The organism is Bradyrhizobium sp. SRS-191 (assembly GCF_024586915.1).
Lineage (GTDB): Bacteria > Pseudomonadota > Alphaproteobacteria > Rhizobiales > Xanthobacteraceae > Bradyrhizobium.
On the sequence record NZ_JANBVS010000013.1, the window covers coordinates 171269 to 221304 of the forward strand.

Annotated in this window: 40 protein-coding genes (1 of these 40 cut by a window edge); 22 read left to right on the forward strand and 18 right to left on the reverse strand. The window is 66.9% G+C overall.

Translation table 11 applies throughout. From position 1 onward, the window contains the following. From NLR35_RS22905 to NLR35_RS22915, 3 genes are all read right to left on the reverse strand, one after another. Positions 1–522, reverse strand: partial view of a sugar ABC transporter ATP-binding protein gene (locus tag NLR35_RS22905; protein WP_257168792.1) — the 5' portion only. Its footprint begins 1002 nt before the window's first position; only the first 522 of its 1524 coding nucleotides appear in the window; it begins with the start codon at positions 520–522; its stop codon lies off the left edge, out of view. A 153-nt stretch (positions 523–675) separates the two neighbouring features. Continuing rightward, positions 676–2118 (reverse strand): xylulokinase, encoded by a 1443-nt coding sequence (xylB, locus tag NLR35_RS22910; RefSeq protein ID WP_257168832.1) that lies wholly within the window; start codon positions 2116–2118, stop codon positions 676–678. Positions 2119–2269: 151 nt separating this feature from the next. After that, positions 2270–2719, reverse strand: a complete 450-nt coding sequence (locus NLR35_RS22915; protein ID WP_257168793.1) for an RICIN domain-containing protein — start codon at positions 2717–2719, stop codon at positions 2270–2272. Between the two features lie 357 nt (positions 2720–3076). Between NLR35_RS22915 and NLR35_RS22920 the strand changes: the two genes are divergently transcribed. The 4 genes from NLR35_RS22920 to NLR35_RS22935 all read left to right on the forward strand — a co-directional run bounded on the left by NLR35_RS22920 (position 3077) and on the right by NLR35_RS22935 (position 8229). Further along, positions 3077–3892 carry an SDR family oxidoreductase gene (locus NLR35_RS22920; protein WP_257168794.1) on the forward strand — a complete coding sequence of 272 codons (816 nt, stop codon included), beginning with the start codon at positions 3077–3079 and terminating at the stop codon, positions 3890–3892. A 143-nt stretch (positions 3893–4035) separates the two neighbouring features. Beyond that, complete coding sequence (locus NLR35_RS22925) at positions 4036–5166, forward strand: GGDEF domain-containing protein (RefSeq protein ID WP_257168795.1); 1131 nt, start codon at positions 4036–4038, stop codon at positions 5164–5166. A 95-nt stretch (positions 5167–5261) separates the two neighbouring features. Then, positions 5262–6596 (forward strand): acyclic terpene utilization AtuA family protein, encoded by a 1335-nt coding sequence (locus NLR35_RS22930; protein WP_257168796.1) that lies wholly within the window; start codon positions 5262–5264, stop codon positions 6594–6596. A gap of 85 nt (positions 6597–6681) precedes the next feature. Next, complete coding sequence (locus NLR35_RS22935) at positions 6682–8229, forward strand: GMC family oxidoreductase (RefSeq protein WP_257168797.1); 1548 nt, start codon at positions 6682–6684, stop codon at positions 8227–8229. A gap of 210 nt (positions 8230–8439) precedes the next feature. Here NLR35_RS22935 and ggt read toward each other — a convergent pair whose 3' ends face one another. Next, positions 8440–10113, reverse strand: a complete 1674-nt coding sequence (gene ggt, locus NLR35_RS22940) for a gamma-glutamyltransferase (RefSeq protein ID WP_257168798.1) — start codon at positions 10111–10113, stop codon at positions 8440–8442. A gap of 212 nt (positions 10114–10325) precedes the next feature. On the opposite strand from ggt, the gene NLR35_RS22945 reads away from it, so the two are divergent. Together NLR35_RS22945 and NLR35_RS22950 are read left to right on the forward strand one after the other, a co-directional pair. After that, positions 10326–11819, forward strand: coding sequence for an amidohydrolase family protein (locus NLR35_RS22945; RefSeq protein WP_374940844.1), 1494 nt, complete (start codon positions 10326–10328; stop codon positions 11817–11819). After that, on the forward strand, positions 11816–12742 hold the full coding sequence (locus tag NLR35_RS22950; protein WP_257168800.1) for a GTP-binding protein: 927 nt from the start codon (positions 11816–11818) through the stop codon (positions 12740–12742). Before NLR35_RS22945 ends, NLR35_RS22950 begins: the two co-directional genes overlap by 4 nt. Before the next feature lie 22 nt (positions 12743–12764). On the opposite strand, the gene NLR35_RS22955 is transcribed toward NLR35_RS22950, so the two are convergent. From NLR35_RS22955 to NLR35_RS22965, 3 genes are all read right to left on the reverse strand, one after another. Then, on the reverse strand, positions 12765–13901 hold the full coding sequence (locus NLR35_RS22955; RefSeq protein WP_257168801.1) for a GGDEF domain-containing protein: 1137 nt from the start codon (positions 13899–13901) through the stop codon (positions 12765–12767). 139 nt (positions 13902–14040) lie between these two features. After that, positions 14041–15105: a J domain-containing protein gene (locus NLR35_RS22960; protein ID WP_257168802.1), complete on the reverse strand. Its 1065-nt coding sequence runs from the start codon at positions 15103–15105 to the stop codon at positions 14041–14043. 54 nt (positions 15106–15159) lie between these two features. Further along, a complete protein-coding gene (locus tag NLR35_RS22965; protein WP_257168803.1) occupies positions 15160–15531 on the reverse strand; it encodes a hypothetical protein in 372 nt (123 codons plus the stop codon). On the opposite strand from NLR35_RS22965, the gene NLR35_RS22970 reads away from it, so the two are divergent. Then, positions 15517–16392, forward strand: a complete 876-nt coding sequence (locus tag NLR35_RS22970) for a dihydrodipicolinate synthase family protein (protein WP_257168804.1) — start codon at positions 15517–15519, stop codon at positions 16390–16392. The two genes, NLR35_RS22965 and NLR35_RS22970, sit on opposite strands and share 15 nt — an antisense overlap. 226 nt (positions 16393–16618) lie before the next feature. Beyond that, positions 16619–18952 carry a xanthine dehydrogenase family protein molybdopterin-binding subunit gene (locus NLR35_RS22975; protein WP_257168805.1) on the forward strand — a complete coding sequence of 778 codons (2334 nt, stop codon included), beginning with the start codon at positions 16619–16621 and terminating at the stop codon, positions 18950–18952. Positions 18953–19092: 140 nt separating this feature from the next. On the opposite strand, the gene NLR35_RS22980 is transcribed toward NLR35_RS22975, so the two are convergent. After that, on the reverse strand, positions 19093–20496 hold the full coding sequence (locus tag NLR35_RS22980) for a sensor histidine kinase (RefSeq protein ID WP_257168806.1): 1404 nt from the start codon (positions 20494–20496) through the stop codon (positions 19093–19095). Continuing rightward, a complete protein-coding gene (locus NLR35_RS22985) occupies positions 20471–21136 on the reverse strand; it encodes a response regulator transcription factor (protein ID WP_257168807.1) in 666 nt (221 codons plus the stop codon). Before NLR35_RS22985 ends, NLR35_RS22980 begins: the two co-directional genes overlap by 26 nt. Positions 21137–21256: 120 nt before the next feature. Here NLR35_RS22985 and NLR35_RS22990 point away from each other — a divergent pair, with 120 nt between their 5' ends. From NLR35_RS22990 to NLR35_RS23000, 3 genes are read left to right on the forward strand one after another with little or no spacing between them, the layout of a single operon-like run. Next, positions 21257–22036, forward strand: a complete 780-nt coding sequence (locus NLR35_RS22990) for an ABC transporter ATP-binding protein (RefSeq protein WP_257168808.1) — start codon at positions 21257–21259, stop codon at positions 22034–22036. Positions 22037–22053: 17 nt separating this feature from the next. Next, positions 22054–22920 carry an ABC transporter permease gene (locus NLR35_RS22995; protein ID WP_257168809.1) on the forward strand — a complete coding sequence of 289 codons (867 nt, stop codon included), beginning with the start codon at positions 22054–22056 and terminating at the stop codon, positions 22918–22920. 35 nt (positions 22921–22955) lie between these two features. Next, positions 22956–23969 (forward strand): ABC transporter substrate-binding protein, encoded by a 1014-nt coding sequence (locus NLR35_RS23000; RefSeq protein ID WP_257168810.1) that lies wholly within the window; start codon positions 22956–22958, stop codon positions 23967–23969. Between the two features lie 322 nt (positions 23970–24291). Here the strand turns inward: NLR35_RS23000 and NLR35_RS23005 are convergent, their stop codons facing one another. Together NLR35_RS23005 and NLR35_RS23010 are read right to left on the reverse strand one after the other, a co-directional pair. Further along, positions 24292–25644 carry an ATP-binding protein gene (locus NLR35_RS23005; protein ID WP_257168811.1) on the reverse strand — a complete coding sequence of 451 codons (1353 nt, stop codon included), beginning with the start codon at positions 25642–25644 and terminating at the stop codon, positions 24292–24294. Between the two features lie 3 nt (positions 25645–25647). Then, a complete protein-coding gene (locus NLR35_RS23010) occupies positions 25648–26355 on the reverse strand; it encodes a response regulator (RefSeq protein WP_257168812.1) in 708 nt (235 codons plus the stop codon). Between the two features lie 208 nt (positions 26356–26563). On the opposite strand from NLR35_RS23010, the gene NLR35_RS23015 reads away from it, so the two are divergent. The 4 genes from NLR35_RS23015 (at position 26564) to NLR35_RS23030 (ending at position 29027) form a co-directional block, all read left to right on the forward strand. Further along, positions 26564–26833: a hypothetical protein gene (locus NLR35_RS23015; protein ID WP_306577698.1), complete on the forward strand. Its 270-nt coding sequence runs from the start codon at positions 26564–26566 to the stop codon at positions 26831–26833. 161 nt (positions 26834–26994) lie between these two features. Next, positions 26995–27606: a LemA family protein gene (locus tag NLR35_RS23020; RefSeq protein ID WP_015664673.1), complete on the forward strand. Its 612-nt coding sequence runs from the start codon at positions 26995–26997 to the stop codon at positions 27604–27606. Positions 27607–27621: 15 nt separating this feature from the next. Then, positions 27622–28518 (forward strand): YgcG family protein, encoded by an 897-nt coding sequence (locus NLR35_RS23025; RefSeq protein ID WP_257168814.1) that lies wholly within the window; start codon positions 27622–27624, stop codon positions 28516–28518. Between the two features lie 11 nt (positions 28519–28529). Beyond that, positions 28530–29027, forward strand: coding sequence for a TPM domain-containing protein (locus NLR35_RS23030; RefSeq protein WP_257168815.1), 498 nt, complete (start codon positions 28530–28532; stop codon positions 29025–29027). A gap of 177 nt (positions 29028–29204) precedes the next feature. Here NLR35_RS23030 and NLR35_RS23035 read toward each other — a convergent pair whose 3' ends face one another. Further along, positions 29205–30185, reverse strand: a complete 981-nt coding sequence (locus tag NLR35_RS23035; protein WP_257168816.1) for a YafY family protein — start codon at positions 30183–30185, stop codon at positions 29205–29207. Positions 30186–30273: 88 nt separating this feature from the next. Here NLR35_RS23035 and NLR35_RS23040 point away from each other — a divergent pair, with 88 nt between their 5' ends. After that, entirely contained in the window at positions 30274–30918 is a 645-nt protein-coding gene (locus NLR35_RS23040; protein ID WP_257168817.1) for a glutathione S-transferase family protein, read from the forward strand. Positions 30919–31035: 117 nt separating this feature from the next. On the opposite strand, the gene NLR35_RS23045 is transcribed toward NLR35_RS23040, so the two are convergent. After that, on the reverse strand, positions 31036–32001 hold the full coding sequence (locus NLR35_RS23045; RefSeq protein ID WP_257168818.1) for a right-handed parallel beta-helix repeat-containing protein: 966 nt from the start codon (positions 31999–32001) through the stop codon (positions 31036–31038). 1113 nt (positions 32002–33114) lie between these two features. Here NLR35_RS23045 and NLR35_RS23050 point away from each other — a divergent pair. Further along, positions 33115–35028: a hypothetical protein gene (locus NLR35_RS23050; protein WP_257168819.1), complete on the forward strand. Its 1914-nt coding sequence runs from the start codon at positions 33115–33117 to the stop codon at positions 35026–35028. A gap of 205 nt (positions 35029–35233) precedes the next feature. Then, a complete protein-coding gene (locus tag NLR35_RS23055; protein WP_257168833.1) occupies positions 35234–36760 on the forward strand; it encodes a hypothetical protein in 1527 nt (508 codons plus the stop codon). 1 nt (position 36761) lies between these two features. On the opposite strand, the gene NLR35_RS23060 is transcribed toward NLR35_RS23055, so the two are convergent. The 3 genes from NLR35_RS23060 to NLR35_RS23070 all read right to left on the reverse strand — a co-directional run bounded on the left by NLR35_RS23060 (position 36762) and on the right by NLR35_RS23070 (position 40376). Continuing rightward, complete coding sequence (locus tag NLR35_RS23060) at positions 36762–37970, reverse strand: CaiB/BaiF CoA-transferase family protein (RefSeq protein WP_257168820.1); 1209 nt, start codon at positions 37968–37970, stop codon at positions 36762–36764. A gap of 248 nt (positions 37971–38218) precedes the next feature. Next, positions 38219–38419 (reverse strand): cold-shock protein, encoded by a 201-nt coding sequence (locus NLR35_RS23065; RefSeq protein ID WP_006609369.1) that lies wholly within the window; start codon positions 38417–38419, stop codon positions 38219–38221. A 235-nt stretch (positions 38420–38654) separates the two neighbouring features. Beyond that, positions 38655–40376 (reverse strand): adenylate/guanylate cyclase domain-containing protein, encoded by a 1722-nt coding sequence (locus NLR35_RS23070; RefSeq protein ID WP_257168821.1) that lies wholly within the window; start codon positions 40374–40376, stop codon positions 38655–38657. A 230-nt stretch (positions 40377–40606) separates the two neighbouring features. Here NLR35_RS23070 and NLR35_RS23075 point away from each other — a divergent pair, with 230 nt between their 5' ends. Further along, positions 40607–42112 (forward strand): glycosyltransferase family 39 protein, encoded by a 1506-nt coding sequence (locus tag NLR35_RS23075; RefSeq protein ID WP_374940846.1) that lies wholly within the window; start codon positions 40607–40609, stop codon positions 42110–42112. Here NLR35_RS23075 and NLR35_RS23080 read toward each other — a convergent pair whose 3' ends face one another. Continuing rightward, entirely contained in the window at positions 42113–43144 is a 1032-nt protein-coding gene (locus tag NLR35_RS23080; RefSeq protein WP_257168822.1) for a YcjF family protein, read from the reverse strand. Beyond that, positions 43141–44604, reverse strand: coding sequence for a YcjX family protein (locus NLR35_RS23085; RefSeq protein ID WP_257168823.1), 1464 nt, complete (start codon positions 44602–44604; stop codon positions 43141–43143). Before NLR35_RS23085 ends, NLR35_RS23080 begins: the two co-directional genes overlap by 4 nt. A gap of 207 nt (positions 44605–44811) precedes the next feature. Here NLR35_RS23085 and NLR35_RS23090 point away from each other — a divergent pair, with 207 nt between their 5' ends. The 3 genes from NLR35_RS23090 (at position 44812) to NLR35_RS23100 (ending at position 49555) form a co-directional block, all read left to right on the forward strand. Continuing rightward, positions 44812–45507: a hemolysin III family protein gene (locus NLR35_RS23090; RefSeq protein ID WP_257168824.1), complete on the forward strand. Its 696-nt coding sequence runs from the start codon at positions 44812–44814 to the stop codon at positions 45505–45507. 24 nt (positions 45508–45531) lie between these two features. Continuing rightward, on the forward strand, positions 45532–46326 hold the full coding sequence (locus tag NLR35_RS23095; protein WP_257168825.1) for an SDR family oxidoreductase: 795 nt from the start codon (positions 45532–45534) through the stop codon (positions 46324–46326). A gap of 1543 nt (positions 46327–47869) precedes the next feature. Then, positions 47870–49555, forward strand: a complete 1686-nt coding sequence (locus NLR35_RS23100) for an outer membrane beta-barrel protein (protein ID WP_257168826.1) — start codon at positions 47870–47872, stop codon at positions 49553–49555. Positions 49556–50036 lie beyond the last annotated feature (481 nt).

A 50036-nucleotide genomic window follows, 5' to 3' on the forward strand; every position in this document is an offset into this window, starting at 1 on the left:
GGACAGCGAGGTCGTCGGCTCGTCCATGATCAGGATCTTGGAACGCGCATGCAGCGCGCGGGCGATCTCGACCAGCTGGCGTTGGCCCATCGACAGTTCGGCAACCAGCGTCGCGGCCGAGAAATCGGCGCCGAGCCGCTGCAGGATCGGTCCGACGGCGTCGCGCATCGCTTGGCGCGCCAGCAGGCCCGATTGTGACAGCTCGCGTCCGAGGTAGATGTTTTCGGCCACCGTCAGGTTCGGGGCCAGCGACAACTCCTGGTAGATGATCGCGATGCCGGCGTTGCGGCCGCCCATCGGCCCTTCGATGCGCGCCACCTGGCCCTCGATGCGGATCTCGCCGCCGGGATCCGGGCGATAGGCACCCGACAGGATCTTCATCAATGTGGATTTGCCGGCGCCGTTTTCGCCCATCAACGCATGGACTTCGCCGGCGTAGACGGTGAGGTCGACCTTCTGCAGGGCTTTGATGGTGAAGAATGACTTCGACACCCCGCGCATCTCGAGGATCGGACCGTTCATCGTGCCTCCCAACGCACGTCGTCTTATCTCCCGCGGCTCATTGATATCGGCGCGGGGACGCCATTAAACTAGAGGCTGTTGCCGAATACAATATCAAAGACCATCGGCTGCAACACGTCGCCGCGAGAGGGAACGTGTTTTCTGAAGCCCGCTCTAGGATCTGCGATAGAGCCGGCGCCAGCGCGGCAGCCGCTCGGCATAATCGGCCGCCAGCGCAGGGGCGGGCATGAAGGTCCGCACGCGCGCCGGCGGCGTGCACACGTCCGCGATCGCTTCGCCCGTCACCGCCAGCCGTGCCAGCCGCGCGGCTCCGAAGGCGGCGCCGGTCTCGCCTTCCGCGAGCCGATGGATCGGGATGGTCAGGACGTTCGCCAGGATCGCGAGCCAGAGGTCGGAGCGCGAGCCGCCGCCGATCGCATCCGCTTCGGCCATCACGAGGCCCGTGTCTGTCAGCGCGTCACGGCAATCGGCAAGAGCAAAGGCGACGCCTTCCAGCACGGCCTGCACGATGGTGTTGCGATCCGTCGCATGGCTCAGGCCATCGAGCAGGCCGCGCACATCGGGATCGTCATGCGGCGTGCGCTCGCCGGCGAGATAGGGCAGGAAGCTGATCGGCGAGGGCGCGGCGGGCGATGCGCCGAGCGGCGCGAGCAGCTCGGCTTCGCTGGCGCCGAGCAGCCGCGCGATCCAGGCAAGGCATGAGGCGGCCGACAGCATCGCGCCGGCCTGCAGCCACAGCGCCGGGATCGCGTGGCAGAAGGTGTGAACGACGCGCTCGGGATTGGGCGTCACGGACGCGACCGGTGTGATCACGGCGCCGGATGTGCCGAGCGTGATGAAGGTGGCGCCCGGCCGGATTGCGCCGATGCCGATCGCGCCCGCGGGATTGTCACCGGCGCCGCCGGCGATGATCGGATGTCTGGTCATGCCCCAGCGTTCCGCGAGATCGGCGCGCAATCGTCCGGCGGGCGCGCAGCCTTCGACCAGGCGTGGCATCTGCGCGCGCGTGAGGCCGGTGGCGGCGAGCCCTTCGTCCGACCAGTCGCGCTTGACGACATCGAGCCACAGCGAGCCGGAGGCATCCGAGACATCCTCGATGGCCTCGCCCGACAGCACCAGCCGGACATAGGCCTTCGGCTGCAGCACGAGCCGTGTGGCGCTGAAGATCCGCGGCTCGTGGTCAGCGATCCACACCAGCTTCGGCGCCGTGAAGCCCGGCATCGCCTTGTTGCCCGTCACCTGCCGCAGCGCCGGCCAGCGCTGTTCCAGCACGGCGCATTCGGCCGCCGAGCGGCCGTCGTTCCAGAGGATGCACGGACGCAACGGCTTCATCGCGGCATCGAGCAGCACCGGACCGTGCATCTGGCCTGATAGCCCGATGCCTGCGACCTCCGCCAGATCGCGCGCATGATCGGCCTTCAGTGCATCGAGCGTGGCGAAGATGGCGGCGATCCAGGCCGCCGGATCCTGCTCTGCCCAGCCCGGCCGCGGCACGTCGATGCGGAGCGCCCGGCTGCGGCTCGCGATCACGCGCTGCGCGTCGTCGACGAGGATCGTCTTGACCGCTGATGTGCCGAGATCGATGCCGAGATACATGAAGGATTCGCCTGCCGGGGTCGTCGTGTCGTCAGCGCGGCGGACGGTACTGTGTCGGCGGGCGAAGTCCAGCACTTCCATTGGGGAGGCGTAACGAGCGGAGACTGCCGCCTTGCGGCGGCAGCCTCAGCTCGTGCTTCGGATGGACGGACTACTGCGTCTGCCAGCGCTGCCGGCCGGAGCCGTCGTCTTCAGTGAAGAGATCGACCTTCGTGCCGTCCGGCGTGCAGCTCAGATAGATGCGGCCATTGTTGACGCCGCCGACCACCAGTATGTTGTGATAGTTGCAGATTGGCGATCCGGCCACAGTGACGAACCGCCAGCGCTGCCGGCCGCTGCCGTCGTCGTGCGAGAACAGATCGACCTTCTCGCCGTCCGCGGTACAGCTCAGAAAGGTCTCGCCGGGATCGGTGCCTCCGGCCACCTTGATGTTGTAGACCTCGGGAAAGCCGGCCACCGGCACGATGTACCAGCGCTGGCGCCCGCTGCCGTCATCGGTGCTGAACAGATCGACCTTGCCGCCGGGCGTGCAGCTGAGCAGCGAACGGTTCGAGGACAGACCACGCAGGACTTGGAAATTGTGAAACGTTTCGTTGGCCATGACATGCTCCTTGAAAATGAGGGGATCGAAAACGCTGGTGACGCTAGCGCCGGCCGCCGCGGTGATCAGTGAAGCGCTTCACAAAATGCAATCTCAGGTGGTAAATTGGTTTTGAAGCCCGTGGTAACGCTTCGTTAACGCGCTTGCTGTTGAGCGCCGAACGGCCACGTCCGGAGCATCGATCTGGCGATTGGCTCTCGCATCAAACGCGCAGCTCCGTCCCATGACCTTGTCGCTCGCTTTCGCTGCGCTGTTGCCGGTCCGCTGCTGCGTGATAACAGGTGACGGCGGCCGTCGACCGCACGTCATGTTCATGATCATCGCTTTGAGCCACGCACGGATTCCAAGGAGAAATACATGCATCAGCCGTCCCGTCTCGTCGGACATTACGCGCTGGTCACCGGCGCTGCCCAAGGCATCGGCCGCGCCATCGCGGTGCGCTTCGCCGAGGAAGGCGCGCATGTCGCGGTCAATTTCGGCGGGCCGTCGTCGTCGGGCGAGGAGACCCTGGCGCTGGTGCGGGCGGCGTCTTTTGCGCGCGGGCACGACGCTCGCGATCACGTCGCGGTGAAGGCCGACATCGGCGTCGAGGCCGACATCGCCGCGATGTTCGAGACGGTGCTGGCGCGCTGGCCGCGGCTCGACTGCCTCGTCAACAATGCCGGCTTCCAGCGGGAGTCCCCGAGCGAGGCGCTCGATGTCGACGCCTATCGCGCTATTCTCGAGGTCAATCTCAACGGCGCCGTGCTGTGCGCGCGCCATGCGCTGTCGCATTTCGTCGCGCGGGGCGGCGGCGGCAACATCATCAACACGTCGAGCGTGCACCAGATCATCCCGAAGCCCGGCTATCTCGCTTATTCGATCAGCAAGAGCGCGATGGCCGGTCTGACGCGGACGCTCGCTCTGGAATTCGCAGGGCGTGGCATTCGGGTGAATTCCGTCGGGCCCGGCGCAGTGGATACGCCGATCAACGCGGCCTGGACCGACGATCCGGTGAAGCGGGCGGCGGTCGAGTCTCATATCCCGATGGGGCGCGTCGCGAGCCCGGAGGAGATCGCCGGCGTGTTCGCCTTCCTGGCCTCGTCGGAAGCGAGCTACATCACCGGGCAGACGATCTATGCCTGCGGCGGCATCACGCTGTTCGGCGAATTCCGCGACAATTGGGCGAGCTGATCATCCAGGCGGAACGCGTCATTCCAATTGTCGTCATCCGAGTGAGGATCTCTTAAGCATCAGCGGCGCATGGCAGCCCTTCGCAGCTGCGGCGATATTTCGTTAAGGGGCGGGTACGATATTGCCCGCCTTGGCGAAATGGAATGGCGATGCATCGACTGGACTCCGAGACTCGTCGCGAGCTCGCGCATTTGCTGTATAGCTCGATGCCGCTGGTCGGCACGATCTCGGCTGCGGCGGTCGTGATCGGGACCGTGATGGCCTGGGTCGCGTGGGATCCGGGCTACGCGGTCATCACCGCTGTGCTGCTCGTGATCGGCGCCTTCCGCGTCGTCAAGCTCCTGATGTTCGCGGCGCGCTTCGAGCGCCTCGACCATGACGACATCATCCGCTGGGAGCTGTTCTACGGGATTGGCGCCGCCGCGTTCGGACTTGCCGTCGGCGCGTTGTCGGTGCGCGCGTTTCAGCTCGGCGACAGCCCCGGCATCTGGATGTGCTTCGGCCTGTCGATGGCCTTCTGCGTCGGCATCGTCTCGCGCGTCAGCCCGTGGATCGTGATGACCTCCTCGGCCGTGCTGCTGATCCCGACCGTGATCGCCTGCCTGGTGCAGCCGGAGCCGGTCTATCGCATGGGCGCGGGCATGGTGGTGCTGTTCTGGATCACCTTGCGCGGCACCTCCTATCGGCTCACGGCGGCGTTCACCGAGCGGATCATGGCGCAGCAGGCGCTGGTGCGGCAGGCCCATCAGGACTTTCTCACCAAGCTGCCGAACCGCGCGGCCTTCATTGCCGAGCTCAGCGGTTGCGATCGCCCGGTTGCGATCATCGCCGTCGATCTCGACGGCTTCAAGCTGGTCAACGACCGGTTCGGCCACCAGGCCGGCGACGAGCTGCTGTGTCAGGTCGGCGCACGCCTGCAGGATTGTCTCGGCGACACCGGCATCGCGGCGCGGTTCGGCGGCGACGAATTCATGCTGTTGCTACCGCGCGGCGGACGTGATGCGGCGCTCGCCCTCGCGGAGAGCGCGGTGGCGGCGCTGGCCGAGCCGTTCACGCTGGCCGGAACCCGCGTTCAGATCGGCGCCAGCGCGGGCATCCTGGTCACCGATGATCGTCAGGCCGAGACCGAGGCGCTGCTCGATCAGGCCGACCGCGCGCTGTACGCCGCGAAGCGGGCCGGCGGTCAGCGATGCTGCTGGGCTGACGCCGAAATCTCCGTCAGTTCAGCATGGACACACTACGACGCCGTACCGGCGCTGTCGCCAGCGGGCTAGCCGCGCGAAGGCCTGATCTGCGCAGCGCGGCGTTGGCAACGCCGGTGCGAGCCGGCTATCCTGCCGCCAGGAAAAAAATCCAGGAGGATCGGCCGATGCGGAGCATCAGGATCGGCGCGGGCGCCGGCTATTCCGGCGATCGAATCGAGCCGGCGGTGGAGCTCGCCGAGAAGGGCGGGCTGGACTATCTGGTGTTCGAGTGTCTTGCCGAGCGCACCATCGCATTGGCGCAACAGGCGCGCATCAGGGATCCTCAAGCCGGCTATGATCCGCTGCTGGCCGCGCGCATGCAGGCCGTGCTGCCGATCTGCCGCGCCAACAACGTCCGCATCATCACCAACATGGGGGCCGCCAATCCCGTTGCCGCGGCCGAAGCCACCCGCGCGATCGCGCGCAAGCTCGGACTCGCCGGGCTCAAGATCGCCGCCGTGACCGGCGACGACGTGCTGGAGCAGCTGAAGACGAGCGATGCCGCGCTCGACACCGGCGACACCGTCACCGGCCTCGGCAACCGCATCGTCTCGGCGAACGCCTATGTCGGCGCGCGCGCGATTGCCGAGGCGCTCGCCAACGGCGCCGATGTCGTGATCACCGGCCGTGCGGCCGATCCGGCGCTGTTCCTCGGGCCGCTGATCCATGAGTTCGGTTGGGCGATGGATGATTGGGACCGCCTCGGGCAGGGCACCGTCGTCGGCCATCTGCTCGAATGTGCCGGGCAGATCACCGGCGGCTATTTCGCCGATCCCGGGGTGAAGGACGTTTCCGGTCTCGCCCGTCTCGGTTTTCCGATCGGCGAGGTGCGCGAGGATGGCGAACTGATCGTCACCAAGGTCAGCGGCTCCGGCGGCTGCGTGACGCCGGCGACCGTCAAGGAGCAGCTGCTGTACGAGATCCACGACCCCACCAAGTACTTCCAGCCCGATGTGGTGGCGGATTTTTCGCATGTCACCGTCGAGGAGCTCGGAGCCGATCGGGTCAGGATCAGCGGCGGTCGCGGCACGCCGAAGACGGGATTGCTGAAGACCTCCGTCGGCTATCTCGACTCCTATGTCGGCGAAGGCCAGATCTCCTATGCGGGGCCGGGGGCGGTCGCGCGCGGCCGCCTTGCGCTCGACATCGTGCGCGAGCGGCTCGCGCTGACCGGCGTGGCGCTGAGCGAGCTGCGCTGCGACCTGATCGGGCTGAACGCCTTGCATGGTGACGCGCGCGCTGAAGGCAGCGAGCCCCACGAGGTGCGCGTTCGCGTCGCCGGGCGGACCGAGACGATGGCCGAGGCGGTCAGGATCGGCAACGAGGTCGAGACGCTCTACACCAACGGTCCGGCCGGCGGCGGCGGCGCTTGGAAATCGGCGCGCGAGGTGATCGCCGTGGCCTCCTGCCTCGTGCCAGAGGACGCGGCGAAGCCCTGCATTGGCATGCTGGTGGCCTGAATTTTCCAGGACTTCACGGATCGCCATCGCTGGCGCAAGGTGCCGGCGATGATCGCGACGAATGTGAGTTGTGGGAATTCAATCGATGTATGACGTCATTGTGGTCGGCGGCGGCTCTGCGGGCGCGGCCGTCGCGGCGCGCCTGTCCGAAGATCGCGACCGGCGGGTTCTGCTGCTCGAAGCCGGCGCCGACTGGCGTGCCGCCGACGTGCCGTGGGAGGTCGCGACGCCCAATCCGATCCCGATCATCCACGATCCTGCGTTCCAGGAGAAATGGCAGTGGCCGCAGCTGATGTCGCGCCGTGTGGCGGGACAGGAGATGCGCTTCTACTGGCGCGGCAAGGGTCTCGGCGGCAGCTCGATGATGAACGGCCAGATCGCGATTCGCGGCGTCGCGGACGCGTTCGACGAGTGGGCTGCCAATGGCTGCACGGGATGGTCGGCGCGGGAGATCATGCCGCTGTTCTCGACGATCGAGGATGATCTCGCGTTCGGCGACCGCGAGGGCCATGGCCGCGGCGGGCCGCTGCCGGTGTATCGGGCGCCGCCGGAGCAATGGGGGCCGATCGATCGGGCCTTGCGCGATGCGGCGCTGGCGAGCGGCTATCCCTGGTGCGACGATCTCAATGGCCCCGATGGCGAGGGCGTCGCGTGCTATCCGATCAACAGCCGCAACGGCCGGCGCATCTCCACCAACGAGGGCTATCTCGAACCGGCGCGTGGCCGCGCCAATCTGGAGATCCGCGGCCGGGCGCTGGTCGATCGGCTTCTGATCAGTGATCTCAGCGCCACCGGCGTGCGCGTTCACATCGAGGGCGAAGGCGTCAAGGAGATCGCAGCGCGCGAGATCGTGCTCTGCGCCGGCGCCATCCACAGCCCGGCGATCCTGCTGCGCTCGGGCATCGGCCCTGCCGGGGAGCTCCAGGCGATGGGCGTCAACGTCGTGCGCGACCTCCCGGTCGGCCGGCACTTCTTCGACCATCCGCTGTTCCGCACCACGATCCAGCTGCGCGAGGCGCTGCGTCCGACCGATCGCGACACGCGCCATACCAATTGCTGCGTGACCTATTCGTCGGGTCTCGCCGATGGCGGCAAGCGCGACATGATCCTGATCGCCTTCAACCATCGCGGCATCGGCGTGCCCGGCGCGATCGGCGCCGGCCTGTTCAACGCCTTTTCGCGCGGGAGCTTGAAGTTGGCTTCGACCGATCCGACGATCGATCCGATCGTGGAAGAGAACATGCTCGCCGATGTCAGAGACATCGCGCGGATGCGCGATGCGGTGAAGCGGCTGGCGGTGCTCACGATGCAGCCGGCGCTGCAGGACATCGCCGATTGGATCCGCCTCGGCGACACGCCGCTCACGCTGCCGCAGGCGGCCGCGCTGCCGGATGCCGAGCTCGATGCGCTGCTGCGCCAGGTCACCGGCGATATCCAGCATGCCGCGGGCACCTGCCGCATGACCGGCTTCGGCGATGCCGATGGCGTGGTCAATCCGGACGGCGGCGTCAAGGGCATCGCCGGCCTGCGCGTGGCTGACGCCTCGATCATGCCGTCCGACTGCCGCGCCAACACGCATTTCACCACGGTCGTGATCGGCGAGGCGATCGCGCGGATGATGCGGAAGCGGTGAGCGACGAGCTTCATGTGTGACTCCCTCACCCTGAGGAGCCCGCCGAAGGCGGGCGTCTCGAAGGGCGAGGCCACTGCTCGGGCCTCATGGTTCGAGACGCGCCTTCGGCGCTCCTCACCATGAGGGGTTGGCACGCAAGGGGGTCCTGCACCTCTCCATGAACACGCCGAGAGGCGTGTTCATGGAGAGGTGCAGCCCTTCGCGTAAGCCTCAGGCGATCGCGAAGCGAAGACCGGCGCGGGCCCGCCCGCCGGAGATCGCGATCGGCGTGCCGTCGGCGCGCCAGCATGCGGCGCCCGTCATCGTGCCGTCGTCGCCGAACGCGATCGCGTTCATGCCGCCGGCGACGACCGGCTCGCGCTTGATCTCGTGGCCGCGCCCGGCGAGCGCATTTGCGACGTCATCGGGAAACGCCGGTTCGAGTTCGAGCACGCCGCCCTGCGTCCACAGCCGCGGCGCCTCGACCGCCTCCTGCAAGGACATGCCGTGGTCGATCAGGTTGACCAGCGCCTGGAACGCCGAGGGGAAGATGCGCAGGCCACCGGGCAGGCCAAGCGCGTAGCGCAGCTTTCCGTCGCGCAGGGCCATCATCGGCGCCATCGAGGTGAAGACGCGCTTGCCAGGGGCGATCGACAGCGCGCGGCCGGGGTGCGGGTCGAAATTGTACATGTAGTTGTTGGCGGTCATGCCGGTGCCGGGGATCTGCACGCAGGCGCCGAACAGACCGTTGATGGTCTGCGTCGAGGCCACGACGTTGCCCTCGGCATCGGCGACCGTGACGTGCGTGGTGTTGGCGGATTCCGTCGGCGCGAGCCCCGGACCGAAGCTCCGGGCGCGGGTCATATCGATCTGCGCGCGCCGCTCGGCGGCGTAATCCTTCGATGTCAGGCGATCGACCGGCACGTCGACGAAGGCGGGGTCGGCGGTGGCGACCGCGCGGTCGGCAAAGGCGATCTTCAATGTTTCGGCCAGCAGATGCGCGCCGTCGGCCGAGCCGAAGCCGAGGGCTGCGATGTCGAAGCCTTCGAGGATGTTGAGCATCTGCACGATGTGCACGCCGGAGGAGGAGGGCGGCGGCGGGCCGAGGATTTCGGTGCCACGATAGAGACCGCGGATCGGCGCCCGCTCGATCACCTTGTAGGCCGCGAGATCGGCTGCGTCGATCAGGCCGCCATTCCTGGCCATGTAGGCGGCGAGCGCGTCGCCGAGCGGTCCGCCATAAAGTGCATCCGGTCCGTGCTCTGCGATCAGCCGCAGCGTCGCGGCGTAGTCGCCCTGGATCACGCGCGTGCCCGGCTTGACAGGTTGACCGCCCGGCAGGAACAGCGCCGACAGCCGTGGATCACGGGCGAGATCAGCAGCGACCAGCCGGACGCAGTCGTTCAAATAGGGGCTGGCGATGAAGCCGTGCTCGGCGAGCCGGATCGCAGGCACGATCACCTCGGCGAGCGGCAGCCGGCCGAAGCGCGCCAGCGCCTCGCACCAGCCCTTGAGCGCGCCCGGTACGGCGACCGCCGGCGCGCCCACGACATTGCGCCGGCCGCGCGTTTCGCGCGCCAGCGCGATCTCGTCCGAAACCGGATCATACATGCCGGGCGTGGCGCGCAGCGGCGCGGTGCTCAAGCCGTCGAGTACGATGTGGCGGCCATCGGCCAAGCGGATGTGCGACAGGCCGCCGCCGAGAATGCCGACCATCATCGGCTCGACCACGGTCAGCGCGAACAACGCCGCAATGGCGGCGTCGATGGCGTTGCCGTCGCGCATCAGCATCTCGGCGCCCGCGCTCGATGCGAGCGGATGGTTGGTCACCACCATGCCGCGCGAGCCGGTTGCAGGCTGCTTCTCGCAGGTGAACTGGGCGATGCGCTGACTGGACGAAGCCATGCGGGGTCTCCTCGGTCGAACCGCGGATGCGCGGTCGCTGGCGATCCTGGCCGATTGCCGCCGCCGGGGAAAGAGCATGGCCGTCATCACCAACTGATAAGTACGCGCGCCACGCATGGCTCGGAGCGCATCGATCTCGCCCGCTGCGTTCTCATCGCCGTGCATCTGTGTTAGGCCTTGTGCAGTTCCACCTGGCGGGCCCTGCTGATTTCATGCCTCACTACGATCTGATCATTCGCGGCGGTCGCGTGCTCGACCCGGAAACCAACCTCGACACGACGGCCGACCTCGCCATCACCGATGGCGCAATCGCCGCCGTCGGCGACGTCGGCGCTGCTGCCGATCGGGTGATCGATGCAACCGGCCTTGCCGTCGTGCCCGGCTTCATCGATCTGCACGCACACGGCCAGTCCCTGCCGGCCGACCGCATGCAGGCATTTGACGGCGTCACCACGACGTTGGAGCTCGAGATCGGCGTGATGCCGGTGGCGCGCTGGTACGATGAGCAGGAGGCGATCGGCCGTACGCTGAACTACGGCGCCGCCGCCGGCTGGGTGTTCGCGCGCATCGCGACCATGACGACGCAGCAGACCGCCTCGACCATCGCCGGCATGGGCGAGGCGACGCGTGACAAGCGCTGGGTGGAGGAGGTCGCGACCCCTGCCGAGACCGCCGAGATCGTCGAGCGCACCAGGCAGGGCCTGGAGCAGGGCGGCCTCGGTATCGCCTTCCCGAATGCCTATGCGCCGGGCACCGGCATGAAGGAGCTGTCCGAGCTGTGCAGCCTCGCAGCCAGGCAGGACGTGCCGACCTATACCCACATCGCCTACATGTCGAATGTCGATCCGCGCAGCTCGGTCGACGCCTATACGCGGCTGATCGGCCTGGCCGGCTCGACCGGCGCGCACATGCACATCTGCCATTTCAACAGCACCAGCCTGCAGGACGTCGAGCGCTGCGCCGAGCTGGTGCAGACCGCACAGAAGCAGGGACTGAAGGTCACGACGGAGGCCTATCCCTACGGCACCGGTTCGACCGTGGTCGGCGCCGGCTTCTTCGCCGATCCCGCCTTCTGCCAGCGCATGGGCACCGGCTATGACGCGATCGAGATGGTGGCCGAGCGGCACCGCCTCGGCAGCCGCGACGAGTTGTTGGCGCGGCAGCAGGAGGATCCCGGTGCGCTGGTGCTGATCCATTTCCTCGACGTCGCCGTCAACCAGCGTCACCGCGATCTGCTCGATGTCTCCGTGCTGTTTCCGGGCGGCGCGATCGCCTCCGACGCGATGCCATGGATCCTCTCCAACGGCACGGACTACACCGGCGACGCCTGGCCGCTGCCTGACGATGCCGTGTCGCACCCGCGCTCGTCGGCCACCTTCACCAAGTTCCTGCGTGAGTGGGTGCTGGACCGCAAGACCGTGTCGCTGATGGACGGCATCGCCAAGTGCACGCTGATCCCGGCGCAGATCCTGGAGACGTCGACGCCTGCGATGCGCAAGAAGGGCCGGCTGCAGGCCGGCTGCGACGCCGACATCGCGGTGCTCGATCTTGCCGGCCTGCGCGATCGCGCCGACTTCCTCAACATGAACCGGGCCTCCGAAGGCGTCAGGCACCTGCTCGTCAACGGCGCGTCCGTCATCGCGGACGGCGGTCTCGTTCGCGATGCCCGGCCGGGCCGCGCCGTGCGCCGGCCCGTGCTGTCGTGATCGTCCCCGTCCTGCTCGTCGCCGGCGCGCTCGGCGCCGGCAAGACGACGTTGCTCAATCATCTGCTCGCCAATCCGGACGGACGGCGCATCGCCGCCGTCGTCAACGATTTCGGCTCGGTCGACATCGACGCGCAGCTGCTCGGCACGGCGACCGAGGAGGTGATCAGCCTGAAGAACGGCTGCATCTGCTGCTCGCTGCAGGGCGACCTGCTGCGCACGCTCTCATCCGTCATCAAGCGCGATCCTGCGCCCGATGCGATCGCGATCGAGACCTCCGGCATCTCCGATCCCGCCGAGATCATCCGCAATCTGATGGACCCCGTGATCTTCAAGGTGGCGCCGCTCGAGACGGTTGTGACCTTGGTCGATCCGCAGCGGCTACATGACGATCCGGAGATCGCGGAGGAGGCGCTATGGCGTTCGCAGCTGCGCGCCGCCGACTTCGTGCTGCTGACGAAGGCGGATCTGATCGATCGCGCCGCGCTCGATCAGGCGCGCGCCGTCGTCAGCCGCATCAAGCCACCCTCCGCGATCTTCGAGATCGCGCGAGGCGTCGTCGCGCCGGACCTGCTGTTCAGCCGCGAGATCGGCGCGCCGCGTGAGCTGCCACGGCAGCTGCCGGCGATGTCGCAGCCCTTCGCGACGGTCACCTGGACCTCGCAGGTGCCGCTGTCGCTGGCCCGCTTTCAGGAGGTGATCCGTCAGCTCGCGCCGCGCACCCTGCGCATCAAAGGCGTGCTGCGGTTCACCGAGCATCCGACGCAGCCGATCCTGTTCCAGTCGGTGGCGACGCGCGGCACCTTGGCGCCGTCGCCGGTGGCGCCGGCGGATGGGCTGACGGCGCAACTCGTGTTGATCGGACGCGACGGCGACCTCGATGCGGATGAGATCGACGCGCTGCTGCGCGGTGTGATCGTGTGAGATTGCGCCAGCGGAGGGGGCGTCAGCCCGTCTGCTGAAACGCGTGATCCGCCGCGTCGGCCCAGGTGCAGCAGCCGCCTCCGGCGCGCTTGGCGGCATAGAGGGCGCCGTCGACCTGGCGCAGCAACTCGTCCACCGCCGCCTCGTTCAGCGATCGGTCATTGACGAGCAGACCGGCGCTCGCACCGATGATGACGGGAATGTCGGACAGCAGGAACGGCATCGACAACGAGCGGACCGCCTCGCGCGCCAGCGCCAGCGCCTCGTCGCGCGCCTCCGCGCCGCCAGCCACCGGCTTGAGCAGCATGAACTCGTCGCCGCCGAAACGCGCGGCCATGCCGTCCGGGCCGGCGCAGATCGCCAGGCGATCTGCGACCTGACGCAGTAGGTCGTCGCCGGCATGATGGCCATGGCGGTCGTTGACCGGCTTGAAGCCGTCGAGATCGATGGCGATGATCGCGATGCTGCCCGTGCTGCCTTCCAACGCCGCCAGAAAGGCCGCACGGTTCGGCAGCCCGGTCAGGAAGTCGTGGTTGGCCTGGCGCGCCAGCGCGTGCTTGGCTTCGAGCCGCTCGATGAAGGCGGTGCTGAGATGGCGCGACGCCTCGCGGATCGAGAACCAGAACAGCACGAGCATGGCGGCGCCGAGCTGATAAGGCAGCTCGGGGCGCATCAGCCCGGCGACCAGCGTGGGAGCAAACAGCACGGCCGTGGCCGTCAGCACGACCCAGGGCCGGATCGCAGCGCGCGAGACCATGCCGACGCAATAGGACATCGACAGGCCGAACGCGATCCATGCGCCCGGCGCATCGTTCAGTTGGAAGGCCCGGAAAGTGAGGGCACCGAGCGCCAGGCCGAAGGCCGTCGCGCCGGCCGCATAGACCTTCTCCCACAGGATCACGTCCCGGTCGGACAGGTGGGACGCGTGCTGCTTGTAGCGCAAGAGGCTGACGACGCGGCCGATGGCATTGACGATGATCGCGCAGGCGATCGCGATGTAGCCGGGGTCGCGATTGAGGACGGCGAGCGTGACCGATCCCGTGATCGCCGCCGCGTTGATCGACATGACCTGCGGCAAGGACGTGTACAGGAGATCGACCAGCTCGCGCCGGATCGCCGGATTTGGATGGATGAATCTGGAAAGCAGCCCCTGTCCCATGACACCACCATGGGACACCTTTCCTAACAGTTGATGGGCGCCGGCGATTCGCGCGATTGGAGCTTGGCGATTACCTTAAATCTTCGTCAATCGCGCAAGAACCGTTGACGAGCCGCCGATGAGCCGCTCATCAAGCAGCTCACGGCGCGCGGCTGGGATCGCTGGTGGCGTAGACCGGAGTCGCCGTCGACAGCCGCGCCGGCAGCGGGGCTGCGGTGGCCACTTTCGGCGCCTCTGGTCTCGACTCGATCTTGGCGTCGATCTTGCCGTCCATCTTGGCCTCGACCTTGGGCGGCTCGAGCTTCAAAGGCCGCAGCGGCTGGCGCTTGGCCATCGCATCCAGCACCGCCCGGTTCGTCTTGTCGATCCGCTTGGCGGCGGCGACATCGGCGAAGGCGCGATCGAACTTGCGCATGCGATAGAACACGATGCCGCGGTCGATATAGGCTTCCTGATAGCGCGGATCGAGCTGGATCGCCGCATCGAGATCGGTGAGCGCGGCGGCGAGATCGCCCTTCTGGAACGAAGTCATGCCGCGATCATGAAGCGTGCGGGCCTCGTTGGACACCGTGCCGCCGGGCTGCGTAGCCTCCGATGGGCACGGCGCAGCCTGCCCGCAGGCGGGACCGTCCTGCTCGGCCGAATACACCGCGTCGACCTTGCTGACCCGCAGCGGCAGCGGCTCGGCTGCCGCATTGACCTTCGTGACGGGGGCCGCCGTGTCGCCGGCGGCAGCCGGAGCCGCCTCGCCGACCGTCGTCGCGGCGGACGCGCTCTCGATCGGATTGGCAGGCACCTCGGTCGGCTTCACCTTGTTGGTCGCGACCACGATCGGCTTGAGCGGCGCAACGGATGCCGCCGACATATGCGTGAACAGCAGATAGCCGGTCAGTGCCACGGCGGACGCGCCGGCCAGCGCCATCACTCCGGAGGCCACCTTGTGCACCTTGGCGGCGACGGCGATCTTGGAATCCTGCCGATGCTCGTCCTGCGCGGCGCCGAGCAGGCGGTCATAGGCCGTGCGCTGCTCCTTGTCGCCGAGGATGTCATTGGCGCGAATGATCTGGCGAAACCGCAGCGCGGCGTCCGGATCTCCGGGATTGATGTCCGGATGACTCTCTTTGACAGCCTTGCGGAAGGCGGCCCGGATGTCCTCAGCGTCATCGTCCGGAAGAGCTCCGAGTAAATCGTAAAGCGTCTTCATGGTCGCACTCGCTGCAGACTTCCCTCGTCTCCGATCGAAATTCCTACGGCGAATTTACGCTGGAGCACTCGAACTAACTCTTTCCACTTGGCATGATGATGCGCCAATCCGGCGGAAAAATGACTGAAAATGGCGAAGTTCGTAGCCATTTCTGCCGCCTTTGGAACCATTTTTGCCGCCCTTACTCACGACCAACAACGCAATCTTCGATTGTATTGAGAGTGTCTCGTCGCCCGTTGCCTCGCCTTGCCGTATGGTGAAGAAAAAGTTTGAAGCTCCGTTTAACGAGGCGATCGGCAAACCAGCTTTGGCCCTCCAGCAGCCCGGCCTTCTCTCAGTCTTGTTGGCCGAGACGCTGGCGATCAGGCCGCCTGCTTGCGGAGCCGGCCGCCGCGCCGCTATACCGGTCAGATGACTGATTTTCATGGTGTCTTTCCCTATCTCGCCTCGCCCATCAGCGCCGACGGCGCGATTCGCACAGACGTGCTGGGGCGGCTCTGCGACGACCTGATCCATGCCGGCGTGCATGGGCTGACGCCGCTCGGCTCGACCGGCGAGTTCGCCTATCTCGATCGCGCCCAGCGCATGACGGTCGTCGAGACGACCATCGATGCTGCGCAGGGCCGTGTTCCCGTCATCGCCGGCGTGGCCTCGACGGCGATCGCCGACGCCGTGGCGCAGGCGAGGGCCTATGAGAAGCGTGGCGCCGACGGCATTCTGGCCGTGCTCGAGGCGTATTTCCCGGTCAGCGATGCCGGCGTGGAAGCCTATTTCCGCGCGATCGCCGATGCCGTCGGCATTCCCGTCGTGATCTACACCAACCCGCAGTTCCAGCGCTCCGACCTCTCGCTGGACGTGATCGCCCGGCTGGCCGAGCATCCGCGCATCAACTACATCAAGGATGCCTCCACCAATACCGGGCGCCTGCTGTCGATCATCAATCGCTGCGGCGATGCCATCAAGGTGTTCGCGGCGTCGTCGCACATTCCCGCCGCCGTGATGCTGATCGGCGGACACGGCTGGATGGCAGGGCCTGCCTGCATCATCCCGCGCCAGAGCGTCGAGCTGTATAATCTGTGCAAGGCATCGTGCTGGGACGATGCGCTCGCGCTGCAGAAGAAGCTGTGGCGCGTCAACGAGGCCTTCGCCCGCTTCAACCTCGCCGCCTGCATCAAGGCGGGCTTGTCGATCCAGGGCTACGACGTCGGCGACCCCGTCCCGCCGCAGGCCGCGCTGACCCCAGAGCAGCGCAAGGTCGTCGCAGACGTGCTGCACAGCCTGGGGTGAACCTGGACCGTCATGGCCGGGCTTGACCCGGCCATCCATCCCAAGCGCAAGCGGGTTCTGGATGCCTGGGGCTACGCCGCGCCGAAGCGGCTATGGCCGCACAGGCGGGGCAAGCCCGGGCATGACAGTGTGGTATGCCGCACCAGCACAATCTCGGCTTGGCCAGCGGAACATCAATCCGCTAAAAAGCATGCAATTGCATTTGAATTCACCTGAGGACTGACGAATGAACATTCTTCCCAACAACATGCGGTTCGGTGCGGGCCAGCCGGTCAAGCGGCTCGAGGATCAGCGGCTGCTGACCGGGAAGGGGCAGTTCATCGACGACAAGCCGGACGACGGCGCGCTCTGGCTCCATGTCCTCCGCTCGCCGCATGCGCATGCCAAGCTCCTGTCGATCGACACGACCGCCGCGCGTGAGATCGCCGGCGTGCAGGCGATCTATACCGGCGCGGATCTCGCTGCCGATGACATCGGTGCCATTCCGACGCTGGCGATCTTCAAGCGCCCCGACGGCAAGCCGATGACGGTGCCGCCGCGTCGGCTGCTCGCACACGAAATCGTCCGCTACACCGGCGAGGCCGTCGCGGCTGTGGTCGCGACGTCGCGGACGATCGCGCAGGAGGCGGCGGAAGCCATCGTCGTGGACTACGAGGTGCTGCCGGCGGTGACCGATCCGGTGAAGGCGCTCGAGCCCGGCGCGCCCGTGGTGTGGGCCGAGGCGCCCGACAATATCGTCGCCGCGATGAGCTATGGCGACGCCGCCAAGGTCGAGGACGTCTTCGCCAGCGCCCCGCACAAGGTGTCGCTCGACATCAACAGCCAGCGCCTGGTGCCGTCGGCGATGGAGCCGCGCTCGACGATCGCCGAGATCGAGAAGAAGACCGGCAGGCTGCTGTTGTACGTGCAGTCGCAGACGCCCGCCTCGACCCGCGACGTGCTGGCCGACGCCGTGCTGAAGCGGCCGAAGGAGAGCATCCGCGTGCTGGTCGGCGACATTGGCGGTGGCTTCGGCCAGAAGACCAACCTCTATCCCGAGGACGGCATCGTCGCCTATGCCGCGACCAAGCTGACGAAGAAGATCCGCTGGCGCGCCGAGCGCACCGACGAGTTCGTCGGCGGCACCCATGGCCGCGACCTCACCTCGACCGCCGAGTTCGCGCTCGACGCCAAGGGCAAGGTGCTGGCCTATCGCGTGCGCTCGATCGGCGCCACCGGCGCCTATTCGTCGGGCGCGGCCAACATCATCCCGCTGGTGCTCGGCCCGTTCGTGCAGACCGGCGTCTATGATCTGCCGCTGGTGCATTTCGAGATCAAGACCGTCATGACGCACACCGCGCCGGTCGGCGCCTATCGCGGCGCCGGACGTCCCGAAGCGGTGTTCATCGTCGAGCGCCTGTTCGACACCGCCGCGCGCCAGATCGGCATCGATCCGCGCACCATCCGGAAAGCCAACTACATCAAGCCGGCGCAGCTGCCCTACACCAACGCCGTCGGCCAGGTGTATGATTCCGGCGCCTTCGCCCACATGCTGGAGCGCGCGGCCAAGCTCGCCGACTGGGATGGCTTCAATGCGCGTAAGCGCGAGGCCAAGAAGCGCGGCCTGCTCTACGGCCGCGGCCTCACCAGCTACATCGAATGGACCGGCGGTCGCGCCCACACCGAAAAGGTCTCGCTGCATGCGACGTCCGAGGGCCGCGTCATCCTGCATTCCGGCACCATGGCGATGGGGCAGGGGCTGCAGACCACCTACACGCAGATGATCTCGGAGTCGCTGGGCATCCCGCTCGACAAGATCGACGTCGTGCAGGGCGACACCGATCTCGCCACCGGCTTCGGCAGCGTCGGCTCGCGCTCGCTGTTCGTCGGCGGCACGGCCGTGGCGGTGTCGTCGAACGACCTGATCACCAAGGCGCGCGAGAAGGCGTCGAACCTCTTGGAGACTGCGGTCGAGGACATCGAGTATCGCGACGGCGTCCTCACCGTCGTCGGCACCGACCGCCGCATCAGCCTGTTCGACATCGCGCAGAAGGAGCAGGGCGCCAAGCTGTCGGTCGACAGCGAGGGCGAGGTCGACGGCCCGAGCTGGCCGAACGGCACGCATATCTGTGAGGTCGAGATCGATCCGGACACCGGCATCAGCCGCGTGGTGCGCTACACCACGGTCGACGACGTCGGCGTCGCGGTCAATCCGATGCTGGTCGCCGGCCAGATCCATGGCGGCGTCGCCCAGGGCATCGGCCAGGCGCTGTACGAGAACGTCGCCTACGATGCCGACGGCCAGCTCCTGACCGCCACCTACCAGGACTACTGCATCCCGCGCGCCGACGACGTGCCGCCGATCACGGTCACGCTCGACGATTCCGCGCCCTGCAAGACCAACCCGCTGGGCGCCAAGGGCTGCGGCGAATCCGGCGCCATCGGCGGCCCGCCCTGCGTGACCAACGGCGTGATGGACGCGCTGTTCGAGCTCGGGATCACCAATTTGCAGACCCCGCTGACGCCCGAGAAGGTATGGGCCGCGATCCGGGACGCGAAGGCGAAGAAGGCGGCGGCGTAAGTCCGAAGTCCAGTGCTCTTAGTCGGCGCTGTTCGGATCCGAGCCCTCACCCCAAGCACGCTGCTCCCCCCCTCCCCGCAAGGGGGAGGGGAGCGCACCGGCACCGGGGTGGTAGCTCGGGTCCAACTCCTACGTGTTGTTCACCTGGAGAGAGCGGAGCATTCATCTCTTTCATCGCTGATCGGCAGCTCGAGTCGTGCGCTGAAATCGCCGGCCTTGCCGTCGAAGTGTAAGCGACCGCCATGGGCCTGGGCGACCTCGTCGGCAATCGCGAGACCGAGGCCGGAGCCGTGCGAGCCGTCGCCCTTCTGGAATGGCGCCAGCAGGCGCTGCTGCGCTTCCGCCGTGATCCCCGGCCCATCGTCCCAGACGACGATCGCAACCTGCTCAGCCGTTCGCTCCACCCGCACCATCAGCCGCGTCCGCGCCCCATGCGCCAGCGCATTGTGGATCAGGTTGGCGAGCGCCTCGCGCAGACTGATGGAGTCGGCGGCGATCACCGCTTCCTTCTCCGACGGCACGAAGCTGACGGAGACTTCGCGATCCAGCGACAACGGCACGCTCTGCGACAGCACCGATTTCGCCAGCGCATTGATATCCACCGCCGCGAACCGCGGCGCTTGGGCGCGGTGCTGGATCATGGCGTGGTCGAGCAGCTGGCTGGTGAGGCGGGCGAGGTCGGCGAGGCGGCCGCGCAGCCGGTCGAGCGCTTTGGGATCGCTGGTCTGATCGCTCAGCAGTTCGACCTCGGCATCGATTGCCGCGAGCGGCGTGCGCAGTTGGTGGGTGGCGTCGGCGATGAAGCGCTGCATCAGGGCGATGCGTTCGGCGAGGCGCTGCATGAAGCCGTCGATGGCGCCGACCAAAGCGCGCACCTCGCGCGGCGGCGTGATCGCGATCGGGCTGAGATCATCCGGCCGGCGCTTCACGATCTCGGCCTCGATCCGCGTGAGCGGCGCGAACACCAGCCGTAGGCAGAGCGCGGTGGCGACGAGCGCCAGCAGGCTCATCGCGGCGATCAGGCCGATCGCCTTTGAGGCGAGATCCCAGGTCAGCGCGTCACGGGCGCGCAAGGTCTGCGCCAGCACGATCTCGCTCCAGCCGTCGCCGGGCGCGCCGTCGAGCCGGCGCGCCACGGCGGCAATGCGCACCGGCTGGTCGCGATAGACGCCGTCGCGCAGCACGACGCCTTCGCGCAGCTTGCTCTTGGGAGCCTGGATCGTGAGATCGTCATAGCCGGCGACGACGACGCCGCGCGGATCGGTGACGCGGTAGAACACGAGGTCATAGGCCGACAACGTCGCGAACGCGGCGGCCGGCGGATCGAGCGTCACCACGCCGCCCTGCATGTAGATGTTCTCGGCGACCTGCACGGCGCCGCCAGCGAGCAGCTTGTCATAGGCATCGCGCGCGGCCGTCGCGGCGTACTGCCAGGCGGCGAGGCTGAGCACGACCGCGCCGACGGCCAGGATCGCGCCGATGGCGATCAGGAGCCGCGCGCGCAGCGAGGTCCTGAGGTCACGAAGCGTGGAGCTGATAGCCAAGGCCGCGCTCGGTCTTGATCTCGACGGATGTTGCCGCCAGCTTGCGCCTGAGACGCGCGATGAACTGCTCGACGGCATTGGGGCTCGGGTCCTGGTCGAAGCTGAACAGCTGCTCGACGAGTTCGTCCTTGGCGACGTAGCGGCCGGGACGGGCGGCCAGGATCTCCAGCACGGTCAGCTCGCGCCGCGTCAGGTCGAGCGGCTGGCCGGCGACGCTCGCGGTGCGCCCGGCGCGATCGATCACCAGCGGCCCCAGCGTCAGCAGATTGTCGGATTGTCCCGCCGCGCGGCGGAGCAGGGCGCGGGCGCGCGCCTCCAGCTCGCGATAGTCGAACGGCTTGATCAGGTAGTCGTCGGCGCCGAGGTCGAGCGCGCCGATGCGGTCGTCGACCGCCGAGCGCGCGGTCAGCACCAGCACCGGCGTGCGCAGGCCGCGCTTGCGCAGGTGCTTGAGCACGGCGAAGCCGTCCATGTTCGGCAGCATCACGTCGAGCACGATGAGGTCATAGGTCTGCACCTCGATCAGCTCGCTCGCCGTGCGGCCGTCCTTCTCCCAGTCGACGGCGTAGCCGATCCGCTCGAACCGGCTGGTCACGGCGGAGCCGATCTCGGGCGTGTCTTCCACCAGCAGGATGCGCAAGGTCTTGGTCTCAATCCCGGAGTCAGGTTCGCGTCAGTCTCCTCCTCTATCACTTCGAACAAGGGCGCCGAAGTGCACCAGGCGAATTTTCGCACTGCAATATAACGGAGGGGAGGACGCATGACCGTCCATCAGACGCCATCTCAGTTTGATCCGTTGCTCTCGGTCGAGGGCGTGACGCTGCAATACAAGACGCCGGACACCTTGGTGACGGCGACCTATCGCGTCGATTTCAAGGTCTTCGATTCCGACCGATTCGTACTGCTCGGGCCCTCCGGCTGCGGCAAATCCACCCTGCTCAAGGCGATCGGCGGCTATCTGAAGCCGACCGAAGGCCGCATCCGCCTCAAGGGCCACGAGGTCACCGAGCCCGGCCCGGACCGCATGATGGTGTTCCAGGAATTCGACCAGCTGCTGCCGTGGAAGACGGTGCGCGAGAACGTCGTGTTCGCGCTGACGGCGAGCGGCCGGCTGAGCGCGGCCGAGGCCAACGAGCGCGCCAAGTCCTACATCGACAAGGTCGGCCTGACCAAGTTCATCGATTCCTATCCGCACATGCTGTCCGGCGGCATGAAGCAGCGCGTCGCGATCGCCAGGGGCATGGCGATGGAGCCGGACGTGCTGCTGATGGATGAACCATTCGCCGCGCTCGACGCGCTGACCCGGCGCAAGATGCAGGACGAGCTGCTGCAACTGTGGCAGGACACGCGCTTCACCGTGCTGTTCGTGACGCATTCGATCGAGGAGGCGATCAAGATCGGCTCGCGCATCCTGCTGCTGTCGCCGCATCCCGGCCGCGTCCGCGCCGAGCTGAACAGCGTGCCGCCGGGTACGATGGGCTCGCCCGAGCAGGTCGCGCTCGAAGGACGCATCAACGACATGCTGTTCGGCCATCACTGAGGGACGGGAGAGAGATCATGAGCGAGACGCTGACGCTGCGCCCCGAAATCGTCAACGCGGAAACTCCTCTCGGCGACGTCAAGGTCGAGGCGAGCCTGTCCTGGCTGGAACGCATCTACCGCTTCGGTGCGGTGCGCAAGGCCATCATCCTGGTCGCGCTGGCCGCGCTGTGGCAGGCGTATGGATTGTGGCTGGCCAATCCCCTGCTGTTTCCGACCTTCACCGACACGCTGTCGGCCTTCTTCGAGAACATCGCCAATGGCGTGATCCCGGCGCGCACGCTGGTGTCGCTGGAGACGCTGCTGATCGGCTACGGCGTCGGCATCGCGCTCGCCGCCGTGCTGACCACGGTCGCGATCGGCTCGCGGATCGGCGCTGATCTCCTGGAGGCGCTGACCTCGATGTTCAATCCGCTGCCGGCGATCGCGCTGCTGCCGCTGGCGCTGATCTGGTTCGGCCTCGGCAAGGGCAGCATCATCTTCGTGCTGGTGCATTCGGTGCTGTGGGCGATCGCGCTCAACACCCATTCCGGCTTCCGCTCGGTGTCGAATACGCTGCGCATGGTCGGCCTCAATTACGGCCTGCGCGGGCTGAAGCTGGTCCGCTTCATCCTGATCCCCGCCGCCTTTCCGGCGATCCTCACCGGCCTCAAGGTCGGCTGGGCCTTCGCCTGGCGCACCCTGATCGCGGCCGAGCTGGTGTTCGGCGTGTCCTCCGGCTCGGGCGGCCTCGGCTGGTTCATCTTCGAGAACCGCAACCAGCTGGAGACCGCGAACGTGTTCGCCGGCCTGTTCACGGTCATCATCATCGGCCTCGTGATCGAGAACGTCGTGTTTGCCACCATCGAGCGCAAGACGGTGCGGCGCTGGGGCATGCAGCACTGAATTCAGGTATAAGCAAAACAACAAGGGAGACGACAATGTCCTGGAGCAAATCATTCACGGCCGCCGTATTCGGCCTTGCCACGCTGCTCGGCGCCACCGCCGCGCAGGCCGAGGTCAAGGAGATCCGTCTCTCCAAGGGCTACGGCATCCTCTATCTGCCGCTGATCGTGATGGAGGATCAGAAGCTGATGGAGAAGCAGGCCGAGAAGGCGGGACTCGGTCCGTTCAAGGTGAGCTGGCAGCTGCTCGACGGCGGCAACATCATCAACGACGCCATGATGGCCGGCTCGCTCGACATCGCCGGCACCGGCGCGCCCGGCTTCATCACGCTGTGGGCCAAGGCCAAGGGCATCCCGGCGGTCGAGGTCGTTGGCGTCAGCGGTCTCAGCTCGACCTCGCTGTGGATGAACAGCAACAACCCCGAGATCAAGTCGCTGAAGGATTTCAAGCCGAGCGACAAGATCGCGCTGCCGGGCATCAAGACCTCGCTGTCGGCGGTGATGCTGCAGATGATGGCGGCGCATGAGTTCGGCAAGGAGAACTACGCCAAGCTCGATCCGATGACGGTCGGCCTGCCGCATCCGGAAGCGGTGGCCGCGCTGATCTCGGGCAAGACCGAGATCACGGCGCATTTCACCTCGCCGCCGTTCTCCTACATCGAACTGAAGGATTCCAAGATCCACCGTGTGGCCAATTCCGCCGATGTGCTCGGCCGCCTCACCATGGACGTGGTGTTCGCGCCGAAGCGCTTCGTCGACGCCAACCCGAAGGTCGTGCAGGCCTTCCTCGATGCGCTCGACGAAGCCTGCACCCTGATCGCCAACGACAAGGCCGCCGCCGCCGAGATCTACGCCCGCACCGCCAAGGTGAAGACCACCAAGGAGGAGGTGCTGGAGATGCTGCAGGACAAGGACACCTGGTTCTCCGCGACGCCCGAGGGCGTGCTCAAGATCGCCGAGTTCATGCACGGCGTCGGCTCGATCAAGGTCAAGCCGGCCAACTGGCAGGACATGTTCGTGACCCAGCTGCGTGACAGGAAGGGCAGCTGAGCGTCTGGGATAACCGCACGCACGGTACGCTCCCTCTCCCCGTTCTTCACGGGGAGAGGGTCGGGGTGAGGGGCAGCGGCACGGGTGGTGCAGCTGTTGCGCAATGAGCTAAACCGCGTTTTTCCGCAATCTAATTAGTTAGGACGCCTTCATCGGTGCGCCCTCATCGTGCCCGTCCGATGGACCATCATCTGAGCGCCGTGCGTGCCATGCCCCTCACCCGGATTGCTGCGCAATCCGACCTCTCCCCGCAGAAGGGCGGGGAGAGGTTGAAGCATCCGTGCCGCCAGAGATCGGCTCAGTGATAGATTCGACTGTTCCGTCAGCCGGCCGGTGGAAAGGCAATCCGCACCCGGAGGCCGCCTTCCGGTGAGGTTGATAGATCAAGGCTCGCCCCATGCGCGTCGGCGATCTGCTTGACGATGGCGAGGCCGAGGCCGCTGCCGCCGGTGCTGCGGCTGCGGGAGTTCTCCAAGCGGAAGAACGGCTCGAACACGGCGTTGCGGGCGTCCGGCGGAATGCCGGGGCCGTCGTCGTCGATGGCCATCACGACGCCCTTGTCCGGCAGCATGCGCACCTTGCAGCGGGGCGCGAAGCGCAGCGCATTCTCGATCAGATTGATGAACAGGCGCCGCAGCGCGGTCGGCTCGCCGAGAACGGTCAGCGGCGCGCGGCCGAGTTCTGCGCTGATGTCGGCGCCGCCCTGGCGCCGGTCGTCCACGATCTCCGTCAGCATCGCCACGAGATCGACCGGCCGGCGTTGGACCGCCGCGAAGCCGCCGCGCGACACCGCCAGCGCGTCCTCGAGCAACCGCGTCATTTCATCGAGATCGCCGGCCGCCTTGTCGCGCTGCTCCTCTTCGGGCAGGCGCTCGATGCGCAGGCGCAGCCGGGTGATGTAGGTCTTGAGATCATGCGACACCGCGCCGAGCAGCAGGGTGCGGCCGCGCACCAGCTCGGAGATGCGGGTCTGCATGTCGTTCACGGCCGCTATCAGCTTGCGGATCTCCGGCGCGCCGGCCGGTGTCACATGCGCGACGGTGGCATCGCTGCTGAATTGCGCCACCGACCGGCTGAGCTGGCGCAGCGGCCGCGCCTCGCGGGCGATCGCGATGACAGCGGCCATGCCGATCAGCGCGCCGAGAAGCCCGACGCCGAACCCCGGCGGCAGCCCGAACAGGCGCGGACCCGCGGCGCCGCTGGCTTCGAACACGACGTAGTCGCGGTCGCGCAGCGACACGGCAAAGCGCACCGTTCGGTTGGCGTTGCGCCAGAAATCGCCGATGTGCCAGTCGCGCCAGCGCGGCAGGCCGTTGCGAGACCGCAGCACGATCACGTCGCGCGGCTGCAACGATTGCAGATACAAGGTGAGAAACTGCTCGGCGATCGGCCGGCGCATGGTCTCGGCGGACGGCTCCGGGCGCTCCTGGGTCACGGTGACGCGAAGCCGCGCGCTGCTGACCGCCTTCAGGATCAGCGGACGTTCGGCCGGTCCGGCGCTCTCGATCAGCTCGACGATGGCGCTGACCTGCTCGGGAACCGGAAACAGGCGCCTGAGAATCTCCTCGCGCGATTCGCTGAGGAACAGCCAGCCGAGCCCGACCGCCCACAGCGCGACCAGCGCGAACAGCACGATGGCCATCAGCCGGCCGGCGAAGCCGAGGCGCCCGAGCACGGCTCAGAGCTCCTTGACCGCGCCGGTGAAGATGTAGCCGGCGCTGCGCACGGTCTTGATCAGCTCGTCCTCGCCGTCGCGCTCGAGCTTCTTGCGCAGCCGGCTTACCTGCACGTCGATGGTGCGGTCGAGCGGATCGGCCTGCCGCCCGCGTGTCCAATCCATCAGCTGCTCGCGCGACAGCACGCGGTTGGGCCTGACCAGGAAACAGCCGAGCAGCTCGAACTCCGCGCTGGTGAGCGGCAGCGGGCCGTCCTGCGTATGCGCGATCTCGCGCTTGTCGAGATCGACCGTGAGGCTCGCATTGACGAGAAAGCGGCGGTTCTCCAGCGGCGCCGGCTCGGCGCGGCGCAGGATGGCCCGGATGCGAGCCACCAGCTCGCGCGGACTGAACGGCTTCGGCAGATAATCGTCGGCGCCCATCTCGAGCCCGACGATACGGTCGATCTCGTCGCCCTTCGCGGTCAGCATCAGGATCGGCACCCGCGAGGCCGCGCGCAGCCGGCGACAGATCGACAGCCCATCCTCGCCCGGCAGCATGATGTCGAGCACGACCAGATCGGGATCACCGAAGGTGTTGCGAAAGCGGTCGAGCGCCGCGCCGCCGTCGCCGACATCGACGCGAAAGCCCTCGCGCGCGAGATGATCGCGCAGCAGGCTGCGGATCTCGATGTCGTCCTCGATGACCAGGAGATGGGGGCGGGTGTCCATGCAATGGTTTAAGAACACCCGGCCGCGCCGGGCAACCCGGGCCCGGACACCGTTACAAAACGTTACATGGCTGCGTTCTCCTGCAAACGGCCCGCAAACTTCATGAGCGAGGCTCTGTTCACGCCGTCAGGCGCTGGTGATGTAACAGGAGAGACAGATGCTTTCAGTTCGGACCTCATTTGCGGCCGCCGCGATCGGCGCCATGGTGATGGCTCTTGGCACCTCGGGCGCAAACGCCTGGACGCGCAGCGGCGGCGGCATGGGTCCGCGCGGCGGCACGTGGTCGACCTCCGCCTCGGGCGGCTGTGCCGGCGGCAGCTGCAGCCGCAGCCATGGCGGCACCTATACCGGCCCGCGCGGCGGCGTCGTCACCAACAGTGGCCAGACGAGCTGCGCCGGCGGCACCTGCACCCACACCGGAACGACCACCGGTCCGTATGGCGGCACCGTCAGCCGCAGCAGCACCTACACGCGCTGAGGCGAGCGAGACGGGGCAGGCGATTGCATCGCGCTTGCAGGCGCCGCCGCCATCCCTCGCAGCCTTTCAATTTGCCGCGATGTCGCCTATCTGACCCTATGAAGGCCACGCCGCGCGGACCGAGTTCCCCGCGCGGCCGGCCGCTGATGGGGGAGATTGCGATGCGGAGATTGCTGACCGTGCTGGCGGCGCTCATGACCTTGAGCCTGACCAATTGCGGCTACAACGCCATCCAGACCAATGACGAGCAGGTCAAGGCGGCCTGGTCCGAGGTGGTCAACCAGTATCAGCGCCGCGCCGATCTTGTGCCCAACCTCGTCAACAGCGTGAAGGGCTTTGCGCAGCAGGAGAAGGACGTGCTGCTCGGCGTCACCAACGCCCGCGCCAAGGTCGGCAGCGTCCAGGCGACCCCGGATGTGGTGAACGATCCCGCGGCGCTGCAGAAGTTCCAGGCGGCGCAGAGCGAGCTGACCGGTGCGCTGTCGCGTCTCCTGGTCGTCACCGAGAACTATCCGCAGCTGAAATCGGATGCGCTGTTCCGCGACCTGATGTCCCAGCTCGAAGGCACCGAGAACCGCATCACCGTGGCGCGCAACCGCTATATCAAGTCGGTGCAGGAATATAACGTCGGCATCCGCACCTTCCCGAACAACCTGACGGCCATGATGTTCGGCTACAAGGAGAAGGCCAACTTCACCGTCGAGAACGAGCGCGAGATCTCGGTCGCGCCCAAGGTCGACTTCAACGCGCCAGCGCCCGCTCCGTCCAAATAACCGGAGCCTCCGCTCGTGCGCGCGCTGTCGGCCGTCAAGGCGCTGCTTGCGACACTGTTTGTCTGCCTCGCCACGCTGGCGTGGGCCGACGTCGCGGTGCCGCAGCTCACCGGCCGCGTCGTCGACCAGACCGGGACGCTGTCGTCATCCGATATCGCCAGCCTGACGCAGAAGCTGAAGGATCTGGAAACCCGCAAGGGCAGCCAGGTCGCGGTGCTGATCGTGCCGACCACGCAGCCGGAGACGATCGAGCAGTTTTCGATCCGCGTCGCGGAAGCCTGGAAGATCGGCCGCAAGAAGGTCGACGACGGCGCGCTGCTGGTGATCGCGAAGGGCGACCGCAAGCTGCGCATCGAGGTCGGCTACGGCCTCGAAGGCAGCCTGACAGACGTCACCGCGCGCCGCATCATCGACGAGGTCATCACGCCGAAATTCCGCAACGGTGATTTCGCCGGCGGCATCGATGCCGGCGTCGACCGGATCATCGGCGTCATCAATGGCGAGCCGTTGCCGGTGCCGCAGCCGCAGGCGTCGCATGGCGACGTCGATTTCGATTCCCTCACCTCGTTCGCGCCGGTCGCGCTGTTCGGAGCGCTGGTGATCGGCGGCATCCTGCGCACCTTGCTCGGCCGTCTCCTGGGATCGCTCGCCACCGGCGGCGCGATGGGCGCGATCGCCTGGCTGATGGTGGGATCGGCAGGGTTGGCCGCGCTGTCGGCGATCGCCGGCTTCGTCATCGCCTTCATCGCCGACAGCTTTGCGTCGATGTCCGGACCCGGCAGCGGTCGCCGTGGCGGCTGGTCGGGTGGATCGTCGTCATCAGGCTGGAGCAGCGGCAGCTCGAGCGACAGCGGCAGCTTCTCCGGCGGCGGCGGCAGTTTTGGCGGCGGCGGCGCCTCGGGCAGCTGGTGAGGCGGACGAATATGAGCATCACACGGATCAGCCGGCACCTTCTGCACCATCACTGGCAGCTGAAGCGCATCTTCACGCCGGAGGTGCTGGCGCGCATCGAACAGGCCATCAAGGCCGGCGAGCGCACGCATGCGGGGCAGGTGCGCTTCGTCGTCGAAGGCGCGCTCGACGGCCGCCCACTGTGGCGCAACCAGCCGCCGCGTGAGCGCGCGCTCGATGTGTTCGCGCAGCTGCGCATCTGGGACACCGCCGATAACAACGGCGTCCTGATCTATCTCCTGCTCGCCGATCGCGACGTCGAGATCATCGCCGACCGCGGCATCCATGACCGCGTCGGCGCCGAAGGGTGGGAGACGATCTGCCGGGCGATGGAGGCGGAGTTTCGGCAGGGACGCTTCGAGCCGGGCGTGATGCAGGGTATCGCGGCGGTATCACGCGAGCTCGCCAAGCATTATCCGCCGCATGCCGGCGAGACGAACGAGCTGCCCGACGCACCGGTGGTGATGTAGCTCGAATCGCGCGCGTCGCACTCACTCCGGCCAGTCGCGCTCACCCCGAGTGGACAAGAGCGCACACCGCTCTCACCCCGTCATTGCGAGCGCAGCGAAGCAATCCAGAGTCCCGCCCGCCACCCTGGATTACTTCGCTACGCTCGCAATGACGCGGATGGAGCGGGTGTTTGCAACTCACACCGTCGCAGCTGCGCCGTAGCGCTTCACCATGTCTCGCGCCAGCTCGGCCATCTTCGCGCGCAGCTCGGGCGGGTCGAGCACTTCGGCTTCCGGGCCGAACCGCAGCAGCTCGCCGGCGGCATGCCACAGCGTCGTTCCGGTCGGGATCGTCGCGATGCGCCAACCATCGGCGTCTGCCTCGTCAGCGAGGCGCGTGCGGGCGCGCACGTAAGGCTGGCTCCACACCTCCAGCAGCTTCACGCCGAGCGGTGACAGGCGCACCGTCGCCGCATTCGGATGCATCTCCGCTTCGAGCCGCTCGGTCGCGGCCCGCCAGTAGGCGGCGAGGTCGAAATCCGCGGGCCGCGTAAAACTCTCGGCCGTCACCGTGCAATCGTGGATGCGCGCGACGCGATAGGTGCGTACGCTGCGTTCGACGCCTCCCGCGAGATACCAGCTGCCGCCCTTGAGCACGAGGCCGAGCGGGGCGACGCGGCGGCGCTTCTCGGCGCGCCAGGTCTGATAGCGGATGTCAACCATGACCTCGCGCAGCAGCGCGTCCGCGATGGCCCGCAGATGCGGCGGCTCCTCGGACTCGCCGAACCAGCCGGGTGCGTCGAGATGGAAGCGCGCCTGCATCCGTCCGGCAGTGGCGCGCGAATTCTGCGGCAGCGCCGCCACCAGCTTGGTCTGCGCCGCGCTCATCGCATCGTCGAGGCCGAGCGCCGCGGCCGGGCCGGGCAACCCCGCCATGAACAGTGCATCCGTCTCCGCCGGCGACAGCCCGTTCAGCCGCACGCGATAGCCGTCGAGCAGGCGGAACCCGCCTTCGGCGCCGCGCTCGGCATAGACGGGGATGCCCGCGGCCGAGAGCGCATCGATGTCGCGATAGATCGTGCGCACCGACACCTCGCAGGCCTCCGCAAGCTCGGGGGCCGTGACCTGTCCCTTGGCCTGCAACGTCGTGAGGATGGAGAGCAGCCGGCTCGCGCGCATGCCGCTCTTAAACCATACCTGACATGGACTGTCAGGTATGCCGTGCGACAAGCTGGGCTATCGAAAGCCGGCAATGGGAGGAGCCATCATGACCGCCGACGACACCATCACCCTGTATTATTCCCCGCAGACCCGCGCCGCCGGCGCCCGCGTCTTGCTCGAGGAACTCGGCGCGCCCTATGATCTGCATGTCCTCAACATGAAGGCGGGCGAGCAGCGCAAGCCGGAATTCCTGGCGATCAATCCGCTCGGCAAGGTGCCGACGGTCGGCCATCGCGGAGAGATCGTCACCGAGCAGGTCGCGATCTTCATCTATCTCGCCGATCTGTTCCCGCAGGCCGGCCTGACGCCGGCGCTGGACGATCCCCTGCGCGGACCGTATCTGCGCTGGATCGCCTATTACGGCTCGTCGTTCGAGCCGGCCGTGATCGACCATTTCATGAAGCGCGAGCCGGCCCCGGTGACGCAGTCGCCGTATGCCGACTACGACACCATGCTGGGTGCGCTGGAGCAGCAACTCGCGAAGGGGCCGTATCTGCTCGGCGAGCGGATGACTGCCGCCGACGTGCTGTGGGGCGTCGCCTTCAACTGGACCATGATGTTCGGCGTGGTGCCGCGCAAGGAGGTGTTCGTACGCTACGCCGAGCGCGTCACGTCACGTCCGGCGTTCCAGCGCGTCACCGCCGCGGATGTGGAGATGGCAGCGCAGCACGCGGCCGCTGCCGGCGTCTGAGCGCCAGCATCAACGCAATCCAGCGAGGTCCCGCCGGCAACGGGACCTCGCCGATGTGATGACACTTCGTCCGCTTGCCGCGGGACTACAAATGTCGGGCTTCCCGCGGCGGCGTCGCTAGTTCAGGCTGATCCCCGTGAGCGGCGTGCCGTCGACGCCGTTGTTGCTGATCGCGTTGTTCTTGAAGGACGAGACGGAGCCGCCGCCGGTCTGGACGACGCCGTTGGAATTGCCCTGGATGACGGAATTTCCCAACGTCACGATGGCGCCGCTGCCGCTTGCCAGAACGCCGCTGCTGTTGAACTCGGAGACGATCTGGTCGAGAAAGACGCCCATTCCTGGCTTTCCAGCGGGCACCGTGGCCGATATCCCGGCATTGCTGTTCAGATTGGTCAGGGTTTTCGTCACCATCACGCTGACGGGGCTGCTCGCATTCGCTGTCGTCACCGTGACACCGAACGCGGATGCCTTGAGCGTCGAGGCCGAGATCACCACCTGCGCAGCCCCGCTCGGCGCGATCGAAATAGCGCTTTGCGAGAAGTTCTCGATCGTGCAGTTCTCGACGATGAGTTTTCGGCCGGCCAGCATATTGACGCCATTGAGACCGAGGGTCGTGCCGGCGCCGTTGATGCTGAGGTTGCGTAGGATGATGACGTCGGATGCGCCGGCATTCACGTTGATGCCGTTTGTCCCCGACGCCAGGATTGAGGCCATGGTCCCCCCGCCATCGATCGTGATCGACTTGGTGATCGTCACCGCGCCGTAGCCGCCGGGATCGATCACGTCAATTTCGCCGCCGGCAGCGGTCTTCGAGATCGCGCCGGCGAAGGTCTTGCAGGGCGCCGTGCGGCTGCACGGGTTGACGTCGTCACCGACGCCGGACACCCACGTCCGCGTGGCCTGGGCGTGCGCCGCCGGCGAGGCGAGGATCAAAAGTGCGGCGCACAAAAATCCGAACGAAGAAATGAGCTTTCGCATGAGGGCTCCCCCTGGGAATGTGGAAATGAAAAATAGTCCACCGCAGGGTATTAGTCTAAGAAAGCAACCAGAGCGTTCATCGAAAATTTCGAAGGAAGACCGCACAGTTCGCGACTATTTCGGTGACGGCTATTTCGGGGCACCGTATTTGGTATTTGTATTTTGTGATCCTCCGCTGCCGATGCAGGCGCGTCATCCTCCGCTGTCTTCCCGGACAAGCCGTGCCGTGCGCCAGCACGGTGCGGCGCTGATCCGGGATCCATACGCCACAGCCGACATGATGCAGAAGATGTCAACGACCAGCCCTGCCACAAAACGCTCCCTGGGGTTACGGATCCCCTAGGCGTTCGCCGGGATGACAATGGGACCAACTAGATGCCGACGGTTCGAGTGAAGTCCTGCATCGTTGTCGGCGCGCTTGAATTCCATAGACGCCACGACACGACGGGCAATCCGCGCATCCCCGTCATGCGCAAACTGCCCGTCGTGTTAGTTTGTCGCACGACCCGCTCTTGCACCGTCGGGCAAATCGGATCGATGCTCTCGTCCATCCCGCCTGCAATGAAGAGGGGCGTGTCGGCCGATCGTCACGAGGCGTAGCAGCGGGGAGCGGTGGACGTGTCGGGCCTGGGGCTTTCGCGCAAGCGGGGCCGGCGAGCAGGTCGGATGCGGACGGTCAAGTCGTAGGGTCCTGGCATCCCGAAGCCGATGCCCAGCGCAATGCGCGCGAGCGCATTGTCGCGACACGGTGACCAGAAAGCCCGGCGCATCGGGGAGACTACGAAGCAGCCGTAAAACCACCGCGCAGGGAAGGCCGGGTATGTCCGGCTGAGCCTGTGGTTCCTGCCCCGTGCATTCTTGTCCGCACGGGGGCCGCGGGTATCAGTCGATACCCGGTCTTCCCTGCGCCCTCTGATAGGGAGGGTGAACATCGGCAGAGCTCGGGCGCGACCGCGCCGCGAGAGGGTTTGGCGCTGCCCGTCGTCGCTATCAGCAAGAGCGCCGCCGGCGTCGCGAATCGATGGCTTGCGCAGCGGATGGGCGCCTCGGCGATGAATATTCGGGCACCGCTTGCCACATCTGCTCCATGTTGTCGGCGCAAATCCGCCCCGGATGAATCCCTAAAACTCAGGTAAGCCCAGCAAAAGTAAGATTTTGGCAATCAATCAAACGCTAACTAAGGTTACCAAGGGCTGAACGTCATCGGGAGACTTGAACGTGAGCGAGCAAAAGGCCGAACAGACCAGCCTCGGCACTGCTAGTCCTGGCGTCGTCGGCGCTGAGCCGGTGCTGAAGACTTCTGCGTCCCCCGACGTCGTCGATAAGGCTGTGCCGGCGATCGCTCCGGTCGCACAGCCGATGATCTCGCCCGACCACGAGGCGCCATCGGCCGACCAGCCCGCCATCGTAGCAAAGACCGCTGCGGCCGAAGCGCCGGCCTCCGAGCCCAAAGCCGAACCGGTTGCGGCGCTCGCTGCGACCGAGGCGCATCCCGCCACGGAGACCAAGGCCGAGGTGGTGAAGCTCGAGGCGGCCAAAACTGACGAAATCAAGACGGATGAGACCAAGGCGGGCCCGCCGCCGGTCGAGAGCGCGAAGGCGGAGGTCAGCAAGCCTGAGCCCAAGCGGCTCGACCTGGTGAAGTCCGACAAGGGCAAGTCCGAAAATAAGTCCGAAAACAAGTCCGAGAAGAAGGCGGATATGGCGAAAGCCGATCCGCTCAAACTCAATGCCGGCCAGAGCTCGTCCAGTCAGATCGCCGCCAAATCCCCGCCGACGATCCTGGACCTGATCAGGACCGAGCCGGCCAAGCCGGCGGAGCCGGTCAAGACCGCCACTGCGGCGGGCGACCTGCTCAAGGTCGAAACGCCCAAGCTGTCGACCCTCGCATCCAATGCGCCGAAGATCGGCCCGATGGGGACGACGGCCGCCAAGCCCGACGCGCCGGTGAAGCCGGAGACAGTGAGTAAGCCTGCGTCCGTCAAGCCGGACGTTGCTGTGAAATCCGAAGCGGTTGCCAAGCCGGAGCCGGTGGTGAAGCCCGAATTGGCTGCGAAGCCGGAGCCGACGGTCAAGCCCGACGCCGCGGTGAAGCCCGAGGCTGTCACTAAGGTCGAGGCCAAGCGTCCCGCCGTGGAGTCTGCGCCGGTGAGCAAGGCCGGCATGGCCGGCGCCGCGGTCGACAAGGCCACGGCCTGGGCAAGGGCCAAGCTCAAGGCCGAGCCGTTCACATCCAATTCGGCGGCCAAGCCCGCGCCCGCTGCTGCCGCGATGGCTGCCGGTGCTGCAGCGGCGTTGCCGCCGAAGCCGCCTGGCAACTCCGCCGCGCGCCTGCCGGCCTCGGCCCGCCTCGGGCTGCCGGCGATGGCTGCGGTGCTGCTGCTGGCCATGGTGGTCGGCGGCGTGGCCGGTGGCCTCGTGACCGCCACCTTGGTCGACCGCTCCGGCGGCGGCACGGCCGAGGCCACGGGCACTGGGACAGCGGATCCGACGCTGAGTGCGGCGGTGTCGCGCATCGACAACGAGATCGCCAATCTCAAGGCGAGCCTCGAGCAGACCAACCAGACCAGCCTGGTCGAGCTCAACAAATCGGCCGAGCGTCTCGACCGGCTGGAGAAGGTGCTGGGTGAGCTTGCGACCAAGGCGTCGGGCAAGCCGAGCGAATTGCAGCGGCTGAGCGATGCCGTCGAGCGGCTGCGCGCGGCGCAGGCTTCGGCGAGCTCGCAGCCGTCGGCCCGCGACACCACGGCGTCGGTGCCGCAGGCGGTGGGTGCGATCAATGCGGCAGCGCCGCCGTCAGGCGTGCCGATGCGGCAGGAGGCGAGCCGCGCCGAGCCGGCCAGGACGGACGCGAGCACGCCAAGCAGGACCGAGCCGAGCCGGGCAGAACCTGCCCGCGCGGAGACGGCGCGGGCCGATGCGGCCCGCACCGAGGCCGCCAAGCCGAAGGTCGTCGAGGGCTGGGTGCTGCGCGACGTCGGCCGTGGCGGCGCGCTGATCGAGGGCCGCGGCGGGCTGTATGAGGTCTATGCCGGCGATCCCGTGCCGGGCCTCGGCAAGGTCGATGCGATCCGCAAGCAGGACGGCCGCTGGGTCGTCTTCACCACCAAGGGACTTGTCGTCGCGCGCTGACCGACCATCTCTTCATCGGGACCGAATTCGGCGAGGCGCCTCACTGCGACGTGAGGCGCCTCGTCGCATAATGGCCAGACGCCGCCGCCTTTCGGCTATCTTCGGCCATTAGCAAGCCCTGCGCGCGACACGGCGGACCGCCGCCTCGCGCGATCGATTGCGGAAGAGGAGGCGCGTCGTGCGATTGTCGGTGTTGGGCCTGTTGATGCTGTGCTGCGGCTCGCTCGCACATGCAGACGAGAGCGCGCCGCTCGAACGCGGCACCGCGATTCTCGAGCCGTTCGCATTGCGCGAGCTCGACAAGGGCGCCTTCGGTCTCGGCAGGATGCTGGCGCCCGCGGCCGCCAATGAGGCGCCGCTGGCCGACGCCGCGCTGTTCGCACTGCCGTCGATGGCTCCAGTCCGCAAGGCGCTCGATGCTGAGTTCGACCGTTATATCGAGAAGCACAAGGCGAGCCTGCCTAACGAGAGCATCGGCGTCGGCACCTCCTACGCTTTCCAGCTGTTCGACCGCACCGTGCTGGACACGCCCGATGCGCGCTTCGTGCTCGCCGGCGTCGTCAACCGTATGGACCGCGCCTTCGTCGATCCCGAGCATTGCGGCGAGGTGCGGCTGCTCTACCGGTTGACGCGGACCACGCCGCCGGAAGCCAAGGACGGCGAGGTCGCGTCGCCGCGGCTGCCGATGACGCTCAACATCGTGCTCAAGGCGCGCAGCGACGCGCAGGCGAAGAGTAATTCACCGAGCTGCGCCGAGATCGCCAAGCGCTGGCTGGCGACGTCGGAGCTGCAACTGACCGGCCCTGAGCTCGCGGCGAAGCTGTCGGCCGCGGATGGGCCGCTGGCGCTGATCCGGCCGGAGAACATTCATCGCATCGAGACCAATCTGCAGATCGCGCATGCGCCGAAATCGGCGATCCGCGATTTCCGCACCGACTACATGATGAAGGTGTTCGACTATCAGGCCGCGAGCGGCACGTTCGAGGAGGCGGTGCTGGAGGACCAGATCGACCGCGACCGGCTGCTTGCGGACGCCGCGCTGGCAGGCGAGTTCAAGGCCTGGCTGCTCGATCCCGCCCATCTCGGCGAGCTCGATCGCGGGATGGCGGTCATCCCGGACAAATTCCTGGCCAAGGTCGCGGTGGCCCCGACGCCGGTTGGTTTCGTCAATTCCGACATGTTGCCGGCCTACGGGCTGGTGCAGAGCGAGGCGGGTGGACCGGCTGCGGTGTTCTCCGAGGCCGATGTGGTCGGGGCGCTGGAGAAGGCGGCCGCGCAGGGCATTCAGCTCGAGAACATCCAGTCGGTCGCGGGCTTCGAGCGCCGCCTCAACGATTCCAGCTGCGGCGGTTGTCATCAGACGCGCGGCATCGGCGGCTTCCATTTCCCCGGCGTCGATTGGATGGCGGAAAAGCCGTCCAACACTGTGGTGGTGCCGGGCTCGCCGCATTTCTTCGGCGACCAGGTCCGCCGCCGCGACATCCTCACCGCGATGGCCGAGGGCCGCACGCCGGACTTCTCGCGCGGCTTCGCCAGCCGTCCGCAGCTGCGCGGCAGCGACGAGCTCGCCGGCACGGTCTACAATGATGGTTGGGGCGGGCATTGCTACGCGAGCCGCGCCGACGCCGCTGACAACGACAAGAGTTTCTCGCGCTGGAGCTGCGCGGCGAACCTGTCCTGTCAGACCGGCCCGGCAACGCGGTTCGGCATGTGCTTCATCGCGACGCGCTAGCTCAGGCCACCGCGCCGCGCGCGCGCAAGGCCTGGATGGCCTCGTCGTCGAAGCCGGCACCGCGCAGGATCTCGTCGCTGTGCTGGCCCACGCCCGGCGGCTTGCGCGGGGCGACCTTGCGCTGGCCGTCGATGAAGATCGGGCTGTTGACAGTCAGCATGGTGTCGTTCTCGAACGGCACCAGCACCTCGTTCTCGATCATCTGCCGGTCGTTCGGAATGTCGTCGAGAATGCCGACCACGCCGAACACCAGCCCGCTGCCGTCGAGGATCTTGCGCCATTCGGCCAGCGGCCTGGTCGCGAACACCGCATCAAATTCGTGGATCAGCTCGACCGAGCGCGCGTGGCGGTCGGCCTTGGTCTTGAAGCGGAGATCGTCGATCAGGTCGTCGCGGCCGAGACAGCGGGCCAGGATCGGCCACTGCTTCTCCTCGTTGAGCAACGACAGCATGATCCAGCGGCCATCCTGGCATTGGTAGTGATTGGCGACCGCGTTCAGCGCCCGCTCGCGCGGCCGCCGCTCGACGAAGGTGGCGCCGCACAATTTGGCTTGCGCCAGCACGGACGCCGCCCAGACCCCGTTCGCCATCAGGTTGGAGGCGACGTGGCTGCCCCTGCCGGTCTTCTCGCGCTGATACAGCGCCGTGACGATCGCGCCGTAAAAGGCCATCGCGCAAGGATGGTCGCCCATGCCCGCCACCGAGCGGGCCGGCGTCGTGCTCTCGTCGGCGCGGACGAGGTCCATCAGTCCGGATCGCGCCCAATAGGCGTTGCTGTCGAAGCCCGGCTTGTCGGCTTCCTCGCCCTTCTCGCCATATCCCGTGAACGACGCATAGATCAGACGCTCATTCAGCGGCGCGAGCTTTTCGTAGGTGAGGCCGAGCTTGGCGCGGACGGAAGGAGGGAAGTTGGTGATGAAGACGTCGGCCTCACGGACAAGCCGTTGCAGCACGCTTTGCGCTTCCGGTTTCGAGAGATCGAGCGCGAGGCTGCGCTTGTTGCGGGCTTCGAGATACCACGCGTAGTTATGCTCGCTGCGCGGATACCCTGGCAAATTCGGCAGGTTGCGATAGGGATCGCCGGCGCCGGGCGGCTCGATCTTGATGACGTCGGCGCCGAAATCGGAAAGGACGGTCGCGGCGGCGGGGGCAGCAATGAAGCTCGCGCAGTCCAGTACCTTGAGGCCGTGGAAAATGCCCTTGTCGTCCATGAGGCGTCGCTCCCGTTCTTGCTTCCGCGTGCTGGAATTTTGTTGTTTGCACGCTTCGACCCCCATTTGACCAAGGTCGGGCGGTCGAGGCAATGGCGGGGGCGGGAGTTGAGCTATGAACAAACGTAAAGTGTGATCAGGAGCGGGCGCCGCTCCTGTCTGATCTCGTTGTGTCCGTGAGCGTTGGCTTGATGAGTGGGACGCTTCCGCCAAAAGCCGTCAGGCGGAATGGCGCTGCACGTCGCCTGCTACACTTTCAGGTTCTCGGCCGAGCTCCTGCCGCGGTTGGCGATTTCCTCGTATTCGATCGTCTGGCCCTCGTTGAGGGTCGTCAGTCCGGCCTTCTGAACAGCGGAGATATGAACGAAAATGTCTTTGCCCCCGGCCGCGGGCTGGATGAAGCCATAGCCCTTGGTCGGGTTGAACCACTTGACCGTACCTTTAGCCATACGTTGCCTCCGCGGGATCAATCCAGTTCGAGCCGGCGGTCCCCGCAAACCGTCAGGTCCGGATGAAAGACTACTGCGGTTGCCACAGGCTTGATAGCGCAAACAGCGGGCGCTTCTGGCCCGAAATGATCGATATCATGGCCACTTTGCGGCGTTTGATCGCCGCGCCCCACAGCCTCGTTGCAACCGTTCTCGATAGGACAGCGCAGGCCGCGGAGAGGTTCAATGCGACCTGTCATGCGACGGCGCCTGTGCCTGCCACGAGATCGGTGGGCTCCGCAGCGGTGCGGACCCGCAGCGGCTCGGCGCGGCCGCGGATCTCCACCTCCTGCTGCGGCAGGATATCCGGACCAATGCCTGCACGCGCGTAGACGTCGTCGGAGATGATGACCTGACAGCCGAGGGTCTTCGTCATGTCCTGCAGCCGCGAGGCGACGTTGACGGCATCGCCGAGCGCCGTGAACACCATGTGGTCGCGATAGCCGATCTCGCCGACGATGACTTCGCCACCGTGAATGCCGATGCCGAAACGGATCGGCTCGGGCAGATCGTGGCTCAGGAGCTGATTGAGCTCGGCAATGTTGGTCGCGATGTCACCTGCGGCCCGGATCGCCTGGCTGCAGGCCATCTGCGGATCTGTCGACAATCCGAACAGCGCGAGCATGCCATCGCCGACGAACTGATTGGGCTGCCCGCCATTGCTGAGCACGGCTTGCGAGACCGCCGCGAGGAAGCGGTTGACGATGAACACGACGTCGAACGGCAGCCGCTTCTCGGCAAGGCTGGTCGATCCGCGCATGTCGACGAACAGGCTGACGAGATAGCGTTCCTGCCCGATCCCGGCCTTGGGGTTGCCGTGCCCGCCTGGCGTCAAATTCGGCATGAACAACTGGAAGAAGGACAGGTCGTCGGTCGGACGCAACTGACAGGCCAGCCGGATCGAAGGATCGTCGGCGCCGACTTGCGCCAGCACGAAGGCCTCGCGCGGCGAAGGCGTGGGCAGGCTGCCGGGATCGCCGATCACCCTGATGCGGCAGGTCGAACAGCGGGCACGGCCGCCGCACATGCTGGCATGCGGCACGTTGTTGCGCTGGCTGGCCTCCAGCACCGAGAGGCCCTTGGGCACCCGGATGACGCGGCCATTATTGTAGGACAGGGTCACCATTCCGCCGCGTCGCTCATGCATCGCGCGCGCTCCACGGGCGGCGAGTGCGATGCCGAGCAGGCCCAGATAGCCGATCAGGAAGCCGTTCATGATGGCCTCGAGCTTTGCCCCCTCGGCAGGGGTTCCCATCTGCCTCTGAGACAGGTTCTCGGCGCGCCACTCAGCGGTCGTGCTTGCGGCGATGGCGTCACGGCCGCCGCGATAGAAGCCGAGCAGCGCCAGCGCAGGAATCAGCACGGCACAGGCGAGCAGCCAGGGCGTAGCCCGCTTGTAGAACGGCTTGAGCCGCAGCCAGAAATGCAGGCCGATACAGCCGTGCGTCCAGGATGTCAGCAGCGCTGTCGACATCAGCCAGACGCGCCAGGACGGGCCGGACCAATAGGAGTAGAGAACCTGCGGATAGAGCTTCTCGTGTCCGTAGAGCGTCTGACCGAGACGGACGCCGGCGAGGTGGCTGAAGATCAGCACCGGAATGCTCAGGCCGAGCACGAGCTGCAGCGGCTCCATGGTGCTGCCGCTGAATTGCCGGCGCTGGTACAGCGCCCACACGCCGAGGCCGCCATGGGTGAGGACGGCGGCATAGAACAGGACGGCGACCGGGAGAAACTGCCAGAACGCAACATGGTAGGCCAAGCCCCAGGCGAGCGCCTGCAGCGAGATGTTGCCGAGCGCATGGTTGAGAAAATGGCTGAGCAGGTAGCTGAAGAGAATGAGGCCGCAGATCAGCCGCAGCTGGCGCAGGCCGATGCCGCGAAGGGTGGTTTTCAGGCGGTGGGAAATGAAGGGGGTCATGCAGTTCGTGTCGTCATGAACCGCGATGGTAGAGATTTATTCCATGACAGCCTAGAGGGCCGCATCGCAGTGGTGTTGGCGCGTCGGGCGGAAGCGTTGACTCGACCCGCGGAGTCGAGGAAAAGCAGCGCGTGACGGCCATTTCCCCAGACATCGACAGTCCCAAATCCCAGGTCTCCTCCCAGGTCTCCCGCGGCATGTGGTTGACTGCGGCCGCGATCATCGCGGCCATGACGATCCTCCGCATCATCTATGCAAGCGCGCTCGATCTGCGGACCGACGAAGCCTATTACTGGACCTGGTCGAAGGAACTGCAGCTCTGCTTTCTCGATCATCCGCCCATGATCGCCTGGTTCATCCGGCTCGGCACGGCGCTGTTCGGCGACACCAATCTCGGTGTTCGCTTCGCCGGCATTCTGGCCATGGGCGTGATGCAGGTCCTGCTCGCCGACATCGCCCGCCGCGTGACTCACGATGCCCGGGCCGTGATCCTCGCGGTGCTGCTGCCGGAGGCTGCGCTGTATTACGGTCTGCTGATGGCCAAGGTCGCGCCTGACGTCGCGGCGATCCCGTTTGCGCTCGGGATGATCTGGGCGCTGGTGCGCGTTGCCGAGAGCGATGACGGCCGCTGGTGGCTGGCTGCCGGCCTGTTCGGCGGACTCGCGGTGCTGTCCAAATTCACCGTCGTCATGTTGCTGCCCGCGGTCGCGGCGTTCCTGCTGGTGCCGAGTTGGCGGGGCCGCTGGCTCGGCAGTCCTTATCCGTGGCTCGCGGCGCTGATCGCGCTCGTGGCGTTTTCGCCCGTGCTGATCTGGAACGTTCAGCATGACTGGGCCTCGTTCCGCTTCCAATTCGTCCGAGCCACGGCGCCGCATGATTTTTCGTTGCGGACTCTCGGCGACTACATCGGACTGCAGTTCGGGCAGGTCGGCTTTGTGCTGCTGCCGGTCACGCTGACGGCACTGACGCTGACGGCCTGGCGCGGCTATCGCAGGCGCGAGCCGGTCGACATCCTGCTGTCGACGGCCGTGCTGGTGCCGTTCCTCTACTTCCTCTGGAAGTCGTTCACTTTGCGGATCGGCGACACCTGGCCGATGTTCATGTGGCCGATCGGGTTTGCCGCGGTCGCGATCAACATCGCGAAGCTGCAGCAGGACGGCGCGTCGGACTGGTTCATTCGCTCCACCATGCGCTGGGCACGGATCGCCGTTGTCAGCGGCATCGCGATGGTGGTGCTGATCTTCCTGTACTACGTCGCTGCGCCCTGGAATTTTCTCGGCCGCACCGATCCGATCGGCGCGGAGGCGGGTTATCAGCAGGTGGCGGCGCGGGTCGAGCAGGAGCTGGACAAGACCGGCGCCAGCTGGATCGCGACGTCGGACTATCGCACCTATGCGATGATGCGGTGGTTCTTCCGAGGGCGCGTGCCGGTGGTCCAGATCAACGAGCGCGCCCGCTTCATGGGCTTTCGTGATCCCGGCATGGACCTGATCGCGGGACATGCCGGCCTCTATGTCGCGCGCGAGCCGGACAACACCGGCCCGCTGCTGGCGGGGACGACCGCACGCCGCGAACCGCTTGGCATGGTGGAGCGGAGCTGGCGCGGCCGCGTCATGGACAGCTACGCGCTGGGCAAGCTGACCGGCTGGACGCCGGAGCTCTCGCCGCCGCCGGACTCGCCGCTGTATCAATGGCGCTGGCTCGCCGGCGATCTCGAGGCGACGCCGCGCGCTTGATCATTTCTCCTCATCCTCCTGCTTGCGCAGCAGATCCTTGGCGAGATCGGCGAGCGCCGGCCGCGGCAGCGCCGCAAACGGCATCGGCCGGGTCACGTCGATCGCGGCGAGACCGAGCCGCGCGGTGAGTAGACCGTTGAGCACGCCTTCGCCGAGCCGCTGGGACAGCTTGGCGGCGATGCCGTGGCCAAGCACCTGCTGGATCAGGCTGTCGCTCGCGGCCATGCCGCCGGTGATGGCGAGATGGGCCACGACATGGCGCAGCAGGCTGATCATGCCGAGCGCGCCGGGCCGTCCGCCGTAGAGCATGGCGAGCTGGCGGATCATTCGCAGGCTTGCGACGAACACGAACAGCACGTCGATCAGCGCGCGCGGGCTGACCGCCGTGACGACGGACACGCGCTGCGCTGCCACCGACACCAGTCGCCGCGCCTCGATGTCGAGCGGCGCCATCAGCTCGCGCTCGGCAAGCTTGATCATGTCGGCGCCGTCGATGATGTCGTCGGCGTGGCCGGCGAGCTCGGCGCGCGGACGGGCGAGCCTTGGATTGGCATGGGCGATCCGCAACAGCTCGGCGATGACGTCGCGGCTCTCGGCGCGATCGTCGGACAGCAGCACTGCGGCTGCGCGCGCGTGCAGCTTTTCGATCGTGGCCAGACGCACCAGCCCGTAGGTCTCGCGGCCGATCACGGCGGCCAGCGCGACGGCGGCGGCCGCGGCAAACCCGGCGCCGACATAGCCGAGCGCCTCGCTGCGCGCGAACAGATCCTCGATCAGCCTGGTGACACCGAGGCCGAGGCCGAGCAGGACGAGGCCGCCGACCGAGCCCCAGAACAGCGCGCCCCAGCGGAAGCCGCGCCGCGCCGGCAGCACGATCTCGACCGGCACCGGCAATTGCGCCGGATCGGCCTGCGGCGTGATCTGAATGGTGCCGCGGCCGGGACGGCCGGCCTCCTCGGCGTCGACGACCACGACATCGGGATCGTCGAGCCGGAACGTCTGGGGACGGCGGGGCTTGGCGCGATCGCTCATTGCAGCCGGTCTCCGATCAGGAACTGAAGGGCGCGGTCGAGACGAATATGGGGCAAAGCGGGCTCGCCGCCAGCGTCTGGCGCCAGCAACGGCGGACGGAAACGCAGGAAGCGGAAGTCCGTACCGTCGGCGCCGGCGCTCGACAGGCCGCGATAGGCGCCGCCCTTGAACAGCTCCTCGGCATCCGCCGGCAGCTCGCCGGGAAAGGTCGCGACCTCGGTGTTGCCGTCGAAGATCTCGCCATTGGCGCTCTCGCCGGCGGCGGGTGTGCCGAGCAGCGACGGCAGTTTGTCACGGCCGCGCGCGACCAGCGCCTCGCGGGTTGCCCTGACGGCGGCCAGCGCCACCACATCGATCGCAGCGCCGGTGCTCTCGGCGCGCGCCACCGCGCGGTTGACGGCGCGCCGCAGCACGGCCTCGAGCCGGTCGTGACTGGTGTGGTGCAGATGGTCGGCCTTGGTGGCGGCGAACAGGATGCGATCGATGCGCGGCCGAAACAATGTCGACAGCACCGTGCCGCGTCCGACGCGGAAGCAATCGAGAATGCCGGTCAGCGCGGCTTCGAGATCATGCAGCGCCTCCGGTCCCGCGTTGAAGGCCGCGAGCGCGTCGACCAGGACGATCTGGCGATCGAGCCGGGCGAAATGATCGCGGAAGAACGGCCTGACGACGATGTCCTTGTAGGACTCGTAGCGGCGCGCCATCATCGCCCATAGCGAACCGTCGGGCGCGCGGCCCTCCGTGGGGATGTCGAGTGGCGCAAAGGTCAGCGCCGGCGACCCCGCGAGATTGCCCGGCATCAGGAAGCGGCCGGGCGGCAACAGACTCATCGCGAAGCGATCGTCACGACAGGCGCGCAGGTACTCGGTGAACAGGTGCGCCGCTTCGAGCGTCGCGGGCTCGTCCTCGCGTCCTTCGGCGGAGAGCGTCGCAAGGTGAGCGTGCCATGCTCCGGCCAGATGCACCCGCGGCTCGCTGCGCGACAGTGCCAGACTCTCGCGCGCCCAGTCCTCGTAGCTCTTGTTGAGCAGCGGCAGGTCGAGCAGCCATTCGCCGGGATAGTCGACGATGTCGAGCGTCAGCGTCCGTTCCGCGCCATTGCCGCGCTGAAACTCGATCACCAGCCGGAGCTCGCTGATGTCGACCGTCGAGCTCGGCCAGCGCCGCTCCGCGACCAATGCCCGCACATGGCCTTCATAGGCGAAGCGCGGCACGCCGTCATCCGGCTGCGGCGCGAGATAGGCGCGTGCGATGCGGCCGGACGCCAGGGCCTCGAACACCGGCAGGCGGCCGCCGCGGACGAGGCCGTGGATCAGCGCGGTGATGAACACGGTCTTGCCGGCCCGTGACAGCCCGGTGACGCCGAGCCGGATCGTCGGGTTCAGGAAGCTCTCGCCGTAATCGAGCAGGGCGCGGGCCGAGAGCCGCGCTTCCTCGACGAGTTCGGAAAAGGACACCATGAGGGGAGGAGATTCGCCAGTTGAAAAGGGCGTGAGCGATTTTTGACAGGTGGCGACGCAAAACGACGGATTCAAGCTCACATTTCCGCACCGTTTCCGGATAGAACCAGAACTTGAACGGAACGTTGACCACTGGAAACCATAATCATTGCGGCACAATTGTCCCATGTGGCCAGCTGTGCCGGCCAGCCAGCGCCAGGTTCTGAGATGACCGTATTTCAACTGAAGCAGTTCGCATCCACCTCCGTCCACGCCGCCACCGGGGCGATGCGGTGGAATTACGACAAGGTCGAGATCATCGCCGACGGCGTGGTCCATATCGTCGGCATCGCGGCCGGCCTGGTTGCCGCGACTGTGCTCGTGGTTTTGACCTCGATCTACGCCAGTGCCGTCGACATCATCGTGGTGTCGATCTACGTCGCCGGCCTGTTGTCGATGCTGACCTTGTCGGCGACCTATAATCTCTGGCCGGTGTCGCCGACCAAATGGGTGCTGCGGCGGTTCGATCACTCCGCCATCTACGTGCTGATCGCGGCGACCTACACGCCGTTCATCGCGGCGTTGAAGGACTCGTTGTTTTCGGCGGCGCTGCTGCTCGGGGTCTGGGGCGTCGCCATCTTCGGCATCGTGCTGAAGCTGCGTTGGCCAGGCCGCTTCGATGCGCTCTCGATCGGGCTGTACCTGGCGCTCGGCTGGAGCGGCATCATGATGTACGATCGGGTGATCACGGTGATGCCGACCTCGGTGCTCGCCTGCGTGCTCACCGGCGGCATCCTCTACAGCCTCGGCGTCATCTTCCATTCCTGGCGGCGCTTGCGCTTCCAGAACGCGATCTGGCATGCTTTCGTGTTGCTGGGCGCCGGTTTTCATTATACCGCGGTGCTCGACTTGGTTCTGACATAAGAAAATCCGCGGGGAGGGCTTTGCATGCAGGTGACCGGCAAGATTGTGGTGGTCACCGGCGGAGCCCGTGGCATCGGCAAGGCGCTGTGCGAGGCATTCGCCGCGGCCGGTGCAGCGAAGGTCGTCGTTGCCGATCTCGACGAGGCCGGCGCCAAGGCCGTCGCTGAGAGCATCGGCGGCGCGGCGTTCAAGTGTGACGTCTCTCAGGAAGCCGATATCAGCCGCGTGATCGAGGAGACCGAGCGGCAGTTCGGGCCGATCGCGCTGTTCTGCTCCAATGCCGGCATCGGCGGCGGCTTCGACCCGCTGTCGGTGAATGTTGGCGGCACGTCCGACGAGCCGTGGTCGCGCAGCTGGGCGATCCATGTCATGGCTCATGTCTGGGCGGCGCGGCATCTGGTCCCGCTCTACAAGGCGCGCGGCGGCGGCTATTTCCTCAACACGATCTCGGCGGCCGGCCTGTTGTCGCAGGTCGGCAGCGCGCCGTATTCCACCACCAAGCATGCCGCGGTGGGCTTCGCCGAGAATCTCGCGATCTCGCACAAGGCCGACAACATCAAGGTCTCGATCCTGTGCCCGCAGGGCGTCGATACCGACATGCTGCGCTCGATTCCGAAGGGGCCGCAATCCGGCGACGGTGACCTGGCGCCGGAGCAGGTCGCACAGGACGTGATCAAGGGGCTTGCGGAGGAGAGCTTCCTGATCCTGCCGCATCCCCAGGTGCTCGGCTACATGCGCAAGAAGACCGAGAATTACGACCGCTGGCTCGGCGGCATGGCCAAGATCCAGGCCAGGATGCGCGAGGAGTTCGGGACGTAGTTCTGCGGGGAGGGCACAGCCGATCGTGAGCAACCGCCAGAGTTTGCTCGCACGACGCTGCGTGATACAGCGCCCTCTCCCCTTGTGGGAGAGGGCAGTTCCGGCCCATCCACGTACTCGGTTGGGTGAGGGGTATCTCTCCGCGAGCGACGCGCGTGGAAAGATACCCCTCACCCAACCGAGCTTGCCGAACGTTCCTACATGCCCCCTCCCACAAGGGGAGAGGGCGCATTCACTTGCAGCTCTCCGATTTCCCGATGAGCGCGTAGGGTGGGCAAAGCGGCCACTCGTAGGGCGGCGGCGTGCCCACCGTGCATCTGCACACGCGGCGCCAATGGTGGGCACGGCGCGCGAGACAGCGGAGCTTGTTGTCAGCAGCATGCCTGCGCCTTTGCATACCCTACGGCTCAATGCACTCCGCCGTCCTCCCGGCGAACGCCGGGACCCATAACCACAGGGCGTGGTTTGAGGCACGCACGTTGACCATCTCACCCGCCACGTCCGCCACGGCGTATGGATCCCGGCGTTCGCCGGGATGACGAGGGGGAGAGATCGTGTGCATACCGTCGACAGCCGAATTGATCTGACAATTGGACATGATCTCGCGTCCCCGCGGCGTAAGACGCCCGAGTGGTGCATCGAACATGTCCCCTCGAAAACAATCGAAGGGCGCAGGGAATGCCGGGTGACGGCGTCACCCATGGCCCGCCTGCGGAAAAAAATGCAGGCGGCAGGTACCACAGGTGCAGCCGGATCAGCCCGGCATTCCCTGCGCGACAGTCTTAACGCTTATATCGCGCTCTCCCCGGTGTCCGGCTTGTAGCCACCGTCAGTCGTGCGATGCGCTTGCATCGTCACAACCTTGACGCCAGCATCGGGGCGCCAGGACCACGCGACTTCACGTCCGCAAGAGCATCGTTCGTCCGCACCTCCCTGAGGAAGCGCTGCGAGCTCTCGCGGCCATCGCATCCCCGCCTCGCGTGTCGTGACGATCGCGCGCAACGCCCCTTCGAGTGAGGCGGGATGCGCGGAAACATCGTCCTGATTTGCCCGACACGGCAAGGCGGCGAGGGTGCGACACTTTAACTCGACGGGCAATTGCGGCACGGCTGATATGCAGCGCCTGCCCGTCGTGCAACGGGGCCGATGCAGCCGAGCGCATGTCGGCCGTGCCGCAGCCATGGTCGCAGCCCAATTTCGACGAGATTTGTCGCCGATGAGCGAACGGAGCTTGCCTTGCTATCGCGCGCTGCCGACTAATTAGTCGCATCCCCATGGACGCGTCCGCCCGTCGGCGCGCCTCGATGGCCGCGTGTTGCGACGGCTTCTCATTATCGCCTGAAACTTCCCCAGCTCGGCAAAATTTCCGCCGACCTTTGCCGGCTATTTCCAAGGCGGGGGAGCCGTCGCGCGGATGCGCAGCGTGTCATCGCGGCAGCGCCTCGGTCTCACTTGATGGCGTGCTCTCGGTTGCTTCGGTTTTGCCTTGCAAGCTCATTCACCTCATAAGACCGGCGCGTTCGCGGTACGGACGAAGCGGCTCATGGTGACGCGATCCCAGCGCGGGGTCACGCTCGCGCTCGTCGAGGTGCTGCTGCTGGCGGTCATGGTGGCCGAGCCGGCGGCCGCGCAGCAGACCATCAAGGCCAAGCCGACCGACGTCGTGCCCGGACGTGCCGACCGTCTGTTCTTCCGCCACATCACCGCACGCAGCATCTACTACAACGTTCCGCGGATCGCGACCGACAGCCGCGTTCTCATGATGCGCCAGGATCCGCGCGGCATCAGCGCGCTGCTGCGTCCCGTGCGCGAGGCCGGCGCACCATCCTTGGCAGCGCCGGGCAAGGGCACGCCGGCCGGCAGCTTCGCGTTCGGCCCGGCGGCGTTTCAGCCGGCCCGCGGCACCGCCGTTGCGGTCGCGCCGCCGACGAACCGGGCCGCAGTGGCATCGCAGTCCGCGCCCAGGCAGATCGCGGCAACGCCCGCCGCGGCGCAGCCGGCCGCCGCCGAATCCTCCGCGGCTGCGGCGCAGCCCGCCGCCGTGCTGCGCAATCGCGACGTCTTGCCGGAGCGCAATCTCGACACGGTGAAGCCGCAGCCGGTGACGCCGGACGCGAAGCCCTATGAGCCGACGGGGCTCACGGTCGGATCGTTCCTGGTGAAGCCTGCGGTCGAAATCCAGGCCGGCTATGATACCAATCCGACCCGGCGAACCGGCGGGCCCGGATCGCCGGTGGCGATCGTCGCGACGGAGGTCTCGGTGCGCTCGCAATGGGAGCGGCATCAGCTCAACGCCGATTTCCGCGGCGCCTATACCGAGGACACCAACGTCCGCTCGCTCAGCCATCCGACCTTCGAGGCGCGGGCGCAGGGGCGATACGATGTCACCGAAGGCACAGCGCTCACAGGCGAGGCGCGCTTCGTCAACGATGCGCTGGCGCTGCCCGGCGCGCTCAAGCTGCCACGCGCCACGACATTCGGCGGCAGCGCCGGCGTGCTGCAGAAGATCGGCCCGACCGAGATCGCGTTCAAGGGATCGGCCGACCGCGTCGTCTTCAACGATGCGATGATCACGGCCAACGTGCCGCTGCGGACGCAGGACCGCAACTACACCCAGCCGGGCGCGCAGATGCGCGTCACCTATGTGCTGACGCCGACCATCTCGCCCTTCATCGACATGAGCTTCGACCGCCGCAATCACGATCTGCAGGTCGACTTCAACGGGCAGCGCCGCGACTCCACCGGCATCGCCGCGCGCGCGGGCGCCGTCGTCAACATGGGGTCGCTGACCGGCGAGGCCTCGGTCGGCTATCTGACGCGCCGGATGGACTCGCCCATGATGCCCAACATCAACGGCGTCATCGCGGATGCGACGCTGGCCTGGGCTGCGACCGATACGACGACGTTCGTGCTGGTGGCGCGCTCGCAGGCCTCGGAGACGCCGGCGATGAACGTCTCGGGCATCCTGTCGCGCGACGTGATCCTGCAGATGGATCATCAGTTCGAGCCCTGGCTGATCGGCACGCTGCGCGGCGGCTATGGCCAGGATCAGTTCGTCGGCATCGGCCGGGTCGACCAGCGGATGTTCCTGGCCGCCGGCGGTCTCTACAAGCTGAACCGCAACGTCCAGCTCAAGAGCGAGGTCCGCACCGAATGGACCCGCTCCAACATGCCGCTCAACAATTTCATGGCCGTGGTCGGCCTCGTCGGCGTGCGCTTCCAATATTGAGCGGTGGCGGAGGCGGCACCGCTCGTGTAGCTGCATCTCAACTCGAACCTCTCAGTGCAAGCGGAACTCGTCGCGGCTCCGTGAAGAATGGGGAGAGGGAGCGCACCGTCGTTGTGGTGAGCGCTCATGTTCTATCGAGCTTGGGAACGTTAGTTGATCGGACGATCTCGGCCGGCAAGGGCGCTGCAAACCTCTCCCCGCCTTTTGCGGGGGCGCGACGAGCTTCGCTCGCGTTGAGAGGTCGGATTGCGCCGCCATCCGGGTGAGCAACTGTGCTTTTCGGGCGGTGCGTCCGAGCGATGGTCAGGCTGCCAGCGTTCTCGAGACCGTCAATGACGCGTTGCGCCGCCTGCGGCGGTGGCCTTCGGCCATCATTGACCGTCCCTGCGAGCGCTGGCTTGGGCGGCGGCAGGTCGGGACGGAGGGATGGCCGCCCTTCGATCGAACAAAGGGATGGCCAAGAGGTCATGCGGCCTTCGCT

What these genes read in the sequence shown, in the direction of transcription:
- NLR35_RS22990 (WP_257168808.1), top strand. Translation starts at nt 21,257, where the DNA reads ATGACCGTCCATCAGACGCCATCTCAGTTTGATCCGTTGCTCTCGGTC.
- NLR35_RS23030 (WP_257168815.1), top strand. Translation starts at nt 28,530, where the DNA reads ATGAGCATCACACGGATCAGCCGGCACCTTCTGCACCATCACTGGCAG.
- NLR35_RS23090 (WP_257168824.1), top strand. Translation starts at nt 44,812, where the DNA reads ATGACCGTATTTCAACTGAAGCAGTTCGCATCCACCTCCGTCCACGCC.
- NLR35_RS22995 (WP_257168809.1), top strand. Translation starts at nt 22,054, where the DNA reads ATGAGCGAGACGCTGACGCTGCGCCCCGAAATCGTCAACGCGGAAACT.
- NLR35_RS23055 (WP_257168833.1), top strand. Translation starts at nt 35,234, where the DNA reads ATGCTGTGCTGCGGCTCGCTCGCACATGCAGACGAGAGCGCGCCGCTC.
- NLR35_RS23020 (WP_015664673.1), top strand. Translation starts at nt 26,995, where the DNA reads ATGCGGAGATTGCTGACCGTGCTGGCGGCGCTCATGACCTTGAGCCTG.
- NLR35_RS23065 (WP_006609369.1), bottom strand. Translation starts at nt 38,419, where the DNA reads ATGGCTAAAGGTACGGTCAAGTGGTTCAACCCGACCAAGGGCTATGGC.
- NLR35_RS22925 (WP_257168795.1), top strand. Translation starts at nt 4,036, where the DNA reads ATGGCGATGCATCGACTGGACTCCGAGACTCGTCGCGAGCTCGCGCAT.
- NLR35_RS23010 (WP_257168812.1), bottom strand. Translation starts at nt 26,355, where the DNA reads ATGGACACCCGCCCCCATCTCCTGGTCATCGAGGACGACATCGAGATC.
- NLR35_RS22930 (WP_257168796.1), top strand. Translation starts at nt 5,262, where the DNA reads ATGCGGAGCATCAGGATCGGCGCGGGCGCCGGCTATTCCGGCGATCGA.
- NLR35_RS22975 (WP_257168805.1), top strand. Translation starts at nt 16,619, where the DNA reads ATGAACATTCTTCCCAACAACATGCGGTTCGGTGCGGGCCAGCCGGTC.
- NLR35_RS23000 (WP_257168810.1), top strand. Translation starts at nt 22,956, where the DNA reads ATGTCCTGGAGCAAATCATTCACGGCCGCCGTATTCGGCCTTGCCACG.
- NLR35_RS23075 (WP_374940846.1), top strand. Translation starts at nt 40,607, where the DNA reads ATGACGATCCTCCGCATCATCTATGCAAGCGCGCTCGATCTGCGGACC.
- ggt (WP_257168798.1), bottom strand. Translation starts at nt 10,113, where the DNA reads ATGGCTTCGTCCAGTCAGCGCATCGCCCAGTTCACCTGCGAGAAGCAG.
- NLR35_RS22945 (WP_374940844.1), top strand. Translation starts at nt 10,326, where the DNA reads ATGCCTCACTACGATCTGATCATTCGCGGCGGTCGCGTGCTCGACCCG.
- NLR35_RS23040 (WP_257168817.1), top strand. Translation starts at nt 30,274, where the DNA reads ATGACCGCCGACGACACCATCACCCTGTATTATTCCCCGCAGACCCGC.
- NLR35_RS23100 (WP_257168826.1), top strand. Translation starts at nt 47,870, where the DNA reads ATGGTGACGCGATCCCAGCGCGGGGTCACGCTCGCGCTCGTCGAGGTG.
- xylB (WP_257168832.1), bottom strand. Translation starts at nt 2,118, where the DNA reads ATGTATCTCGGCATCGATCTCGGCACATCAGCGGTCAAGACGATCCTC.
- NLR35_RS22970 (WP_257168804.1), top strand. Translation starts at nt 15,517, where the DNA reads ATGACTGATTTTCATGGTGTCTTTCCCTATCTCGCCTCGCCCATCAGC.
- NLR35_RS23080 (WP_257168822.1), bottom strand. Translation starts at nt 43,144, where the DNA reads ATGAGCGATCGCGCCAAGCCCCGCCGTCCCCAGACGTTCCGGCTCGAC.
- NLR35_RS23070 (WP_257168821.1), bottom strand. Translation starts at nt 40,376, where the DNA reads ATGACCCCCTTCATTTCCCACCGCCTGAAAACCACCCTTCGCGGCATC.
- NLR35_RS22915 (WP_257168793.1), bottom strand. Translation starts at nt 2,719, where the DNA reads ATGGCCAACGAAACGTTTCACAATTTCCAAGTCCTGCGTGGTCTGTCC.
- NLR35_RS22965 (WP_257168803.1), bottom strand. Translation starts at nt 15,531, where the DNA reads ATGAAAATCAGTCATCTGACCGGTATAGCGGCGCGGCGGCCGGCTCCG.
- NLR35_RS22920 (WP_257168794.1), top strand. Translation starts at nt 3,077, where the DNA reads ATGCATCAGCCGTCCCGTCTCGTCGGACATTACGCGCTGGTCACCGGC.
- NLR35_RS23095 (WP_257168825.1), top strand. Translation starts at nt 45,532, where the DNA reads ATGCAGGTGACCGGCAAGATTGTGGTGGTCACCGGCGGAGCCCGTGGC.
- NLR35_RS22955 (WP_257168801.1), bottom strand. Translation starts at nt 13,901, where the DNA reads ATGGGACAGGGGCTGCTTTCCAGATTCATCCATCCAAATCCGGCGATC.
- NLR35_RS23035 (WP_257168816.1), bottom strand. Translation starts at nt 30,185, where the DNA reads ATGCGCGCGAGCCGGCTGCTCTCCATCCTCACGACGTTGCAGGCCAAG.
- NLR35_RS23060 (WP_257168820.1), bottom strand. Translation starts at nt 37,970, where the DNA reads ATGGACGACAAGGGCATTTTCCACGGCCTCAAGGTACTGGACTGCGCG.
- NLR35_RS23085 (WP_257168823.1), bottom strand. Translation starts at nt 44,604, where the DNA reads ATGGTGTCCTTTTCCGAACTCGTCGAGGAAGCGCGGCTCTCGGCCCGC.
- NLR35_RS23015 (WP_306577698.1), top strand. Translation starts at nt 26,564, where the DNA reads ATGGCTCTTGGCACCTCGGGCGCAAACGCCTGGACGCGCAGCGGCGGC.
- NLR35_RS22960 (WP_257168802.1), bottom strand. Translation starts at nt 15,105, where the DNA reads ATGAAGACGCTTTACGATTTACTCGGAGCTCTTCCGGACGATGACGCT.
- NLR35_RS22935 (WP_257168797.1), top strand. Translation starts at nt 6,682, where the DNA reads ATGTATGACGTCATTGTGGTCGGCGGCGGCTCTGCGGGCGCGGCCGTC.